Annotated in this window: 47 protein-coding genes, 6 tRNA genes and 3 pseudogenes (1 of these 56 running past the window's edge); 25 read left to right on the top strand and 31 right to left on the bottom strand. The window is 36.7% G+C overall.

The genetic code is table 11. From position 1 onward, the window contains the following. The 13 genes from DWA31_RS06460 to DWA31_RS06400 form a co-directional block, all read left to right on the top strand. Positions 1 to 32 carry the 3' end of an insulinase family protein gene (locus tag DWA31_RS06460; protein ID WP_114325794.1) on the top strand. 1471 nt of this gene lie to the left of the window's left edge, so 32 of the gene's 1503 nt are visible here — the last part of the coding sequence; the start codon falls outside the window, past its left edge; the stop codon is at positions 30 to 32. Between the two features lie 149 nt (positions 33 to 181). Further along, entirely contained in the window at positions 182 to 1702 is a 1521-nt protein-coding gene (exaC, locus tag DWA31_RS06455; protein WP_114325793.1) for an acetaldehyde dehydrogenase ExaC, read from the top strand. Between the two features lie 62 nt (positions 1703 to 1764). Next, positions 1765 to 3900: a 4Fe-4S binding protein gene (locus DWA31_RS06450; protein ID WP_114325792.1), complete on the top strand. Its 2136-nt coding sequence runs from the start codon at positions 1765 to 1767 to the stop codon at positions 3898 to 3900. A gap of 156 nt (positions 3901 to 4056) precedes the next feature. Then, a complete protein-coding gene (gene nosP, locus DWA31_RS06445; RefSeq protein WP_114325791.1) occupies positions 4057 to 5223 on the top strand; it encodes a nitric oxide-sensing protein NosP in 1167 nt (388 codons plus the stop codon). Continuing rightward, entirely contained in the window at positions 5216 to 7765 is a 2550-nt protein-coding gene (locus DWA31_RS06440; RefSeq protein WP_114325790.1) for a hybrid sensor histidine kinase/response regulator, read from the top strand. The genes nosP and DWA31_RS06440 overlap by 8 nt, the downstream gene beginning before the upstream one ends. Positions 7766 to 7973: 208 nt before the next feature. Next, complete coding sequence (locus DWA31_RS06435; RefSeq protein ID WP_114325789.1) at positions 7974 to 10286, top strand: TonB-dependent receptor; 2313 nt, start codon at positions 7974 to 7976, stop codon at positions 10284 to 10286. 66 nt (positions 10287 to 10352) lie between these two features. Continuing rightward, positions 10353 to 11408: an ABC transporter substrate-binding protein gene (locus tag DWA31_RS06430; protein WP_210725559.1), complete on the top strand. Its 1056-nt coding sequence runs from the start codon at positions 10353 to 10355 to the stop codon at positions 11406 to 11408. A gap of 104 nt (positions 11409 to 11512) precedes the next feature. Further along, complete coding sequence (locus tag DWA31_RS06425) at positions 11513 to 12238, top strand: ABC transporter permease (protein ID WP_245942516.1); 726 nt, start codon at positions 11513 to 11515, stop codon at positions 12236 to 12238. Continuing rightward, positions 12225 to 12974 carry an ABC transporter ATP-binding protein gene (locus DWA31_RS06420; RefSeq protein WP_114325788.1) on the top strand — a complete coding sequence of 250 codons (750 nt, stop codon included), beginning with the start codon at positions 12225 to 12227 and terminating at the stop codon, positions 12972 to 12974. The genes DWA31_RS06425 and DWA31_RS06420 overlap by 14 nt, the downstream gene beginning before the upstream one ends. Before the next feature lie 181 nt (positions 12975 to 13155). Continuing rightward, positions 13156 to 14310, top strand: coding sequence for a porin (locus tag DWA31_RS06415; protein WP_114325787.1), 1155 nt, complete (start codon positions 13156 to 13158; stop codon positions 14308 to 14310). Positions 14311 to 14533: 223 nt separating this feature from the next. Continuing rightward, positions 14534 to 15190: a response regulator transcription factor gene (locus DWA31_RS06410; RefSeq protein ID WP_114325786.1), complete on the top strand. Its 657-nt coding sequence runs from the start codon at positions 14534 to 14536 to the stop codon at positions 15188 to 15190. 201 nt (positions 15191 to 15391) lie between these two features. Beyond that, complete coding sequence (locus tag DWA31_RS06405) at positions 15392 to 16984, top strand: ABC-F family ATPase (protein WP_114325785.1); 1593 nt, start codon at positions 15392 to 15394, stop codon at positions 16982 to 16984. 204 nt (positions 16985 to 17188) lie between these two features. After that, positions 17189 to 18028 carry a 23S rRNA (adenine(2030)-N(6))-methyltransferase RlmJ gene (locus tag DWA31_RS06400; protein ID WP_114325784.1) on the top strand — a complete coding sequence of 280 codons (840 nt, stop codon included), beginning with the start codon at positions 17189 to 17191 and terminating at the stop codon, positions 18026 to 18028. Between the two features lie 580 nt (positions 18029 to 18608). Here the strand turns inward: DWA31_RS06400 and DWA31_RS06395 are convergent. From DWA31_RS06395 to gltX, 3 genes are all read right to left on the bottom strand, one after another. Continuing rightward, the gene (locus DWA31_RS06395; protein WP_114325783.1) at positions 18609 to 18701 is read right to left on the bottom strand and encodes a winged helix-turn-helix domain-containing protein; all 93 of its coding nucleotides are present in this window, start codon (positions 18699 to 18701) and stop codon (positions 18609 to 18611) included. 147 nt (positions 18702 to 18848) lie between these two features. After that, the gene (locus DWA31_RS06390) at positions 18849 to 20198 is read right to left on the bottom strand and encodes a DEAD/DEAH box helicase (RefSeq protein ID WP_114325782.1); all 1350 of its coding nucleotides are present in this window, start codon (positions 20196 to 20198) and stop codon (positions 18849 to 18851) included. A 78-nt stretch (positions 20199 to 20276) separates the two neighbouring features. Then, a complete protein-coding gene (gene gltX / locus DWA31_RS06385; RefSeq protein WP_114325781.1) occupies positions 20277 to 21689 on the bottom strand; it encodes a glutamate--tRNA ligase in 1413 nt (470 codons plus the stop codon). Positions 21690 to 21979: 290 nt separating this feature from the next. On the opposite strand from gltX, the gene DWA31_RS06380 reads away from it, so the two are divergent. The 7 genes and pseudogenes from DWA31_RS06380 (at position 21980) to DWA31_RS17685 (ending at position 23814) form a co-directional block, all read left to right on the top strand. Continuing rightward, a tRNA-Val gene (locus tag DWA31_RS06380) sits at positions 21980 to 22055 on the top strand. 150 nt (positions 22056 to 22205) lie between these two features. After that, positions 22206 to 22282 (top strand) — tRNA-Asp (locus DWA31_RS06375). A 66-nt stretch (positions 22283 to 22348) separates the two neighbouring features. Beyond that, positions 22349 to 22425: transfer RNA gene (locus DWA31_RS06370), tRNA-Asp, on the top strand. 33 nt (positions 22426 to 22458) lie between these two features. Further along, a tRNA-Asp gene (locus DWA31_RS06365) sits at positions 22459 to 22535 on the top strand. Positions 22536 to 22568: 33 nt separating this feature from the next. After that, positions 22569 to 22644 (top strand) — tRNA-Val (locus DWA31_RS06360). A 40-nt stretch (positions 22645 to 22684) separates the two neighbouring features. After that, positions 22685 to 22760: transfer RNA gene (locus tag DWA31_RS06355), tRNA-Val, on the top strand. Between the two features lie 121 nt (positions 22761 to 22881). After that, a pseudogene (locus tag DWA31_RS17685) lies at positions 22882 to 23814 on the top strand (IS630 family transposase). Positions 23815 to 24128: 314 nt separating this feature from the next. Here the strand turns inward: DWA31_RS17685 and pgi are convergent. The 7 genes and pseudogenes from pgi to DWA31_RS06320 form a co-directional block, all read right to left on the bottom strand. After that, a complete protein-coding gene (gene pgi, locus DWA31_RS06345) occupies positions 24129 to 25757 on the bottom strand; it encodes a glucose-6-phosphate isomerase (RefSeq protein WP_114325780.1) in 1629 nt (542 codons plus the stop codon). A gap of 347 nt (positions 25758 to 26104) precedes the next feature. Then, complete coding sequence (locus tag DWA31_RS06340) at positions 26105 to 27079, bottom strand: class 1 fructose-bisphosphatase (RefSeq protein ID WP_114325779.1); 975 nt, start codon at positions 27077 to 27079, stop codon at positions 26105 to 26107. Continuing rightward, positions 27076 to 28170 (bottom strand): class II fructose-bisphosphate aldolase, encoded by a 1095-nt coding sequence (gene fbaA, locus DWA31_RS06335; RefSeq protein WP_114325778.1) that lies wholly within the window; start codon positions 28168 to 28170, stop codon positions 27076 to 27078. Before fbaA ends, DWA31_RS06340 begins: the two co-directional genes overlap by 4 nt. Before the next feature lie 287 nt (positions 28171 to 28457). Further along, the gene (locus DWA31_RS17780; protein WP_114325777.1) at positions 28458 to 28715 is read right to left on the bottom strand and encodes a putative glycoside hydrolase; all 258 of its coding nucleotides are present in this window, start codon (positions 28713 to 28715) and stop codon (positions 28458 to 28460) included. After that, on the bottom strand, positions 28712 to 29008 hold the full coding sequence (locus DWA31_RS17775; RefSeq protein WP_342766950.1) for a putative glycoside hydrolase: 297 nt from the start codon (positions 29006 to 29008) through the stop codon (positions 28712 to 28714). The genes DWA31_RS17780 and DWA31_RS17775 overlap by 4 nt, the downstream gene beginning before the upstream one ends. A 36-nt stretch (positions 29009 to 29044) precedes the next feature. Next, positions 29045 to 29526 (bottom strand): annotated as a pseudogene (locus DWA31_RS06325) (zinc-binding dehydrogenase); the annotation flags it as partial. 7 nt (positions 29527 to 29533) lie between these two features. Further along, positions 29534 to 30220, bottom strand: a complete 687-nt coding sequence (locus tag DWA31_RS06320; RefSeq protein WP_114325776.1) for a type 1 glutamine amidotransferase domain-containing protein — start codon at positions 30218 to 30220, stop codon at positions 29534 to 29536. Positions 30221 to 30401: 181 nt separating this feature from the next. Here DWA31_RS06320 and DWA31_RS06315 point away from each other — a divergent pair, with 181 nt between their 5' ends. Continuing rightward, a complete protein-coding gene (locus DWA31_RS06315) occupies positions 30402 to 31313 on the top strand; it encodes a LysR family transcriptional regulator (protein ID WP_114325775.1) in 912 nt (303 codons plus the stop codon). Positions 31314 to 31511: 198 nt separating this feature from the next. On the opposite strand, the gene DWA31_RS06310 is transcribed toward DWA31_RS06315, so the two are convergent. From DWA31_RS06310 to DWA31_RS06300, 4 genes are all read right to left on the bottom strand, one after another. Further along, positions 31512 to 33695: a multiheme c-type cytochrome gene (locus DWA31_RS06310; protein ID WP_168427299.1), complete on the bottom strand. Its 2184-nt coding sequence runs from the start codon at positions 33693 to 33695 to the stop codon at positions 31512 to 31514. A 189-nt stretch (positions 33696 to 33884) separates the two neighbouring features. Next, positions 33885 to 34421 carry a peptide deformylase gene (gene def, locus DWA31_RS06305; RefSeq protein WP_114325774.1) on the bottom strand — a complete coding sequence of 179 codons (537 nt, stop codon included), beginning with the start codon at positions 34419 to 34421 and terminating at the stop codon, positions 33885 to 33887. After that, a complete protein-coding gene (locus DWA31_RS17165; RefSeq protein WP_168427297.1) occupies positions 34418 to 34591 on the bottom strand; it encodes a hypothetical protein in 174 nt (57 codons plus the stop codon). The genes def and DWA31_RS17165 overlap by 4 nt, the downstream gene beginning before the upstream one ends. Positions 34592 to 35303: 712 nt before the next feature. Then, positions 35304 to 37799 (bottom strand): diguanylate cyclase, encoded by a 2496-nt coding sequence (locus DWA31_RS06300; protein WP_114325773.1) that lies wholly within the window; start codon positions 37797 to 37799, stop codon positions 35304 to 35306. Positions 37800 to 38383: 584 nt separating this feature from the next. Between DWA31_RS06300 and DWA31_RS06295 the strand changes: the two genes are divergently transcribed. Beyond that, positions 38384 to 38809: a CBS domain-containing protein gene (locus DWA31_RS06295; protein WP_114325772.1), complete on the top strand. Its 426-nt coding sequence runs from the start codon at positions 38384 to 38386 to the stop codon at positions 38807 to 38809. 71 nt (positions 38810 to 38880) lie between these two features. Here the strand turns inward: DWA31_RS06295 and DWA31_RS06290 are convergent, their stop codons facing one another. Then, positions 38881 to 39489 carry a TetR/AcrR family transcriptional regulator gene (locus DWA31_RS06290; protein ID WP_168427296.1) on the bottom strand — a complete coding sequence of 203 codons (609 nt, stop codon included), beginning with the start codon at positions 39487 to 39489 and terminating at the stop codon, positions 38881 to 38883. A 180-nt stretch (positions 39490 to 39669) separates the two neighbouring features. Here DWA31_RS06290 and DWA31_RS06285 point away from each other — a divergent pair, with 180 nt between their 5' ends. Further along, positions 39670 to 40881 carry an efflux RND transporter periplasmic adaptor subunit gene (locus tag DWA31_RS06285; protein ID WP_245942511.1) on the top strand — a complete coding sequence of 404 codons (1212 nt, stop codon included), beginning with the start codon at positions 39670 to 39672 and terminating at the stop codon, positions 40879 to 40881. Between the two features lie 11 nt (positions 40882 to 40892). Beyond that, on the top strand, positions 40893 to 44051 hold the full coding sequence (locus DWA31_RS06280) for an efflux RND transporter permease subunit (protein ID WP_114325770.1): 3159 nt from the start codon (positions 40893 to 40895) through the stop codon (positions 44049 to 44051). Between the two features lie 1041 nt (positions 44052 to 45092). On the opposite strand, the gene DWA31_RS06265 is transcribed toward DWA31_RS06280, so the two are convergent. The 14 genes and pseudogenes from DWA31_RS06265 to DWA31_RS06200 all read right to left on the bottom strand — a co-directional run bounded on the left by DWA31_RS06265 (position 45093) and on the right by DWA31_RS06200 (position 54814). Next, positions 45093 to 45329: a DUF2798 domain-containing protein gene (locus tag DWA31_RS06265; protein WP_114325768.1), complete on the bottom strand. Its 237-nt coding sequence runs from the start codon at positions 45327 to 45329 to the stop codon at positions 45093 to 45095. A 239-nt stretch (positions 45330 to 45568) separates the two neighbouring features. Continuing rightward, positions 45569 to 46099, bottom strand: a pseudogene (locus DWA31_RS06260) (uracil-DNA glycosylase family protein). 193 nt (positions 46100 to 46292) lie between these two features. Continuing rightward, positions 46293 to 47129 (bottom strand): mechanosensitive ion channel family protein, encoded by an 837-nt coding sequence (locus DWA31_RS06255; protein WP_114325767.1) that lies wholly within the window; start codon positions 47127 to 47129, stop codon positions 46293 to 46295. 163 nt (positions 47130 to 47292) lie between these two features. Next, positions 47293 to 48159 carry an MYG1 family protein gene (locus DWA31_RS06250; protein WP_114325766.1) on the bottom strand — a complete coding sequence of 289 codons (867 nt, stop codon included), beginning with the start codon at positions 48157 to 48159 and terminating at the stop codon, positions 47293 to 47295. Positions 48160 to 48595: 436 nt separating this feature from the next. Next, positions 48596 to 48793 carry a CPXCG motif-containing cysteine-rich protein gene (locus DWA31_RS06245; protein WP_114325765.1) on the bottom strand — a complete coding sequence of 66 codons (198 nt, stop codon included), beginning with the start codon at positions 48791 to 48793 and terminating at the stop codon, positions 48596 to 48598. 97 nt (positions 48794 to 48890) lie between these two features. Continuing rightward, on the bottom strand, positions 48891 to 49724 hold the full coding sequence (locus DWA31_RS06240; RefSeq protein ID WP_114325764.1) for a tetratricopeptide repeat protein: 834 nt from the start codon (positions 49722 to 49724) through the stop codon (positions 48891 to 48893). A 461-nt stretch (positions 49725 to 50185) separates the two neighbouring features. After that, a complete protein-coding gene (locus tag DWA31_RS06230) occupies positions 50186 to 50551 on the bottom strand; it encodes a 7TM diverse intracellular signaling domain-containing protein (RefSeq protein ID WP_168427295.1) in 366 nt (121 codons plus the stop codon). A gap of 15 nt (positions 50552 to 50566) precedes the next feature. Next, positions 50567 to 50794, bottom strand: a complete 228-nt coding sequence (locus DWA31_RS06225; RefSeq protein WP_114325761.1) for a hypothetical protein — start codon at positions 50792 to 50794, stop codon at positions 50567 to 50569. 757 nt (positions 50795 to 51551) lie between these two features. After that, positions 51552 to 51953, bottom strand: a complete 402-nt coding sequence (locus DWA31_RS06220) for a PaaI family thioesterase (protein WP_114325760.1) — start codon at positions 51951 to 51953, stop codon at positions 51552 to 51554. Between the two features lie 99 nt (positions 51954 to 52052). Then, positions 52053 to 52175, bottom strand: a complete 123-nt coding sequence (locus tag DWA31_RS17680) for a hypothetical protein (protein ID WP_281268620.1) — start codon at positions 52173 to 52175, stop codon at positions 52053 to 52055. Positions 52176 to 52332: 157 nt separating this feature from the next. Further along, entirely contained in the window at positions 52333 to 52599 is a 267-nt protein-coding gene (locus DWA31_RS06215) for a hypothetical protein (RefSeq protein ID WP_114325759.1), read from the bottom strand. 114 nt (positions 52600 to 52713) lie between these two features. After that, positions 52714 to 53157: a YtoQ family protein gene (locus tag DWA31_RS06210; RefSeq protein WP_114325758.1), complete on the bottom strand. Its 444-nt coding sequence runs from the start codon at positions 53155 to 53157 to the stop codon at positions 52714 to 52716. A 328-nt stretch (positions 53158 to 53485) separates the two neighbouring features. Continuing rightward, positions 53486 to 54004, bottom strand: a complete 519-nt coding sequence (locus DWA31_RS06205) for a hypothetical protein (RefSeq protein WP_114325757.1) — start codon at positions 54002 to 54004, stop codon at positions 53486 to 53488. A 9-nt stretch (positions 54005 to 54013) separates the two neighbouring features. Next, the gene (locus DWA31_RS06200) at positions 54014 to 54814 is read right to left on the bottom strand and encodes a hypothetical protein (protein WP_114325756.1); all 801 of its coding nucleotides are present in this window, start codon (positions 54812 to 54814) and stop codon (positions 54014 to 54016) included. 376 nt (positions 54815 to 55190) lie between these two features. Between DWA31_RS06200 and DWA31_RS06195 the strand changes: the two genes are divergently transcribed. Further along, positions 55191 to 55976 (top strand): patatin-like phospholipase family protein, encoded by a 786-nt coding sequence (locus DWA31_RS06195; RefSeq protein ID WP_114325755.1) that lies wholly within the window; start codon positions 55191 to 55193, stop codon positions 55974 to 55976. 3 nt (positions 55977 to 55979) lie between these two features. On the opposite strand, the gene DWA31_RS06190 is transcribed toward DWA31_RS06195, so the two are convergent. Both DWA31_RS06190 and ylqF read right to left on the bottom strand, forming a co-directional pair. Beyond that, positions 55980 to 56426, bottom strand: a complete 447-nt coding sequence (locus DWA31_RS06190; protein ID WP_114325754.1) for an HIT domain-containing protein — start codon at positions 56424 to 56426, stop codon at positions 55980 to 55982. Positions 56427 to 56431: 5 nt separating this feature from the next. Further along, a complete protein-coding gene (gene ylqF, locus DWA31_RS06185) occupies positions 56432 to 57364 on the bottom strand; it encodes a ribosome biogenesis GTPase YlqF (RefSeq protein WP_114325753.1) in 933 nt (310 codons plus the stop codon). Positions 57365 to 57671 lie beyond the last annotated feature (307 nt).

Raw genomic sequence — 57671 nt, 5'->3', positions numbered from 1 at the left:
TACTGGCCAACAACCCCCATCCTAAAGTATGAGTTTTTTTATGCCAAGGGAGCATGGTTTAACTTGCCAATAAAATCCTATTATATCTATAGACAAATACTGTTTAATTAATAACACGATAAAAAATTCAAGGCTCCCAAAAAAGATCAAATTTTGGTGGGTCTAACATATGAGGTGAATTATGATCTATGCAAATCCTGGAAGCGAAAACTCTGTAGTTACATTTAAATCAAGATATGAAAATTTTATCGGTGGTAAATGGGTTGCTCCGGTAAAAGGAAATTACTTTACTAACACTACCCCTGTTACAGGTGAAGCAATTTGTGAAATTCCACGCTCAAGTGCTGAAGATATTGAATTAGCACTTGATGCTGCTCATGCAGCAAAAGCGGCATGGGGAAAAACCTCAGTACAAGCCCGTTCAAACATATTATTAGCAATTGCTGACCGTGTTGAAGCTAACCTTGAAACCATCGCTGTTGCAGAAACATGGGATAATGGTAAGCCCGTACGTGAAACACTTAATGCTGATATTCCGCTAACTGTAGATCATTTCCGCTATTATGCTGGTTGTATCCGAGCTCAAGAAGGTACACATTCAGAAATAGATGACGATACTGTTGCTTATCACTTCCATGAACCTATTGGTGTTGTTGGTCAAATTATCCCTTGGAACTTTCCTATGCTTATGGCTGCATGGAAATTAGCTCCTGCACTTGCTGCTGGTAACTGTATTGTTCTTAAGCCTGCTGAGCAAACTCCTGCAAGTATTCTTGTATTTATGGAATTGATTGCTGACTTATTACCTGATGGTGTTTTAAACATTGTTAATGGTTTCGGTAAAGAAGCTGGTGAAGCACTCGCAACAAGCACACGTATTGGTAAAATTGCTTTTACTGGTTCAACACCTGTTGGTCAACACATTTTGAAATGTGCTGCTGAAAACTTAATTCCTTCTACTGTAGAGCTTGGTGGTAAATCTCCAAACATCTTCTTTAGTGATATCATGAATCAAGAAGATGACTACATAGACAAATGTGCTGAAGGTTTCGCATTAGGTTTCTTTAACCAAGGTGAAGTATGTACATGTCCTTCTCGTGCACTAGTTCAAGAAGATATTTTTGAAGAGTTCATGGAAAAAGTACTTGAAAAAACTAGAAATATTGTTCGCGGTAACCCGCTTGATGTTAACACTATGGTTGGCGCACAAGCTTCTCAACAGCAATACGAAAAAATTCAAGATTACCTACAAATAGGTAAAGATGAAGGTGCAACGGTACTTTCTGGTGGCGCAGCTGAAAAATTAGACGGCCCACTAGGATCAGGTTATTACATCCAACCAACTATTTTAAAAGGCAACAACTCAATGCGAGTTTTCCAAGAAGAAATTTTTGGTCCTGTAATCTCTGTTACTACCTTTAAAGACGCTGCAGAAGCTTTAGAAATCGCTAATGATACTGCCTTTGGTTTAGGTGCTGGTGTTTGGACACGTGACACTAACCAAGCTTACCGTATGGGTCGTGGTATTGAGTCTGGTCGTGTATGGACTAACTGTTACCATTTATACCCTGCTCATGCTGCATTTGGTGGTTATAAGAAGTCAGGTATTGGTCGTGAAACGCATAAAATGATGCTTGATCATTACCAACAAACTAAGTGCTTATTAGTAAGCTATAGCACTAGCCCATTAGGTTTCTTCTAAATAGTGCATTAGCCCTTTTCCTTCCCTTGAAGGGCTAAATTCAGTTACTTTCGGAGTCTAGTATGAACATAGTTGACGTATTACGACTCCATTTTTATTTACTCTTCTTATTCCTTTGTATTTCCCTAAAACCCGCTTTTGCTTTTGATGAGTCAAACTCTTTTAAAAATAGTGAAGTAACGGCTATTCCCGCAGATATTAAAGAAATTTTTCCAAGCGCTACCCGTATTGGCCAAACTGATCCTAACTTAGCAACAACCCCTGTTTACCAGCTTAGTCAATTATTAGGCTACGTTTTTGAATCTGACGATTTTACTAATTTTATTGGATTTTCAGGTGAAACAATCAATGTATTGATTGGTATTGATATCAATGGCGTATTCGCAGGCTTTAAAGTACTCAATCATCACGAACCTATTTTTTTACATGGTCTTGGCGAACAGTCTATGTTTGACTTTATCGACCAGTATAAAGGGCACTCTATAAAAGAGCGTTTTATAATAAATGCTAAGGACACCAGTACCCCTGGTATTACTAACTTTGATGGTGTAACAAGAGCAACTGTATCAGTAATGGTGATTAACGATACAATTATTGCCTCAGCCCTACAAGTCGCAAGAGCTAAGCTAGAAGGTTTTGCCGCTGCAACAACAGTAAAAATTGACACAGATTTTTTCGAAAAACTCAGCTTTATACAACTGATAGAACAAGGCCATATATCACACTGGCAAGTAAGCAAAGAACAAAGCTTAAAACTTGCTTCCGACGTTTCTAATGAATTAGTAAACGCTATTGAAGAATTAGCCAAAGACAATGACACTGTAGATATTAGCGACTTTATTGAGTTGTATTTTGCTTTTGTTAATATTCCTGTTATCGGTAAAAATCTGTTAGGCGAAGAAGAATATCAGCGATTACTTGAAAGTCTAAAACCCGGTGAACATGCATTAATGATATTCAATCGTGGCGCTTATTCTTATGCCAGTGAAGATTTCATTCCCCAAACTGTTCCAGCCAGACTAAGCGTTGTTCAAGGCGAGTTTCCGGTAGATATTCGTGATATTGATTTTTATAGTTACTATGATCCTTCTTTCAATATACAAATCCCAGATTTTGAACAACAAAATATATTCAGAATAAAATCTCAATCTGGCTTTGAAATAAGTCAAGCTTTTGAAGTTTCACTTGCTGTTAATTATAGCCAGTCATTTTTGTCCACACAGCAACACCAATTCACCACCAACTTAGTTTTACCTGAAAAATTATTTTACACACCCAAAGTTGTTATCGTAAAAAAACAACCTTTATGGGTAAGAATATGGCTAAGCCGTACTGTTGAAATAGCGGTACTCTCACTATACCTAATTATTTTATCCTTACTGTTTTTGAAACAAAAGCAACTTGCTAGCCACGTTAATGCTACCCATAGAATACGTTTCACAATGCTAATTTTTACTATTTTTTACATCGGATACTACACTCAAGGCCAACTGTCTGTTGTTAATATTTATACATTATTATTGTCATTAGTTAATGGCTTTAGACTTGAAGTGTTTTTATTAGACCCGGTTATTTTCATTTTGTGGGTATTTGTATTCATTAGTCTATTTCTTTTCGGACGAGGCTTGTTTTGCGGTTGGTTATGCCCTTTCGGTGCCCTTCAAGAAATGATGGGGCTGTTGGCAAAAAAACTCAGTATTAGACAAATAAAAATATCACCTAAGCATCATAAATATGCACAGAAAATTAAGTACATTATTTTATTTCTCTTGGTTGGCACATCATTTTACTCTCTTTCTTTAGCAGAAAAACTTGCCGAAATTGAGCCTTTTAAAACCAGTATCACCTTAAATTTTGTTCGCTATTGGCCTTTTGTACTCTATTCTGTACTTTTATTATTATTAAGTTTAAAAATTCATAAATTTTATTGTCGTTATCTTTGTCCTTTAGGTGCAGGGTTAGCCATTATTGGTCGTTTTCCCCTATTGAAATGGTTAAGAAGAAGAAAAGAGTGTGGTAGCCCTTGTCAATTATGTCGTAACAAAAAATGTGATATTGACGCTATCAATCAAAATGGTTCAATTGATTACGGTGAATGTATTCAGTGTTTGGAGTGTTTAGTTACCATTGAAAGCCCTAAATTATGCGTTGTTCATAAATACAGTACTCGGCCTATTAAAATAAAAAAAGTAGCCTAGTAGCAGTATCTTCGACCTCTTTTGCCAAAAGGCTATTATCTTTAAAAGTGGACTTTAAGCCTAAAAGACCATTAAAATGACTTTCCTTGTCAATAGTAAGTTTTTCCCGATTAATTTACTTAGACATGTAAAAACGTAACCCTATTAGGCAGAGTCATGACAAATATAAAAACAATAGTCGCTGTTAGTAAATCAATTAATGCGTTACAAGCCAGTAAAGAACTGCGGCAACAATTAAATCATCCTGATATAGACTTTGTACTATTTTACTGTTCAGCTGTCTATCAGTTAGATGAATTAGCAGCAGCAATGACGCAATGCTTTAAGAATATCGATATTGTAGGGTGCACCACTGCAGGTGAATTTACCCGTGATGGCTGTGAACAAAACTCAATTGTAGCCATAGGTTTTTCTGGTAAATACTTTACCATTAGTGCTAAAGCAATCGAGTCTATAGGGGATTTTGATATTGTTGATGCACAAACCACGATGAATGAACTCACTGAACAGTGCTGCTTGAAAGAATTTGCGCCCATACAAAAAAATAGCTTTCTACTCACTTTACTCGATGGATTATCAACAAAAGAAGAACAGTTTTTACAGACTTTAAATTCTGCTACTTATGGTATTCCACATTTCGGCGGCTCAGCGGGTGATGATGTTAATTTAGCCAACACGCACGTTTTTTACCAAAATACATTTCATCAACAGGCTGCCATTGTCATTTTGGTTAATACAAAATGTGACTTTGAAGTATTTAATTGCAATCATATTAAATGCCCTACAGAAAAACTCGTGGTAACCGAAGCCGATGTTGAAAATAGAACAGTATACGAACTCAATGCAATGCCTGCAGCAATTGAATACGCTAAATTACTCAACATAGATATAAATGATTTAACACCGGAAGTGTTTTCCCTTCACCCCGTTGCGGTAAAAGTAGGCGGGCAATACTATATTCGTTCTATACAAAAGGTCAATGTAGACGATTTTAGTTTAACTTTTTATTGTGCGATTGATGTTGGTATTGTGCTTACTGCAGTTGAAATGGACGATATTTTTAATTCATTGAACAATAAGCTAGAAAATATTACCCAACGCTTAGGAAAATCTGAGTTAGTGCTTGGCTGCTGTTGCTTTTTACGTCGTATAGAAATCGAACAAAAAGAATTAGGCGAGCAAGCAAAAGCCTTATATACCAAATATAACATCGCAGGTTTTAACAGCTATGGTGAACATATTAATGGCATTCACTTAAACCAAACTTTTGCAGGCGTTTTTATTGCAGAAAATGAGACTAAGGAGGATAACGTTAATGAATGACATCTATAAAGAAGACTCATTAGTTGATCAAATAGCACAACTCAAAGAACAAAATAGACAATTAAAAAAAATCAACCATGCCTTGATGGAACGGGTAGAAAACCATGGTAATCATTTTGCCCCTTACGATGCCTTTGAACACTCAGTAAACTTATCGCAACAGGTCAGACAAAAAACCCATGAACTAAAAAATACCTTAGCAAAATTAGAACGTAGTAACCGCGCGTTAACACAAGCAAATAATACTGCCAACATATTTAAACAACGCTTTATTGATGCCATTGAGAGTATCTCTGAAGCATTTGTTTTGCTAGATAGTGATGGCAGAATCATTTTACAAAATAGTAATTTTTCTTCTTTTTGGCAAAGTTTAGGCCTATCTACTGATGTTGGTGTGAACCTTAAAGACTTAAAAGACAGAGCAAAAAATCGTGGCATTATTCGCCATGTTTATCCCGGTGATGCCCATAATAGTAATCCTATCTATAAATTATCAAATGGTCGATGGTTTCAATTAAATGAGCGCCGCACGATGGAAGGTGGTTGGGTAATGCTTTATAGCGATGTTACAGCATTAAAAACCGCCGAGAATGTTCGATATGAAGAAGGCATGGCCAACACCTCTTTCTTATTACAAAGTTTAGTTAATAACCTTTCTCAAGGTGTCGTGTTACTTAGTAGTCAGCGATACATCGAAGTGTGGAACAATCGCTTTGCACAAATAAGTCAACTATCGCCAATTTTACTCAATGAGAAACCCTATTTATCAAATCTCAGTAATTTAACTGAACTTGATTTAGAGCCCAAAAAAGAACACGCTTACCATGTACAAACGTTATCAAATGGTACGGTTGTAGAAATAAGAGAGCATCACTTAAAGAACGGTAAATCAATCAAAACATACACTGATATTACTGAGCGACATCGTTATGCTGAGTCATTGAAAAAGAGTGAACGTTGGTTGCGCTTAATCACAGATAACGTGCCCGCTATGATTGCTTACGTAGGAGCAGATCTTAAATTTCAATTTACTAACAAAGTTTATCTCAATTGGTATGGTCATTCTGCATCAGAACTTTATGGGTTAGAAGATCACCAAGAACGAACTAATTTTGATTTTAGTCAAGTAAAGCGATACGTTAGTAAGGCACTTTCCGGAAAAAGTGTTAGTTTTGAAACCGAAGAAAAAAACCTAGCAGGCGAGCTTTGTTATTTATTTAAGTCCTATGTACCCAATATTGATATTGAAGGTAAAGTACTTGGTTTCTTTGTGCTTATACGTGATGTTACCGAGCGAAAAAAGAATGCCTTGGCTCTACAAAAAGCACATGATTTATTAGAAGTTGGCGTACAAGAGCGTACCTCCCAATTGCAGACAGAAATAGAAGGCCACCGACAAGCACAAGTTAGTTTAGTCACAGCAATCAAACAAGCAGACGAAGCTAACATGTCTAAAACAAAATTTCTCGCTGCCGTTAGCCATGATTTATTACAACCTTTAAATGCTGCGCAATTATTTAATAGCTCCCTATCAGAGCAAGTACTAAACACCAGTTTAGAACCTATTGTGAACTCTGTTGACGCTTCGCTCAGTGACTTAGAAAATTTAATTTGTACCTTAGTCGATATTTCTAAGCTTGATGCCGGTGTTGTTCGAGCAGATAAATCTTCTTTTAAATTGGCTGACTTACTTGATAACTTAGCCAATGAATATCAACAACAATCACATGAGTATGATGTAAATTTACATTACGTCACTACTGATATAATAGTACATAGTGATAGTGTTTTATTAGCGCGCGTATTACGTAATTTTCTTTCCAATGCCTTTAGATACACAGAAAATGGCAAGGTATTACTTGGCTGTAGAAGACAAGGTGACACAGTTTCAATTGAAGTGTGGGATAATGGTGTTGGTATAGCTAAAGAGAAAATCAACGAGATTTTTCAAGAATTCAAACGACTTAAATCATCCAAAGTAGCCTTTAGAAATGGTTTAGGCTTAGGCTTAGCTATCGTAGATAAAATAGCTAAAGTACTAAATCATCAGATTAAAGTTGATTCCGTTCAGGGCAAAGGATCGATGTTTTCAATTCAAGTACCCATAGGAACAATTGATCAGCTCTGTGCTGATGATTCTCTTCCTTCCCAAATATTACAAAACACTGATTTAGCAGGGCGCACTATTTGGGTTATCGATAATGATGCCAATATATGTGATGGTATGGCTCGTTTACTTGGCGGGTGGAATTGTACTGTAATAACCGCGCTAAGCCTTGATCACCTTAAGCAACAAGTCGACATTGTTCAAGATCATGCTGATATTTTAATTGTCGACTACCATTTAGATAACGATGAAACCGGTTTTTCTGCTGCTAACGTTATTAATAAGGGGCGAGCATTATCAATACCTACATTAATGATCACCGCAAACTATAGTAAATCACTGAAAAACGAAGTAGCAAAGGCAGGTGTTTTACTGCTAAATAAACCAGTAAAACCAATGAAACTAAAAACAACCATGTTACATTTGTTACGGTAACTATCAGGGGGACTGTACCGTATTCTCTTGATAAAATTAGTTGTAAAGTCTTCCTACCTTAGTAGGAGGGTCTTGCAGCACACACCAACCAACCATTTGTTTTATAAGGTATTATATGGATTTGTTTTGTATGGCAAAGTCTTTGAAATATACCATTACTTAGTTATTCACGTTACATTATGAGTGAATTTATAATTTAGGAATAATAATGAACCGCATTTTTGCTCTAACGAGTTTACTTTGTGCCTTACCCGTATTAGCTGATGATATTGAAAAAATCAGCGTTATTGGACAAACACCGCTATCAAGCAATATAGCTACAGATGCAAATATCATCGGTAGCGCGCAGTTTATAAGCACTGAAGACATCACTCGTGCCCAAGCTACATCACTTGCTGATCACATGAGAAATCAATTGGTCAGTGTAACTATCAGTGATGTGCAAAATAACCCTTTCCAACCTGATGTTCAATATCGCGGCTTCACTGCTTCACCTCTATTAGGCTTGCCACAAGGTATTTCTGTTTATTTAAACGGGGTAAGATTTAATGAACCTTTTGGCGATACCGTTAACTGGGATCTAATTCCTTTAGCTGCGCTAGATAGTGTTGCTTTGTACTCTGGTTCTAACCCAGCTTTCGGGCAAAACACCTTAGGTGGTGCCTTATCACTGAAAACTAAAAACGGCTTTAACTATACGACAAATGAAGCTGATGTTCGTTTTGGCAGCTTTGGTCAACAACAATACACAGTACAATCAGGCGGTAACAACGGTAACTGGGGATATTATTTTATTGCTAACAGCTACAAAGAAGATGGTTGGCGTGATTTTTCTCAAAGTGAATTAAAACAAGCATTAGCCTCATTTAGCTTTCAAGACGACGATAATTATTTTGAGTTATTACTTGCTGCGAATGATAATGAGATGACTGGCAATGGCGCAGCACCTGAAGAACTAATAGCTATTGAAGGCCGTGAAACAGTTTATACTCACCCAGACAGAACTAACAACGATTATCAATTAATTAGTATTTCTAGCGACTCTGTCATTAATGACAATTTATCTGTGCAAGCCAATGCATATTATCGCCAAAATAAAATCAATTCCATCAATGGTGATGACAGTGATTATGAAGATTGCGACTTTGGCGCTGGTGAAACGCTTTGTGAAGAAGATGAAGACGACGGCTCGTTAACCATGGTTGATTTTGTCGGTTACGATGAAGGGACTTTATTTAGTGATATTTCAACTATTGACCCAGATGAAGTTGATGGCACACTCAATGATGGAGCTACCGATAATACCAGCTATGGTTTTGCTACTCAATTGATCCATGTAACAAGCTTTGATAATTTTGAACAAGAATTTATTTTTGGCTTAGGAATGGATAAAGCCGATATAAGCTTTAATAGTAATACTCAATTTGGCATTCTTAATAACGATTCTGCTGAAGATGATCGTTCAGTATCAGCAACCGGCTTTTTTGATAGCGAGTCACAAGTACGCTTAGATGTTACCACTAAGCAACAATATGCCTTTGCCTCTTATTCAATGGCTTTTAACTATGGGCTAACGCTAAATATTGCTGGTCGTTACAATAATAGCCACATTATTATGAATGATATTATCGATGACGGTGAAGGCTCTCTTGATGGAAACCATAAATTTAATCGCTTTAACCCTGCTGTCGGTCTTGATTATAAAATAAACAATGAGTTTAGTGCCAAACTTAGTTACAGCGAATCTTCGCGCGTACCTAGCCCTGCTGAGTTAAGTTGTGCTGATGAAGATGACCCGTGTAAATTACCCAACGGCTTTGTTGCTGATCCTCCGCTTGAACAAGTTGTGGCTAAAACAGTTGAAGCATCAATACAATATAATACTGATTCGGTATCAGCCATCGCTACTTTGTTTTCAACGAAAACGATTGATGACATAATTTTCCAACAAGCGGGCTCAACGTCTTCAGAGGGTTATTTTGTCAATATTGATAAAGTACTACGCCAAGGGGTAGAGTTAGCATACTCAGTAGCATTTGATGAAGTTACTGTAGGCACTAGCTATAATTACTTAAAGGCAACTTTTGAGTCACCTTTTGTATCATTTAGCCCAGTAAACCCACTTGGCGCAAATCGTCAAGTTAGCCCTGGAGATGTCATTCCTGGTCAACCACAACATCAGTTTAAGCTGCATGCGGATTGGCAAATTAATCAAGACATCAGTGTAGGTACAGAATTATTATATTCTTCTGATTCTTACTATCGTGGTGATGAAGCCAATGAAAACAAAAAAATATCAGCATATTCTTTAGTTAACGTGTATTTTTCTTACCAAATAACGAGTCAATTAAATTTATCTGCGAAAGTAGATAATGTATTTGATCATCAATATGAAACATTTGGTACTTATGGCGAAGCCGATGAAGTGTTAGAAGATTTTTATCCCGACGTTGAAGAGCCATACTTTGTTGGACCTGCTAGACCGAGATCCTTCTCAGTAGGTGTTAATTACAAGTTCTAGTAATAAAGAGATATTTGCCTGTTTAGTGCAAATATCTCTCCTTCTTTTAATTATCTGGTGTTATTAATGTATACTTCCCCTATTCGTTTATTATTCTTTATTATTTGCTTTAGCTGTCTCACAATTAATGCCAATACTTATGCAGACTTGCCAAAAGTACGTGTAGGGGTATTAAAGTATGGCACCGTTAATTGGGAAATAGCGGTAATAAAACATTATCAATTAGATAAAAAATATAATTTCAATCTACAGGTAATGCCGTTAAGTAATAAAAATGCCTCTGCAGTGGCACTGCAAAGTAAAGCGGTTGATATTATTCTCAGTGATTGGTTATGGGTAAATCGACAACGCTTTAATGATAAAAATTATACCTTAGTTCCCACATCAATTGCCTCTGGCGGCTTGTACGTTGCCGGTGACTCTACTGCAAAATCACTAAATGACCTAACTCAAACTAAAATTGGCGTAGCTGGCGGATCAGTTGATAAAAATTGGTTACTATTACAATCGTATGCACAAAAAAAATATCAGCTGAACATTAAAGATAGTGCTGAAATGGTGTTCGCAACACCGCCATTACTAAACCGCTTAATGGAACGAGATGCTGTAGATGCAGCAATCAACTTTTGGCATTACAATGCTAGATTAAGTGCTAATGGCTTCAAACTATTGGTAAGTGTGCCAGAAATGCTAGCTGAGTTAGGCATAACCAATAAAGTGCCATTACTGGGATGGGTGTTCGAGCAAGCATGGGCGATTGAACACAAGCAAAAATTAACCAGTTTTCTACAAGCCTCTAAAGAAGCCCAACAGTTATTACTATACTGTGATGATGAGTGGCAAAGAATACGCCCTTTAATCAAAGCAGAAAATGACAAAGTTTTTCTAGCCCTAAAAAATGAATACAGAATTCGATTACTAGATAAATTTGGACCTGAAGAAATTAAGGCAAGTAAGCAAATATTCTCTGTTTTAGCAGAGCAAGGTGGCAGAAATTTAGTGGGTAAAGCAACAATATTGGCAGAAGGTACTTTTTGGAAAACAAATAAAGTGAATCCATCTTTTGACAAAAAGATTGCCGACGACTTAATAGGTCATCAAATAACATGTCCGCTTAAATAGGATAATTGACTATTAACACACATTCTAACGAGCAAGCATTAACAAGCCGGTTATTTACATTGTTAATGTCCATATTGACATCACCAGTATATGGCCGATTATTAATGTTAATAATCATCGCTAGCGCGTGGCAAAGTATCGCTTGGTTCGTCAATAGCGCTGATTTCCCTTCATTATTCATTGTATTAGAAAGCTTTATTTATCATTTTTTTCAAGGTGATATGCTAGCCAATCTCGCGGTTACCTTAACTCGTGTATTAATCAGCTTTACCATAGCGATGATTTTAGGTGTTTTTATCGGTATTTTAATGGGTACCAGTGAGCGACTTAATCAGTTAACCGACACCTTGCTCATCATCGCCCTTAATATCCCTGCCCTAGTGACTATTTTACTGTGTTATATCTGGTTTGGCTTGGTTGAATCAGCCGCAATAACTGCGGTAGTTATTAATAAAATACCCACCGTTGTTGTCATGATAAGAGAAGGCGCCCGTGTGGTAGATGAAGATTTACTCAATGTTGCGAAAGTGTATAAATTATCTTTAAGTAAAACTTTTTTTAAAGTATTTTTACCACAACTTTATCCCTACATTATGGCGTCAGCACGCGCAGGTTTATCTTTAATATGGAAAATTGTCTTAGTGGTTGAACTGTTAGGACGAAGTGACGGCGTTGGCTTTGCCTTAAACACCTTATTTCAGTTTTTTGATATTGCTGGGATTCTCGCTTATACCTTTGCTTTTATTTCTATCGTGTTAGTGATTGAGAACTTAATTTTTAGGCCATTAGATAAATTAATCGCTAGAGGTGTTCACCATGATAGAACTTGATATTGCCATTAAAGATAAACACTATGCAAATAGCGATGCTGTAGTACTAAAAGATATTGAGTTTACGGTTAAGCCAGGTGAGTTTACTGCGATTATTGGCCCTTCTGGCTCTGGTAAAACGACATTACTAAACATGCTCTCTGGGCTTGAAGATGCCACAGGGCAAAAACTGTTATGTAATTCAAAAGCACTCAATGACTGTAAAGAGTACCAACTAGGTTACGTTTTTCAACAACCAAGGTTAATGCCTTGGCTAACCGTTAATGAAAACATACAGCTAGTGTTACTTACACCACAAGAGGAAAAAATAGAAACATTGTTAGCGCAAGTTGGCTTAGCTGGCAAAGGTAACTATTACCCTAAGCAATTATCTGGCGGCATGCAACGACGAGTTGCTATTGCAAGAGCTTTTGCTGTTAACCCTGAGCTGATTTTACTTGATGAGCCCTTTAACTCTCTTGATGCGCCAACGGCAGCTAAACTAAGGTTACTACTAGTAAACTTGTGTAAAAACTGTGATAGCACCGTTGTTTTCGTTACTCATGATTTAAGTGAGGCTATTAACTTAGCTGACCGTATTATTTTTATGAGCAATTCGCCCAGTTCAATCATTCATCAAGTTAATGTTGACTTACCTAAGCCGAGAAAAGAGTCAGGCAGCACTGAACTTGCTTGGCAGGCAAAACTAATGAGTCAGTATCCTAAAATCCTTTCTGGCAGTATCAATACCGATTGAAAAATTTCCCTACCTCATCCTTTTTTTATTTTCTCCTACTTAAGTACTACGCATTTGGTGTAGCACTAAGGGATGTTTTTTTTCACTATCATTACCAATACCGCTTAACTGTAGAGTTTTTTATCATTATTGTAATTACAATAAAACCGATAAAACCTATAAAACATAAAGGAAACAAAACATGACTACAAAATTTAAATTAGCCGCAATCGCCCTTGCCTGTACCACAGCATTTAACGCCAGTGCCGCTGTTGAATTGTATAATAACGATGAAGGCATGACGTTCACTGCAGATGGTCTAATAAACATATTTTATTCTAGCAGCGATACTGACATGACTGATGACGCTGGTGTAGAGACAAACAGCAAACAAGCACGTGTAAGAACAGGTTTCTTACCAAGCTACATTGGTTTGAATTCTAGTAATAAAGTAGGTGACTATACAGTAGCTACCCGTTCTTCATTTTGGGTTTCTTTAAGTGATCCAGACGTTGAACGCGGTGGACAAGGTTTTGGAACTCACTCACAAATTGATATTCGTCAGTTTTATGCCACAGTAAGCGGCGACTTTGGTGAAGTATTACTAGGTAAAGATTTTGGTCTGTTTAACCGTTCTAATATTTTTGGTGATGAGTTATTACTTGGTTACGGCCAAACTTCTAACGCGCTCGGTTTAGTGGATGGCGGTAATGTGTCTTTCGGTAATATTGCTACCGGTTATACCTATGCTTTTCCAAAAGCACAAATCACCTATAGAACCCCTGATATGAGCGGCTTTAAATTAGCGGTTGGTATTATGGATCCTAATAAAGTTCATAAAGATTCAGATGAAGATATGCCGCGTTTTGAAGCGGAATTAACCTACGACACAACTTTTGATGGCGGCTCAGTAAAAGGTTGGGTTAACGGTATGTCACAATCAAGTGAATATGCTGGTGCTGATCAAGATCAATCTGGTGTTGGCTATGGTGTTAACGTTAAATTCTCAGGTGTATCACTAACGGCTTCTGGTTTTGACGCTGAAGGTGTAGGTCATTTTGGAGGTTTAGATCACATCGTAACTGATGAAACTACTGAGACTGATGGTTACCTAGTACAAGCATCTTATACTATGGGTGATAATCGTTTTGTAGCTTCTTACGGTGAATCTACGATCGATAACGGTACAATGGAGACAGAAAGTAGCAACACTAACGTTTCTTATTTCAGAACTGTTGTTCCTGGAGTTACCCTTGTAGCTGAATTAAATAAAACTGAAATAGACAATAATAGTACTTCAAATCTAACAGCAGAAGAGAATAACGTATTCTCAATTGGTGCTGTTGTAACCTTCTAAATTTGTAATCTTATAAATTTACAACATACCAAAAGGAGCAGAAATTTATTTCTGCTCCTTTTTGCTTCTTATAAATCAAACAAATACGCATTATTTAACAGAGAAACATTATAATGGTATATTTTATAACTTAAAGATGAGATTCTTACCACTAAGGGATGATTAAATAATTAAATTCACTCTGTTAGAGTGTAGAAGTGCAATAATATCAATAGGTAATACCATGTATAAAATTTTAGTCGCTGATGATCACCCTTTATTTAGGGATGCCGTAATAAATATTATTTCTCAAACTTTTCCTGAGTCTGAAATTTTTGAATCCAAAGACATTGAATCAACGCTTGCCGTTGCAAAAGAAACTAATGATATCGATCTTATTCTGCTAGATTTGAACATGCCTGGTATGTCAGGCCTTGCCGGCTTACTTGATTTACGTAATCAATACCCAACAATTCCAGTGGTTATTATTTCTGCAGAAACTGAAAAACAAGTTATCCTACAAACTATTGCTTACGGCGCTGTTGGTTTTATTGCAAAATCATCCGCAAAAAATATTATCGGTGAAGCACTTAAAAGTATATTTGAAGGTAATGTTTATTTACCGGCAGATATTATTCGTTCACAAACAAGCGTTAACCCAGCAAAAGAATTCGAAGTATCACCAGAAAAAATATTTTTATTAACACGCAGAGAATTAATGGTGTTACAACACTTAACTAAAGGTGAAGCAAATAAACAAATAGCTTTTAACTTAAATATTTCTGAAACGACGGTAAAATCACATGTTTCTTCTATCTTAAAAAAATTAGGCGCGTCCAATCGTGTAAAAGTTGTTGTCGGCTGTAGTGATATAGATTTCAATCAATATTTAAAACGCTAATACATCAACAACACAACTAACATGAAATACTGTTCTTCGGCGGTACTACTTAACCGCCAACTCAAGTAACTGTTCAAACACCTAAACTCTCTCCCTCTGATAAACACTGACAATTAAAAGCCATAGATAGTAATATCAAAGCCATTTAAGTATAATGCGCCCCATTATTTACCCAGTTCTTACTATTGTTACGGAAGCCTTATGCTAGCAGCAAACAACATTACTCAACAATTCGGCGCTAAGCCTTTGTTTGAAAACATTTCACAAAAATTTGGCGGTGGTAACCGTTACGGTTTAATCGGTGCTAATGGTTGTGGTAAATCTACCTTCATGAAAATTTTAGGTAATGATTTAGAGCAAACCTCTGGCAATGTTAGCCTTGATACTGGTGAGCGTTTAGGTAAATTACGTCAAGATCAATTTGCCTTTGAAGAGTATAACGTAATTGATACCGTAATAATGGGACATACCGAGTTATGGGCGGTAAAAGAGGAACGTGACCGTATTTATGCTTTACCTGAGATGAGTGAAGCTGATGGTATGAAAGTGGGCGATTTAGAGTCTGAATACGCTGAAATGGATGGTTATTCTGCTGAGAGTCGTGCTGGTGAGTTATTAATGGGTGTTGGTATACCTGTTGAGCAACACTACGGTTTAATGAGCGAAATAGCCCCCGGTTTTAAATTACGTATTCTACTTGCTCAAGCTTTATTTTCAGACCCCGATATTTTATTACTTGATGAGCCAACCAACAACTTGGATATTCATACTATTCAATGGTTAGAAGATACCTTGAATGAGCGTGACTCAACTATGATTATCATCTCGCATGATAGACATTTTTTAAACAGTGTTTGTACACACATGGCTGATTTAGATTACGGTGAATTACGTGTATTCCCTGGTAACTACGACGAATACATGTTGGCTGCTACACAAGCAAGAGCACGTTTATTATCTGATAATGCCAAGAAAAAAGCACAAATAGGGGAACTACAAGCCTTCGTTGCACGTTTTTCTGCTAATGCATCAAAAGCGAAACAAGCAACATCTCGTGCTAAACGAATCGACAAAATTCAACTTGATGAAGTAAAAGCCTCTAGCCGTAGCAACCCATTTATTCGCTTTGAGCAAGAAAAGAAATTATTTCGTAATGCGCTAGTCATTGAAAACCTCAATAAAAGCTTTGATGATGCCCATATTTTAAAAGACATTTCTGCCTTAATTGAAGTCGGTGAACGTATCGCTATCATTGGTGAAAACGGTATTGGTAAAACGACTATGCTACGTTCATTAATGAATGAAGTCGGTTATGAAGCCAGCTCTGGCGACGTTACTTGGTCTGAAAATGTTAATATTGGCTATTACGCACAGGATCATGAATACGAATTTGAAACTGACATGACGTTATTTGAATGGATGAGTCAGTGGCGTCAACCAACCGATGATGAACAAGCTGTTCGCGGTTATTTAGGTCGTTTACTTTTTTCTGCTGATGATATTAAAAAATCAATTCATGTACTTTCTGGTGGTGAAAAAGGTCGGATGTTATTTGGTAAACTAATGATGCAACAGCCAAATATTTTAGTTCTTGATGAGCCAACCAACCACATGGATATGGAATCAATTGAATCGTTAAATATGGCACTTGAAAGTTACGAAGGCACCTTATTATTCGTTAGTCATGACCGAGAGTTTGTTTCAACAATCGCAACACGTATTATCGAATTAACCAAAGACGGTTATATTGATTTTGCTGGCACTTACGATGAATATTTAGCCAGTAAGGCATAACCCTTCGACCCTTCGACAAGCTCAGGGCTCAGGACAAACGGATACTAATAACCGTTCATATTGAGCACGAGGTACGTCAGTGTTAACGGATTACTCCGTTAACACTGAGTGCTAGGTACGGGCCAACGGGTTATTTATTCCGTTCATACTGAGCGCGAGGTACGAGTAGTCGAAGTGCTACACCCACAATTTCTAAGGATTTATATGTTAAGTTACCGTCACGCTTTTCATGCTGGCAATTTTGCTGATGTATTAAAACATAGTGTCTTATCACTTGTTTTAGATTATATGACCCGTAAAGAAAAAGGATTTTGCTATATAGATAGCCATTCAGGGGCTGGTATGTATCAATTGGCTGATGAATATGCACAAAAAACAGGGGAATATAAAGACGGTATCGCAAAAATCATTAACGATGACGAGGCACCTGAGTCACTTGAGTGTTATTTATCGCTAATCAACAGCCTTAACCTCAACAATGACCTTGAAGTTTACCCTGGCTCTCCTGGGATAGCTAAAGCCTTTGTACGTCGCCAAGACAGTAGCCATTTATTTGAATTACATCCTACTGATATTCAACACTTAGAAGATTTTTGCCAACGCTGGCGTAAAGTGTTTGTTAAACAGTCTGATGGTTATCAAGGTGTACTCGGTTTATTACCGCCGCCAAGTCGTCGTGGTGTGGTACTCATCGATCCGCCTTACGAGCTTAAAGAAGATTATCAAAAAGCAGTTAAAACAATAATAAAGGCCTATACAAAGTTTTCTACAGGCACTTATATCCTTTGGTACCCTGTTGTTAAGCGCGAATTAATTGATCAAATGAGTGATGACTTCACCACGAGTTCAGTCAAAAACCTATTACAGGTAGAATTTTGCCTAGAAAGTGATACGGATGAATACGGTATGACCGGTACAGGATTATTTATCGTTAACCCGCCATGGCAACTATCGCAACAGCTTGAAGAAATATTACCTTATATGAAAACTAAATTGGGTAGTAATGAGAGTAACTATACGCTTAAGCAGTTAATTGCTGAGTAATGTTAAACTAAGAGGCGACTATCTTTGTGCTAATTAATCTCGATTAGAATTAAGGCTGAATTAGTGCCTCAATTTATACTAGATTTAATGTAACTACTCACCTATCGTCACTCCCGAGATGTTTTAATCGGGAGTCTAATCTTTAAAACAGGCAGATTCCGGCTTCAGCTTTGTAGTTCCAGACCAAAGCTAGACCCTACGTCCTGTAGGCAAAGACACAACCGGAATGACGTGCACGCTGGGTATGGTGAATAATTACCAATAATTTATCACTAATTACATATGACAAGTTTTATAGAGTGATTTATCATTCAATGATTAACGTAATGAACTGCTATCACTATAAAAAAGGTAATTTAAGCTTTAATGCCTGACCATTTAAGGCACCTATCAATTAAATTAGATGATAACACTTCAGTAAGAAATTAAAATATTCAGATGTAAAAACTGTAATGAAAAGGCATAACAAATGATGTTAAATAAATATCGGTATTTGATCTGGCTTAGCTAAAAACAATATGTTTTTCTTAATTGATCGGCATTGCTATTCTAAGACCAATGATACATTATGAGAAAAAATTCATATATGTAATTTATAACCAACGCCTTTAATCGTTATGATCCAATGTGGGTTATCTGGATCACATTCAACTTTCTTTCTCAATAAATGCATGTGTTCATACCAAGTAAGGAACAAAACTACGAACGGTTAAGCTGAAGCTTCAAAAAGATACTAAAAAAAATGCCGGTCAGTGTTAACTGACCGGCATTAAACTATAGGTTGCTTTTTTCATTTTTATCGCTATTTTACGCCGGTGTGTTAGTCCTGTTCTTTTTTAGTCGCATCTTCAATTTGCTCTGGCGTTAACGGTTTTTTACGTTTAATAATTTTCATTGCACCCGCATCTTCAATATCAAGAAAAGTTTTTTTAATCACTTTTCTTGGTCTAGTATCAGCAGGTCTTTTACTTTTGACCGTATCAGATTTTGCTTTAACTACTTTAGCTTTTTTCGGTTTTAAGCCTTTAAACTTAACTTTAATTCCTTCCACTTTAGTAAAGCTGATTTTTTGCTGTAAAAAAGCTTCGACATTTTTAAAGCTTAGCCAGTCATTAGGACCCACTAACGAAATAGCATCACCTTGGGTTCCTGCACGGCCCGTTCGTCCTATACGATGAACAAACTCTTCAGTATGCTTTGGCATGTCAAAATTAATCACGTGCGATACGTTGATCAAATCAAGGCCACGTGAGGCTAAATCGGTAGTCACTAATATTTTATGCTTACCTTTAGCAAAGCTCTCCATGATCTGATTACGTTGGCCTTGGTTTAACTCACCACTTAAAGCAACCGCATTAAGATTTGTATCCGTGAGTAGCTTAGCTAAACGATCAGTATCACTTCTTGTTGCAGTAAAAATAATAATTTGTTGAGATTTCTCTGTCGCTAAGAAGTGATGTAATAGTGCTTCTTTTTGTGTAAGGTTATCAGCAAGGTAAAAACGTTTCGAAATATCAATGTGTTCAGTATGCCCTGCTTCAATTGCAATTCGCTTAGGTTTTCGCAGTAATTCAGTCGCAAACTCATTAACTTGTGCGTGATCTAATGTTGCAGAAAACAGTAAAGTTTGACGTTTACGGTGATCAGCCGCCTTATTAATTTGGCCTAACTCTTTGCTAAAACCTAAATCAAGCATGCGGTCTGCTTCATCTAAAATAAGTAGCTCTAAACCATTTAGATAAAAGTGTCCTTGCGTTAAATGATCAGCCAAACGACCTGGCGTGGCAACAATAAAATGTGGATCTTTCTCTAACACTTTAACTTGGTCGTTAAAGTTCTCACCACCTAAAATTAATACCGCTTTAAATTGAGTGTTCGACGTAAACAAACGTAATTGACTAAATACCTGTTTAGCCAATTCACGTGTTGGCGTTAAAATAACAACACGTGGATCTCGCTTTGACAAAGCACGGTTTTTAGATAAACGCTGCAACGCAGGAATGATAAAAGCTAATGTTTTACCTGATCCTGTTTTCGATGAAGCAATTAAGTCATGCCCCGCCATCGCCGCGGGAATAGCTTGTTGCTGAATTTGTGTTGGCTCGCTAAAACCAAGATGAGCTACAGTATTCATTAAGCTATTATCTAAACCAAAATCACTAAATTGCACTAGGCATTCTCCTACGTTTACATAAAGTGGTTAAACTAATCGTTAAACTTATCATTAGGCTTTTCATTAGAAATATCATTAACCAGCTGCAATTCTTGCTTCTACTACTACGATGGCTTGATCAATTCTTGCTAATACTTTATTTTGGTCTAACAGGGCTAGGGTAATATCAAGTGATGGAGAATTACCACCACCCGTTGCCGCAACGCGCAACGGCATACCCACTTTGCCCATACCTACTGATAGCTCTTCTGCTGTATCGTTAATAGCAGCATGAATAAGTTCAGGCTGCCAATCAGTTAACGCGGCTAATTTTGCTTTAACTAACAATAAAGGCTCTTTTACTACTGGACGTAAATGCTTTTTCACTGCTTTTGCATCAAGCTCAGAAAAATCTTCATAGAAATAACGCGATATTTCAGCCATTTCTTTTAATGTTTTAACACGATCAGCTTGTATTTTAACTATTTCAGCTAACGCTGGACCATTGTCAGTATTAATACCTTGGTCATTCATATGCCATGCTAAATGTTCAGCAACATACTCAGGTGCAAGCGTTTTCATATAATGCTGATTAACCCAAATAAGTTTTTCTGTATTAAAACCTGATGGTGCGCGGTTACAATCTTTTAAGTCAAACAATTCAATCATCTCTTCACGAGAGAAAATTTCTTTATCGCCGTGTGACCAACCTAATCTTACTAAATAGTTTAGTAAGGCTTCAGGTAAGTAACCGTCATCACGGTATTGCATAACACCAACGGCGCCATGACGTTTAGACAAACGTTTACCATCATCACCTAATATCATAGGAATGTGAGCATACTCAGGTAGATCAGCACCTAAAGCTTTTAGGATATTGATTTGCTTAGGAGTATTACTAATATGATCATCACCACGAACAACATGCGTAACCTTCATATCCCAATCATCAACCACAACCGTTAAATTATACGTTGGCGTACCGTCACTGCGAGCAATAATTAAATCATCTAACTGCTCATTACTAATAGTAATGTCACCTTTAACCATATCCTTAATAACAACATCGCCCTCAAGCGGATTTTTAAAGCGAATAGCAAACGGTTTATCTGTTGGGTGATCGGTACGTTCACGCCATAAGCCATTATATTTTTCTATCTCGCCTTTTGCTTTCGCCTCTTCACGCATCGCATCAACTTCTTCGCCAGTGCTATAACAGCGATAAGCATTACCTGAAGCAAGTAATTGTTCGATTACTTCTTTATAACGGTCAAAACGTTTGGTTTGAAAATATGGACCATGAGTCCATTCAAGGTTTAACCAGCTCATTCCATCCATAATGGCATCAACTGAAGCTTGGGTAGAGCGTTCTATATCGGTGTCTTCGATTCGTAGAATGAAATCACCGCCATTTTTTTGTGCATAAAGCCAACTATATAAAGCAGTACGAGCACCACCAACATGTAAATAACCGGTAGGGCTAGGAGCAAAACGAGTTGTTAAAGTCATAAAATTCTCAATTTTGTACGCAATAGAGCCAAGTTAAGCTCAATGCGATAATTAGGTCTTAAAAAATTGGCGACATTTTATCACTGTGGCTAAGTTAATTCACCTTTTACAGAACTTTGTTTTTACTATTTTGGATTTAAACGGCTAGTAGACAGGTGTAATTGCAGACAAAACAGTCGTTGTGGATAAAAATAAATCAAACAGCGACTTATTTAAAAAAAATTAGTAAATTTAATGGTTTTTATGTTGACAGCTTTTTGGATCTGCCTATAATACGCCACCACGGAGACGGACGATTAGCTCAGTTGGGAGAGCACCGCCCTTACAAGGCGGGGGTCACTGGTTCAAGCCCAGTATCGTCCACCATTTTTATTTAATTGTATATAGACAAGCTAGTGTGGAAAGATAAAGGTCAAGCACCTTCTACTCTTTACAACCCGCACCAGTCACTGATTTAACACCAGTATTGTCAATATTCTTTTTATTAAAAGAATCTCTTAGTAAACAAAATATCGTGGAGTGGTAGTTCAGTTGGTTAGAATACCGGCCTGTCACGCCGGGGGTCGCGGGTTCGAGTCCCGTCCACTCCGCCAACTTTGTTTATGAACGGTATAGAGTACCGTGCTTTTTAGTGAAACTCTAAGATATATAGATTTTGCGGAGTGGTAGTTCAGTTGGTTAGAATACCGGCCTGTCACGCCGGGGGTCGCGGGTTCGAGTCCCGTCCACTCCGCCACATTTATTTATCGACATATAAGCAAGATTTTGCGGAGTGGTAGTTCAGTTGGTTAGAATACCGGCCTGTCACGCCGGGGGTCGCGGGTTCGAGTCCCGTCCACTCCGCCACTTTTGTTTATATAAAGTTAGACATGATATGTCGGACGATTAGCTCAGTTGGGAGAGCACCGCCCTTACAAGGCGGGGGTCACTGGTTCAAGCCCAGTATCGTCCACCATCATCACATCCCTAGATTCATATCACTATCTGATATATATGGACGATTAGCTCAGTTGGGAGAGCACCGCCCTTACAAGGCGGGGGTCACTGGTTCAAGCCCAGTATCGTCCACCATCTTCAAGCCTTATACATAAAGGGCTACAGTCAAAAATATAAATTAGTGGCCAAAATCACTTAACCCCCCAGCTCTATTGAATTATACCAATTACACTAATTTTGTGATCTAATTGCTGGTATGAAATATATTACTCAAAAACAATTATCTGAGAAATTAGAGCCAATTAATTTAAAGGCACTTATAGCTCAAGAAACCAATGGCAGAATGCGAATTCGTTTATTGGCACTATCACACATCAAGGACGGAGCTGATAGAGCTCAAGCGGCCAAATATTTAAAAGTAAGCCGGAGAATTGTCAATGATTGGACTAAAAGAGTCTTCACAAATGGCCTGGAACGGCGAAGGCTTAAATGAAAAGTTTGGGGTTAAATACAGCAAAACCAATATTTATAGATTATTGCATTCACTTAATTTTTAATGGATAACAAGTCGCTCTCGCCACCCCAAGCAATCTCAAGAAATTCAAGAAGATTTTAAAAAATTCAAAATGACATTGATCGACAAGATCCCAGAGGATCAAGCCTTGGATAGTGTAGATATCTGGTTTCAAGATGAAGCAAGATTTGGTCAACAGAATACAACTACTAGGCTCTGGGCAGTAAAAGGGAGCCGCCCGCGAGCAGTTAAGCCGCAACAATTTATAAACGCTTATTTATTTGGTGCTGTTTGCCCAGCTAATGGAAACACAGAAGCTTTAGTTGTGCCATTTTCAAATAAAGAGGGTATGAGGCTGCACATGGAACAAATATCACAAGCAACTCCAACAGGAAGGCACAGTGTTGTCATAATGGATGGAGGGGTTGGCATACAGAGAATGTTGTTGATGAATTTGATAATGTTAGCATTATCAAATTGCCGGCTTATTCGCCAGAGTTAAATCCAATTGAGCAAGTATGGCAATGGTTACGACAAAGTGAATTAGCGAATAAATGCTTTAAGGATTATGACGATATTGTTGAGTCTTGTAGTGATGCATGGAATAGCTTCAGAAGTGATATAAATCGTGTGAAAAATATATGCTTTAGAGATTGGCTTAATTTGGGAAGTTAATTAATGTAATTGGTATAATAGGTCGTCGCTTTAAAAGAACTATACCCAAATGTAATAGTACAGCTCAATGAGAGACCGAGGAAGAAACTAAATTATCAAACACCAGCCAAGTTAATGGCTGAGCCCATGATGGCCATAGCGGCTTAATCGTTATGTACTTCAAAGTTGAATCTGCCCGTTTATTTAATACATGTTGGTTTTATCTATTCATCAAGTACTAAAAATGAAAGCGTATGTATATTGCGGATTATCAGATGGCAACTTCATTGATACTAATAAATTTAAATACCGAATTATTCATAAACTTATAGAGATTAACGAGCTCTATACAGTTTAATTAATTCATTGGTTGAACCATCCATATCTAATACCTCTGTAGGGTCGGATATTTTTGTTAATACTTTATTGCCTAGCGACTTTCCTAATTCAACACCCCATTGGTCAAAAGAATTCACATTCCAAATGACACCTTGAACAAACACTTTATGCTCGTACATAGCAATTAAACTACCGAGTACCTTAGGAGTCAGTTTTTCAAATAAAAGGGTATTACTTGGTTTATTACCCTCCATCACTTTATGAGTAGACAGCTTTTGAATTTCTGATACATCACAGTTAGCCTTTTTCATCGCCGCTTTAACTTCTTCGAGACTTTGCCCTGCCATTAATGCCTGACTTTGACCAAAACAGTTAGACGCTAGCATATCATGATGATTTCCAACTTCATGAGAGGGGGATAAAGGCATCAAAAAATCGACTGGAATAGGTGTTTTGCTTTGATGGATTAGTTGATGAAACGAGTGCTGACCATTTGTCCCTTCGCTTCCCCAAATTATTGGGCCAGTATCATAAGACAAAGACTTATTATCAACTGAAATTGATTTACCATTACTTTCCATATCCAGTTGTTGAATATAAGCAGGTAAACCTCGTAAATAATGATAATAAGGTAATAATACTTGCGATTGAGCGCCATGAAAATTTCGGTACCAAATACCTAATAAAGCAAGAATAACCGGCAAGTTTTTTTCTAGTGGCGCATGGGTGAAATGTTCATCCATTTCAAACGCGCCATGTAAAAACTCACGGTAATTATCAAATCCTATCGCTAACGCCAACGGTAAACCAATAGCAGACCACACAGAGTAACGACCACCAACCCAATCCCACATAGGGAAAATATTTTCTTTCTCAATACCTAATTTTTGCGCGGCTTCTACATTAGATGAAACACAAGCAAAATGATATTTAACCTCTTTTTCTGGTGCTGTTGCAACAAACCAATCCCGTGCGGTGAGCGTATTACGTAATGTTTCTTGAGTTGTTAATGTTTTGGATGACGTTATAAACAATGTTGTTTCAGGGTTTACTTTAGACAGCACATCGTGAATATGACAACCATCAACATTGGCAATAAAATGGACCTTTAAATGAGGTTGTTGATAAGATTTTAGCGCCTCTGACATTATCTTAGGCCCAAGAAAAGACCCGCCAATACCGATACTTACCACATCAGTAAACGCTTTACCTGTGTACCCTACTTTTTTACCTAATGAAATATCATTGACAAAACTTTCTAACTTAGCGAGTGTTGTTTTTATTTGTGGCATCACATCAACACCATCAACATAGACGGGTTTATCTGAAAAGTTACGCAGCGCGGTATGTAATACCGGACGGTTTTCAGTGGTATTGATCGCTGAGCCATTAAACATTTTGTCACGCTTATTCAATAAATCGGATGCTTGTGCCAAATTCATTAATAAGTGCATTGTTTCGTCAGTAACACGGTTCTTAGAATAATCTAGCATTATTCCAGCGGCAGAAAGAGAAAAATTATTAAAACGCTCAGTATCTTGAATAAATAAATCACGCATTTGTATAGATACATTTTTATTATAATGATTGACGAGTGATTTCCACTCTGGGCTACTTGGTAACATACACGTTATATCCTGTGATAAAAAATGAGACTATCTAAATGATAACCTTGCAGAGCAACATCTATACCAATCAGACTAACTAAGTGATCTTTTTAAATGGTCTAAATATCCAATAACATCGTTGCTTTCAATCCCAATAGCCAGCTATTGCTCAATCAAGCGCCTTGTTCTTGAAAATTTATCTTCATTAAAATTTGAACCCTTAATTAATCTGATTGGTATTAGACATGAGCGGTCTTTTATATTAACTAATCATAACAACTGATTAGTTAACGTTATTAATCAAAGGTTTTATAAAAGAGTCACGCTTGAACTTTATTTAAAAAGTTCCGCAGACCCTAACCTTTTTAGTTGGTTTTTAAATATCCTAAGCATTCATCTACTTCTTGAGTTGAGCCCATAATCACGGCAACACGTTGATGAATATGAGACGGAGCAATAGCTAAGATTCGTTCTTGCTCGGTAAAGGCTTTACCGTTGGCATTTTCAACTAACATTGCTAAGGGGTTTGCTTCATACAACAAACGTAATTTAGCCGGTTGCTCAGGTTTTTTAATATCATTGGGATAACAAAAAATTCCGCCACGAGACAACACACGATGTACATCACCCACCATTGCGCCATTCCAACGCATGTTATATTTTTTAGCACGCGTTCCTTCATTACCTAAAAGAAGATCATTGATATAATGCGTGAATCCTGATGACCATTGATTGAAGTTTGACATGTTCACAGCAAACTCTTGTGTTTCTGTCGGGATATCCATTTGTTCGGTGGTCAGTAAATAGCAACCCTGTGTTTTATCTAAGGTGTATAAACGCGATGGTCCACCCGTTGTCAGCGCCAACATCGTAGATGGGCCATATAAAACATAGCCTGCACACACTTGCTCTGTCCCTTTTTGTGAAAATTGTAATTCACTTTCCGCAGGTACATCATCTTTTGCACGATATATAGTAAAAATGGTGCCTATTTGACCATTAATGTCAATATTTGAAGAGCCATCTAGTGGGTCAAAAGCAACAATATAAGGTGCACCTTCAGTCGCCGCAACAACAGAGTCTTCTTCTTCAGACGCAATAGTTCTTACTTTACCACTTTCTAATAACATGTCTTTAAGTAACTGATTACTGATGATGTCTAATTTTTTTTGTGTTTCACCTTGAATATTCTCATCTAGCGTAGAGCCAAGCACATTAGACAATGCCCCCTGACCCACTCTAAATGATATTTCTTTACAAGCCGTTAGTATGGTTTTGATCAACAAGATCAATTCAATTTCGACATTATCCTGCTCTAAACAGGGGATTAAACGCTTCATAATTCTTCCTTTTCCTTATACCTATCAAGGCAATTGAGTTCTTTAAATGAAAGCGCTAAACGCTCGGTCATTGATTGTTCTATTTTACGTAACCACACACGTGGATCGTAGTATTTTTTATTTGGGCTATCGTCACCCGTTGGGTTACCAATTTGGCTCTGAAGGTATGCTTCATTATCTTTATAGTAATTAGAAACCCCCTGCCAGCTTGCCCATTGTGTGTCGGTATCTATATTCATTTTTATCACCCCATAGCCAATTGCTTCAGTAATTTCAGCTGGATCTGATCCAGAGCCGCCATGGAATACAAAGTTCAAAGTGTTCTGCTCTAAACCATATTTTTGTGAAACAAACGCTTGCGATTTTTTCAATATTTTTGGCGTTAATTGAACATTACCAGGCTTATAAACACCATGTACATTACCAAATGAAGCAGCAATGGTGAATGAATCACTCACTCGGCTTAATTGCTCATAAGCATAAGCAACATCTTCGGGTTGTGTATAAAGTAATGAGGTATCAAGATCTGTATTATCAACCCCGTCTTCTTCACCACCAGTGCAGCCAAGTTCAATTTCTATGCCCATATCAAGTTTTGACATACGCGCTAAATATTGCTGACAAGTCTCAATATTTTCAGTTAAGCTTTCTTCTGATAAATCTAGCATATGTGAACTAAATAGCGGTTTACCATGTAAATGATAATACGCCTCCCCTGCATCTAATAAGCCATCGATCCAAGGTAATAATTTTTTAGCTGCATGATCGGTATGAAGAACAACAGGTATACCATAATATTTTGCAACCTCATGTACATAATTAGCAGCTGCAATAGCACCAGCAATTGATGGTTCATGATCTTTTAATGGTGCGCCCTTACCCAGGAAAAATGCTGCGCCACCGTGTGACAACTGAATAATGATAGGCGATTGACATTGATAAGCAGCTTCAAGCGCTGCGTTAATCGAATTAGTACTAACAACATTTACTGCTGGAAAAGCAAAATTCTGCTCACGAGCAACACGATATAAGGTATTTAAATGTTCTCCACTCACTACACCAGGGGGTACTAAACTTGTTAAATTGGTCATTAATAATCCGTATATTGTAAATTTGTTAGGCTGATAACGATAAAGCGCTATCAAATAATAAAATATCTTGTTGCTTTTATTCTCTTGTGGCTATGAAATAAAACAACACATTATCGATAGTTAGATTAAATTACCGCATGAAATTTACTTTAATAGCTATAACTATTGGTAATATTACTACATAAAGTATAAATATCAAATTAAAACGTTTGTTTTTTGTACTTTAATTACAAAATAACCAACATCACGTTTGCAATAAGTTTATCCTTTATTAAAAATCAAATTGACTAAGGGCTATTTATAAACGAACTTTCAGCATTACTTGGGACTAAACGAAGATGATTAATAGATAAATTAATCGTGCCAGGCGTACGAAGCTCAAAAGGAACAGCAACCTTGTTAAGTTGAACACCTTTTTCAGCAAAGCAACGTAAACTAATGGACACATTGTGCCATTCACCTAACGGTACCTCTGCTAATTGTGCTTGAATATTATAACTCGCCTGACAATCGGCTTGTGTATCCCCAATAGTCTCGCAATTCATCGTGATAAAAATGGGGAATTGACGTCACTATCTCTTTTTACGGTAAACGTTAACGCCGCATTATTTTCAAGTTCCGCAGAGAGATCTTCTCGAAACCCATTACTATTTACAAATTTCACTCCTGTGATTGCTGTTCCTGTAGTTTGAATGCGAAAAGAATCTTCTTGTATTAGTTTATCTACTGTTCGATAAAAAATTCCAGATAATGATTCACTACTCGACTCTATTTCTGCTACTTGTTGTTGAGAAAACAACAACATTTCCCATGGCTCTATCGCTTTGCCTAAGAAAATATCAGTAATTTTATTAATATTAAGCGCAACGTTTGATTGTTCAGCTAAGTCATCACTTTTATGATCAAGACAATAATCAAAACCTAATGTTTCAAACGCATATTGGCATTTGGTATCGCCACCAGCAATACCAACCACTTTACAGCCTTTTAATTTAGCTATTTGACCCACTAAGCTGCCCACAGCACCTGTGGCAGCAGCAACGACTACCGTTTCGCCTGCTTTTGGCTGGCCAATATCAAGTAAGCCCATGTAAGCCGTTAGTCCTGGCATACCTAAAACACCTAAAGCATGTGATGGGTTAGCCATGTTGCTATCAAGTTTAAGTAATTCACTGCCATTTATAACGCTATAATCTTGCCAGCCACCAAAAGCAACAACCCAATCACCTTTTTAAAATCGTTATGGTTTGACTCTTCTACTCTACAAACACTTCCACCGACCATTACCGCATTTAACGCAACGGGATCAGCATAAGATTCGGCATCATTCATCCGACCGCGCATATAAGGGTCGAGTTAAGATCTAAGCTGATAGGTGAGTCAGTAATTTTTCAGCCGCTAATGCTGAACTCGCTGGGTTTTGACCGGTAATAATAAGGCCGTCTTGTATTGCAAAGGCATGCCAATCTTCTGCTTTTTGATATTCGCCGCCACGTTTAATAAGTTCGTCTTCAAGTAAAAAAGGCACAACTTCTGTTAATTGCACTGCTTCTTCTTCACTATTAGTAAAGCCTGTAATAGCTTTGCCTTTGATTGCAAATTCGCCAGATACTTGTTTTACATTTAATAAGGCTGCGCTGGCATGACAAACTGTCGCAACGGCCTTACCTGCTTTAAGAAAGTTTTCAATCAAGCTGATTGAGTCGGTATTATCGGTAAGATCCCATAATGGACCATGACCACCAGGATAAAATACGCCATCAAAATCACTTTCGTTAAGGGAAGATAACTGTACCGTGGTAGCAATTTTAGCTTGTGCTGCAGCATCACTATCATAACGTGTCGTAGCTGCGGTTTGGAAGTCTACTAATGTGCTTGTCGGGTCAATAGGTGCTTGCCCACCTTTTGGTGTTGCCAATGTTACTTCAATACCTGCATCAATAAATGCGTAATAAGGAGCTGCAAACTCTTCAACCCAAAAGCCAGTTTTTTGGCCTGTGTTACCAAGCTCATCGTGTGAAGTAAGTACCATCAATATTTTTTTAGTCATTATCATTCATCCATTTATCTGTAGAAGTTAGTATAAGTGCGTTTGAGAGTGTGTTCATTTTCAATAAAGCTAGTATAAGTGTAGAAATCCAAATGAACAATGCAGATAAAACTGACAACATTGTACTAATAATTGATACAATGATTACTTGGACATGTATTTCTAATTACTAGGTAGTGTTATGAATGTTTCATTTGAACGACTCAAGAGTATGGTTGTTTTTGCTCAAGTCATTGAACAAGGAAGCTTAAGCGCGGCAGCGAAACATTTAGGGCTATCTCGAGCGGTAGTCAGTTATCACCTGAAAAAGCTAGAAGCACAACTTGAGGTAAAACTGCTTAATCGTTCAACGCGTTCTATTAATCTTACTGAAGCAGGACAAGCCTATTTTGAACGCTGTCGCGTTATTGCCGAGCAAGCGAGTGTCGCCAACCAGCAAATTGAAAACTTTAAAAATGAGCCCATCGGATTACTTAAAATAACCTGTCCGGTAAATGTTGGTTTGCAGACTGTTGTGCCAGCACTAAATGAGTTTAAGAAAATCTACCCCAAAATTGAGCTTGATGTTATGTTGACTGATGAAGTGGTGAACATTATGAAAGAGGGAATAGACTTAGCGATCCGTGGTGCACCATTACCTGACTCAGGTTTACAAGCAACTAAACTTGCCACCCTAGAAACGTGTCTTTGTGGTGCCCCTGAGTACTTTCTTCAATATGGACGTCCAGCTAAACCTGCGGATTTAGGTGAACATCAATGGGTGATCTACAAATTGACTTCAGGGGTTTTAACCCTAAAGAAAGGCAGTCGATCATTCAGTATTGCCACCAAAGGAAGTATTAGTACTAATAATGCGGCTGCACGTACCGCATTTGTTGAAGCTGGACATGGCTTAGCCCGTATTCCTACTTACGATGCTTGGCCAAAAATAAAGGCTGGCACCTTAGAAACGGTACTTAATGACTATGTCTTTAACGATATAAATGTTTATGGCGTTTTCCCGCCGGGCACAGCCAACTCTAAAAAACTTAGGTTACTGCTTAATTTTTTGAAAGAGTATTTTACTAGCCAAATAAGTAGAAAAATGTCCTAAAATAAACTTAGACTCCGCTCAATATTAACGCAAGTAAAGTCTGGAGATATCTGACGTTCTTAATTTCCATTAAGACAATTTTAGCCTCAAACTAACCTACTTTTATCAACATAGTAAGGTTGACTATGCGAGTAGATAATCCAAATTAAGGATAAAGCTCTATCTCACTAAGTGCCGTGCAGCGACTTAGAAAAACAATCAGAACGTCATGAACCAGTCATAATCAGCTTTATTATTTAACTTTTGCGATAGATACAAACCAAGCTCTCGCAATTGTGTTTTATCTGGATAATTTACGATGAGCAGTTTCAGTTGGCTTAACGCTTGTGTGCTCTGCCCTGTTCCGTCCATTGCTAATATAAAGGTATAGGCATATTGCGCATTGTCAGCGGATAACAACATTGCTTCTTCAAACAAAACAACGGCTTTAGCAAGATTTTTCTGACGAACCAAATGTAAACCATAAGCGTATTTAATGGCTGATGATTTCGGTAAGTTCTTCATCCCATTAACTAAAACTACTTCTGCTTGTTCCGGCTGTTGTTGAATTCGATAGACATCGGCTAAGTTGATAAAGCCTATCTCAAAGTAGGGTTCAACTTTTATTGCTCCTTGAAAAGCTTTTTCAGCAGCTAATAAGTTATTATTTTCTATCGCTAAACTACCTTGGTTAGCTCTGCCCTCACCGCGCCAACTGCTAATGTCATTCCCGTTAAATAACTCAGAAAGTGCATTATTAAAAGCTTGCTGATCGTTAGCAGTTACTTTACTGGTTACTAGGCTTCTTGCTGCAGCTACGCGAACGGCTTTGTATTTATCTGTTAATAACGGACTAAGATGTAAAACTCTTGCCTCTGGCGTTAATAATAGCGCAGCATTTGCAGCGCTAAGCCTAAGTAAATTTTCTTGATGTTCTAAATAAGGTTTTAAGATCTCAATAGTAATTGTTTGTGTGGTAAAGCTAAGCATTTGTAGAGCACTAGCGCGGCTAATAACATCAAGTTTAGTATCCGCAATAATACTTAAGTGATCTTCAAGCTTAATTGCTTGGCCATTATTTAATGCCATTAAGAACTGCTTACTCTGTAATAACGTTTTTGGCTTACCATGCCATTTTTCTAAATTATCACTTGCCCACTGGTTACTTTTATTATCATGACACTGGGTACAAGCATTAGGCGTATTAAATTGTGATGATAAGTCTGGCCTTGGAATTTTAAAGCTATGATCGCGTCTGTCGTCAACGCCCATGTATCTTTTAGTTGGCATATGACAGTTAACACATTGGGCTCCGGTAGAAGCCTCTTGATGTTGGTGGTGAGGTTTTGCGTTGTATACTTCAGAGCCATGACACTGCAAACATAATCCATTACCTTCAATTTTCAATTTCATCGTATGTTTGTCATGACAATCTAAACAATTCACTCCCTTGCCATACATTTTACTTTGTAAAAAAGAGCCATAAACATACACTTCTTCTTTTATTTGTCCATCGACAAAGTATGCTGGCGCTGAAGGTAACTGCGGCATAAATTGATCTAAAAATGGCGTATTAGCGGTAATGCCATCCGTTAAAGGCGAGCGTAAAGCATGACAGGAAAAACAGTTATCCATAAAGCTATTATCACGTTTTTCACCTTGCCAATGGGCAGTTTTATCTTTAGCACCACGCAACCATTGCCCGGTTGGATGTTGGGCTGAGGTTATGTCATTTGCGACATTTCGCGATGTACTTTGCTGTACATGTTCAGACATATCGCCATGACATGACAAACAACCTACGTTGATATTATCAAACTTACTGTTAAAGCTATTATTGTCAGCATTGTAGTTTCTTTTTAGGCCATCAGAATGACAATCAGCGCACATACCATTCCAATTTTGTAACGGTTGACGCCAATGTAACCTGTCTTCAGGTCTTATTTCTTCATGACTGTAGTTATGATACCAGCGCTGACCGCCATCAGCTTTTGCTCTCGCATCCCAAGCAAAGGGTAATACTTGCAGCTTACCGTTTTCAGTTTCAACTAAATATTGTTGTAAGGGGAAATGACCAAAGGTGTACTTGATTGGGTAATTATCAATATTATCGTCATAAGAAATTGTCACCTGATACTGATTATTTTTAATAAAAAAATAGGCTTTTTGGCCATAATGTTCAACATTAACATTATTGAAATTAGCTAATACTGAGTGTTTATTTGGTAATGCCATCGATTTGGCATGATCCGAGCTTTGCCACGCTTGCACAGTATCATTATGACAACTGATACATGCCTGTTCAGTTTGACCGCCAGCAGAGATATTGCTAGCAAAGCTTTCACTAATTAGGCATAACATTAAGCTAATAGACAAGATTAATATCACATAATTATTTTTCATCACAATTAAATTCCTAGGGGTTTTTATTTAGCTGCTAGAGCTGTAGACCTGATAATCAGCCTAACAGTACTTAAATATAACGTCAGCAATAAACAAATTAATCATGATGCTTTGTGTATATTTAGGCTCTAAAGTCACTCAATTAATATAACTACTTAGCCCAAACTAATAAAAGCGTACACAGATGATTTAAGCGAACTGCTGATACCATTCAAATTCACTGATCAAATCTTTCGTCGATTCTAATTGGTCGATAAAAGTTAATCCGTTCAAATGGTCTAATTCATGCTGGAAGATACGGGCAATAAACCCCGTTAATTCTTTTTTCTGCTCGTTACCTTGTTGGTCAAAATAACGTACATCGATCTGACTATGCCTTGGCACTAAGCCGCGCATACTAGGCACACTTAAACAACCTTCCCAGCCTTTAACTTTATCACTAGAATAATGTAATATTTCAGGATTAATGATCGCTGTTGGTGCCATTAATGGTGCGTCTGGATAACGAGTATTAGGTTTAGAACACATAATAAAAATACGCACACTGTGATGAATTTGTGGCGCGGCAATACCTACACCACCAGCTTCTGATACCGCCAACATCATTTGACTAATTATTTTCTGGCATTCATCGGCAAGTATATTTTGAACCTCAGCCGCTTTTTGTCTTAATACTGCATTACCTAATTGAGCAATGGAATACGTACTGCTTTTAGATTGATTCATTTCACTTTTGTCTTAATCGTCACTTCAATATTTTTACTATCACCCGCAAACCATTTTTGCACGTAGATAGATCCTAAAACAGGTGGCATACCGTTTTCAGGTACTTCTTTATATCGAATACTATTTTTATTGTGCTTTTCAAATTCGAATTTAATTGCTTTCTCAGACATAACTAATTCAACCTTCCTACTGCATTTTATAAGTGATCACTTGTGATATCTGTCACATAAGCAACTGTTGCCATATACGATAAAAGTAATTGGTTCGTTCTTTTATCATCATCTAATGTTATACCGTAACTCAATAAATTCAAGGATGATTATATGAATCAGCAACTTCCACCGTGGGCATTAGTCAAAACATGGCTAGATATTCTGCATCAAGACACCCTTTAGCATGTAAAAGATAAGCGCCTTAAGATGTTGGTCTGTTACTTTGGCTCAATTAAGTCAGCTATGAAATATGTTGAAGAAAATGATGATTACCAATAAGCATATTAAAATGGCAGCCCTTGCTATAAACCTGAAATACCTTAAAAAGTGAGGTAACTTCCTAGGTTGCACTGACCATTTGAAATCACAGCTCTAACCAGCAGTTTTGGAAACTAATAGAATACCCACTTTAGGCCAACTGCGATCAGTCGAGGTACTTATGAAGAAATAGAAATAATTATGTGAGCAGAGGGTCTTCATAGATACACAGCTAAGCGATAACGCATCTATAATTCACCGGGATCAAAAGTCGAATATCTACTGTAATAGAAATATATTATTTAACTTAAAAGGTACACTAAATTCTTTCATCATGCTTTTCACCTAATGATGAAGTCATGAGGTAAAACTATGTCTAACGTAGGGGGATTAGCCTATGCTAAAGTTCGAATTAATTCATATAAACATATTGGTTTCTGCCACTAGTTTTAGCTTTATATAATGCCACATCAGCTTTTTTTAGTAGTTCATGAATACTATCTTCATCCTTCAAGGTTACCAGACCAACACTTACCGTTATTTTTATGACTTCATTAGCAGATATTATTTGTAAATTTTCAACATTTTCTATTATACGTTCGGCAAATAATTTAGCACCTTCAATACTTGTATCTTGTAGGATAATAGAAAATTCTTCACCACCTATACGTCCAAATAAATCACTGTTTCTTAACGTTTTTTCTATGGTTTGAGTAAACTCTTTCAGTACTAAATCCCCGGCATGATGACCATATTTATCGTTAATATCTTTGAAGAAATCCAAATCAAGCATGAGTTGATGCAATGGTGTTTTATTTCGAATAGCAATATTAAAATATTTGTTTGCTTGACTAAAAAAATAGCCTCTATTATTGATACCTGTGAGTGGATCAGTTTTGGCCAAAATTTTAAGTCTTTTATTTGCTTTTTCCAAATTAATCGTTCTTTCTTTTACCTCTTTATCTAATATGAAATTATAGCTATCTAAAGTCTTATTGAGTTTATTTATGTATACCACTCTAAAAATTAGCAATATCAATCCAAGCGTAACAGCATAAATTATCAATGTATATTTTTTGAATACATCAACTAGATTGATTTCATTAAATTCATAAGGCGATATATGCAGTTTCTTAAGGAGACCATGTACAGCACTATAATCGAGTGGAACAGTCCATTCATCAGCTTTAATTTCTTTGAACACTTTATGAACAGGCGAAATGTTGAGCAGTGCAGACAAAACCTCATTAGCCAATTTATTTGGAGTGTGCTTGAGTTTTGAAAAGGGCCACTCTGGATAAAGCTGAGTACTAACTAAGTAAGGAAAACCTTTATGAGACTTTAAATTAATAACTTTAATATCCGACAGTTTTATTTTACCTTCATTAACCAATCGTTCAAGTGTGTCTGTCCGTATAGTACCTGATTCAACATCCCCTTTTAAAACAGCTTCGACGACGGCGTCATGCGTTTTTAAAAAGGTTAATTTAATATCATCTTGGGTCATTCCATGGTTGATAAATTCTTCATAAGCCATAATCCATCCACCAAAAGAATGTTTATCAACTGCAGCAAATGATTTTCCTTTAATATCTTCGATGTGATTAATATTTTTATTATCAACTTTTGTAAAAATGACTCCCCCGAACTCGCTAAACTTATCCAGTGTTGAACTATCATTATTTAAGAGTGTGGCAATACGAGAAGCACCGTATAGATGTTCTAACTGCACGTAATATAGGGAATTAGTAATGAAAAAATCTATTTTATTATTGGCAATATCCACACTAAGTTGATCAAAGTCTAAAGGCACTACAGTGAAATAGTAGTTATCTAATTTAGTATTTAGATATTTAGTTAACGGCGTCCAACGCTTTAGCGTGGCTTCAATGCCACGTGTAGCAAGTACGCCTATTTTAACTTGAGTTCTATTCAAATTTAATGGGTCCACAAACATATTCAATGAGCCCACTTTATCTAACATATTACCAAGGCGAAAAACCTCGGCAATGTGATTAAACTTGTTTATGCTGATATGACCAAAATCAATCCCTTTTATGAAGGCCAATTTCTTTAAGACTTTGCCTTCATAAATTAGACTTTCAAGAGATTTGTTCTGCGTATTATACTTCTCATAAATTAATTGAGCCGTTTTTTCAATATTTTCAAAAGCCCACAACCAGCCTTTTTTGGAAGCAGCATAAAATTTTCTGACACGTTCGGGAGAACTTACTATTTCATTTTCTGATGTAAATAAAATATCACCATAGAAGTAATAACCATAGTCTTTGGGATTAAAAATTTTATATGGAATGTTTTTCTTTGCTAAATAAAACACCTCATTAGATAGATAGCAAGCCATTGCATCAGTATTACCTTTAATCAAATCGTTGTAGTTAAATGAATGCTTTTGTCGAACAAAATCATTTCCACTTATACCGTTAGAAAGTAACATCGAAGTAATTGATGCTGATCGTACTGCATCTTCAGTAACCATTATTCTCTTTCCACGAATGTCTTTAAGAGATTTAAATGATGGATTGGTCGTAACAAGAACTGAAGGAGAAGTCTGATATAAAGCGCCTAACGCAACTACTGGCTTTCCATTGTATCTTTCAATTAGCAATGATGATTTACCTATGCCAAAATTTACCTGCCCTGAAACGACTTCGTTAACAATATCAATTGAGTGGTCAAATTCTTTTATACTAACATCCAAGTCAACGTCTTGATAAAATCCATATTCTTTTGCTATATAAAAACCAGCGTATTGAAACTGATGTTTCCATCCTAGTTGTAGGCCAATTTTTTCGATACTAGTACTCTGTGCCATAATTATAAAAGGCAAGAAAAGCATTGTGATAAATAGAAGTGCTTGCTGCAATATAACCCCTCTAAAAAAATTCATCGTACTTTCTCGGTATACAAATAAATAATTACTTCAATAATATTATATAAAAATAATCTAAATCTTAATCTGAATCACATTTAATGTGAAATTTTGGAAGAGGATAACCTGAATTCTTCAGCTAGCAGGTTCATACTCATTTGAGACAAACTAAATATAGTCTATATGTCCGGTGTTAGCGAGCATGAGTCATAGGATAATCATTGATACTAACGACTGTTACGTCGGTTCAGAAGAACTAATGAACAACCAATAGCTGATGCCTTTTAGGTACAATGAATCTAAATTAAAGTTGAAAACATAAGGCGCTAAGTGCCCTATTTAGCCAGAAAAATTAGTTTTGTTTCGATAGCTATTGCTCTATGTTACTTTCTTTTTTTACTATGAAAACAACAATAAAAACCTAGAAGAAAAGATAAATTAGTCGACAAAATAGCAGAAAGAGTACTTTGTTCGCATTTTTGACATGATTTATTGAAAAGCTTATTATCCCCTTAGGAGCAGCAATGGTAGATAATATGTTTCCTTTTTAGTTTTGAATTTCAAGGCTTATTTTTATAAATAATCAAAATAGATAATAAAATATGAAAGTTGAAGAAATAATGAGTGAAAATGTCACTTGTATAGATTTAGATGAAAGATTATCTATTGTTAGAGAGTTGTTTATTAAACATAAATTTCATCACTTAATGGTTACAGATAGCAATAATGGACTTGTAGCCGTTATTTCAGAAAGAGATTATTTAAAAGCAACAAACTCTAATCTAGAATTACCAACAGCTAGTGAGAAAGATTTAGCAATGTTAAATAAGCGAGTCCATCAAATAGTGTCTAAAAAATTAGTCGCAATTAAACAATTCACCTCTTTTAGTGAAGCGATAAAAATTTTTCATGATACGGGAGTATCCTGTCTTCCTGTTATAAATAGTGATAATAAGCCTGTAGGAATATTAACATGGAGAGACATTGTTAGCTGGCTTTATAGTAAGGTTAACTCACCTAAACCCTGACCCTTTAGGTCGCCTGCATTGTAAATGCTATTTAGAGCTCTTATAAAAATCAAGGTTTTTTCGTTTAAATGCTATCTTTCATAACGAGCTAAAAACATTAACACTGCGTCATCAGCAATTGTTTGTTGTTGCTCTGATGATGGAAAGTCTTGCTTCCTTAATAATTGTGGCCAAAAAGCATTGGCCTTAATCAATCCTAAGAATTGTTGAGTAGCATAATTAGCATCCACCGCTTTTAATCTGCCATCTTTTATCGCATCGTTTATCCAATTATGTAAGCCATTTTTTTGTTGACCTAAATGCTCTAAGGTACTCGAGGATAATTCTGGAGAACGAATGAATTCAGCAAGAGTAATACGGTTTAAATCGAGAAAGCATTCAGATCCTAATAGCTTAAGTTCATTCATCGCAGCAATATGTAATTGCTCATCAAGGGGAATACTGCTTTGGTATTCAATATTAACGGCTTGACTAAATGAGTCACAAAGCTGTTTTACAATATTATGAAACAAATCCTCTTTACTAGGAAAGTGGTTGTAGACAGTACGTTTTGATACTTCAGCTCTTTTTGCCAATGAGTCCATGCTAGCACCTAAAAATCCTTTTTCTTTAAACTCTTCTTGTGCTGCAACTAAAATGTCTAAACGTTTTTGTTCCGTTAAAGTTAATGCTTTTTCCATGCGACTAATCATATGACTAATTTTAAAGTTTTAAATTATGTGTAAATACTACACTGTCTAGTTTACTTATCAATAAAAATATGTAAACTACACCGACTAGTTTACATATTGTTTCAATTTGTGCTAAATCTGTAATCCTTGTTGTTATTATGTATTTGGTCATTTACTTATAGGTTTTTTATGTCAACATTTCGTTTTATGTTAAGTGGCCAGCTAAAACCATTTTTTAGTGCTCTTTTATTGTTATCATCCAGCGTATCACTAACAGGCTGTGAACAAGCACAACAGTCTGCACCTGCAGGGATGCAACCTGCAGCAGTGACTGTTATGAGTATGACAACCCAATCAGTCCCTTTTAGTATTGAATTGCCTGCCACTTTATCTGGTGCAAAAGAAGTAGAAATTCGTGCTCAAGTTTCGGGGATTTTACAAACTCGGAATTTTAGTGAAGGTGATAAAGTCACTGCTGGGCAGTCATTGTTTAGTTTAGATGCTAAAACTTATGCCGCTGAAATGGCAAAGAGTAAAGCCGACTTAAATGCTGCTAGGGTTCGTCTCAAACAAGCCCAACGTGAAGTTAACAGAATAAAACCATTACGTGAGAAAAACTCAATTTCACAACGTGAGTTAGACAATGCAATTTCGAGTGTTGATATTAACTTAGCTGATGTTAAGTCGATGCAAGCTAACTTAGATCAAGCGCAATTACGTTTAGATTATACCAAGGTAACATCTCCTGTTACCGGTATTGTTGGCCGTGAATTAGTGTCTGAAGGCACTTATGTTTCAGGCCCAGAAGTACTGTTAACACAATTAACCCAAATTGATCCTATTCGCGTGCGTTTTGGTTTATCAGAACGTGAGCAATTACAAATGCGTAATGATGCCGCGGCAGGTTCACTTACCTTGCCAGAAGAAGGCCGTTGGAAAACCAAAATAAAATTGTTTGATGGTTCACTCCATCCTCAAATCGGGCAAGTGAACTTCAGCGATATACGTATAAATGGTAAAACAGGAACCAGTGAATTACAGGCGATTACGCCAAATCCCAACTTTTCATTAAGACCTGGGCAATTTGTTCGTATCGTATTAGAAGGCGCTGTACGTGAAAATGCATTTGTAGTCCCCCAAAGAGCGGTTTTAGATAATGGTCTTGGCAAGTTTGTCTATGTTATGGCCAAAAATGACAAAGGTATTACTGTTGCATTACCTGCACCTGTTGTTGTTGGTGAATGGGTAACAGAAGCAAAGAGTATAGAAAATGGTTGGATAATTCGTGAAGGCTTAAAAGCGGGCGACCAAGTCATTGTTGATGGCATGGCACGTATTTTCTTCCCGGGTATGCCGATACGTTTAGCTGATGATCAGTTAATGTCTACAACTAAGAAATAAGAGGTAGATTAATGTTTTCTCGTTATTTTATTGATCGACCTATCTTTGCTTTTGTCATTTCTATTTTTATTGTTTTGGCCGGATTGGCGGCTATGCGTAGTTTATCTATTGCGCAATATCCTGAAATGTCTCCCCCTGTTGTACAGGTTACAGCAGTGTATCCTGGTGCGTCCGCTGAAGTATTAGAACAAACAGTTGCTACCCCCTTAGAAAATGCCATTACCGGGGTTGAGGGCATGATGTATATGTCATCAACATCAACCAGTGCTGGTGCAACAACGATCACGGTTACGTTCGAAATAGGCACTGACCCAGATCAAGCATCAGTGAATGTTAACAACCGTGTTAAACAAGTAGAAGCGCGTTTACCTGAAGAAACACGCCGCCAAGGTGTTGTAGTTGCTAAAAGTTCATCAAGCTTTTTACATGTTCATGCCTTTTATTCACCTGATGATAGCCGTGAAGCATTATGGACTTCTAACTATGTTACCTTAAACATTATTGATAAAATCAAGCGAATTCCGGGCACTACCAGTGTACAAATTTTTGGCGCAAAAGATTATGCCATGCGTATTTGGTTACGCCCTGATGTAATGAGCCAATTAGGGGTTACTGTTGAAGAAATTAGCAATGCGGTACGTGAACAAAATTCACAATATGCTGCCGGTAGAATTGGCGCAACACCAACTTCAGTGAGTCCTCAGTCATTAGTTTACAGTGTAAAAGTACAAGGACGATTAACCACAGCAAAAGAATTTGAAGATATCATTATTCGCTCGAATACCGATGGTAGTTCATTACGGTTGAAAGATATTGCTCGAGTAGAATTAGGCTCAAAAGATTATGACTTTGATGGACGTATCAACGGTAAAAAAGCGGTATTATTAGGCATATTTTTACAGCCTGGCGCTAATGCGCTTGATGTTGCCGATGAAGTTAATGAAACCATTGCCGAATTAAAAACTCGATTCCCATCAGGGCTCAAACATTTACTCCCTTACGATACCACCCGTTTTGTAAAGGTATCCATTCGAGAAGTATTAAAAACACTTGGCGAAGCCATGATACTAGTATTTTTAGTGGTGTTTCTCTTCTTGCAAAATTGGCGTGCTACGTTAATTCCTCTGATGGCTGTACCCGTATCATTATTAGGCACTTTTGCTGGCCTTTATATGCTGGGCTATTCCATTAACACTTTAACCTTATTCGGTATGGTTTTGTCTATTGGTATCGTGGTTGATGATGCGATTGTTGTACTTGAAAATGTAGAACGCATTATGCATGAAGAAGATATATCGGTTCGTGATGCGGCAATAAAAGCGATGAAAGAAGTAAGCGGCCCAGTTGTTGCCATTGTATTAGTACTATGTTCGGTATTTGTCCCTATTGCCTTTTTAGGTGGCTTAACTGGTGAGTTATTTCGCCAATTTGCGATCACCATTTCTATCTCAGTGAGCTTATCTGGTTTAGTTGCATTAACCATGACACCGGCTTTATGTGTATTGGTATTAAAGCATGAAGACAAAAAAACAAACTTTTTTTTTAACGGGTTCAATCGATTTTTTAATAAAGTAACGGGGCACTACGTTACTGGCGTAAGCTTCTTTCTTCGCCGTGGATTATTAGCACTGTTGCTTGTTATTGGTATGGTCGTAATCACAGCAAATATGTGGTTGAAAACGCCAAGTTCCTTAGTACCTGACGAAGACCAAGGCTATTACATTTCAGCCGTTTTTTTACCTGACGGTGCATCATTGCAACGAACCAAAAAAGTAGTAGAGGAAGTAATAGCAGCGATAAAATCAAATCCAGCGAATGAAAATGTTATTTCTTTTACTGGCTTCGACTTTCTTGGTGGTGGCTATAAAAACAACGCTGCCACGATTTTTGTTACTCAAAAGCATTGGGATGATAGAGAGGTAAGTACACAGCAATTGGTTGGTGAGTTATTCATGAAAACCGCTAATATTAATGAAGCGTTAGTATTAGCCTTTAATCCACCCGCAATACCGGGTCTAGGAAGTACTGGTGGCTTTGAGTTTTACCTACAAAACCGTGGAGACGGTGGTGTAGAGAAATTAAAACAAAGTATGCAGGCAATGATGGGAGCAGCTCAGCAAAGCCCTATACTTGCCGGAGTGCAAACGTTATGGCGTTCAGATTCACCACAATTGACCGTAAAAATTGATCGTGAACAAGCACGCGCTATGAATATTCCTATCAACAATGCCTTTAACGCATTGGCAGGAACTATGGGAACCTATTATCTCAATGACTTCAATAAGTTTGGCCGAACATGGCAGGTATTAATGTCGGCAGAGCCTGAATTTAGAATGAGTCCTAAAGACATCGGTCGTATCTATGTGAAAAGTAATAGTGGCGAGATGATACCTATCTCTGCCTTTGCAGAAATTAACTACAGTAGTGGCCCAGACAGTCTAGACAGATATAATAACTTATCTGCAGTGAAACTATTAGGTAGCGCAGCCCCAGGGTATAGCTCAGGCCAAGCGATCGCCGAGATCGAACGTATTGCCAAAGAAATATTACCATCAGACATGAGTTATGAATGGACGGGAACAGCTTATCAAGAAAAAAGAAGCTCTGGATCTACCGCGCTTGCATTAGGTATGGCAGTTATCATGGTATTTTTGATTCTAGCTGCCTTATATGAACGTTGGTCTCTGCCGCTATCAGTACTGTTGGCTTTACCTTTTGGTATTTTTGGTGCCTTGGTTTCTGTTTGGATTACCGGCATGACGAGTGATGTTTATTTTCAAATTGGTTTAGTGACTTTACTTGGTTTAGCCAGTAAAAATGCCATTTTGATTGTTGAATATGCCCTAATGAAAAAACAAGAAGGTTGGACAACGGGCGCTGCTGCATTAGAAGCCGCTCGCTTGCGCTTCAGGCCAATTATTATGACATCGCTTGCCTTTATTTTAGGTGTTGTTCCCTTAGCATTAAGCTCAGGAGCAGGTGCAGGTGCTCGCCATAGTGTTGGAACGGGTGTTATGGGTGGAATGATAGCGGCAACATTTTTAGCGATATTCTTTGTACCATTATTCTTTTACTGGTTAACGGAACGTAAAATATCTGAAGAAAAAAAGCAGCAAGCGATTATCGATGAAATAGCGCAGCACCACGAGCAAGAGCTAATTTCTAAGTAATATTAGTTTGCTTCAACATTGGGTAAGAATATAAATACCCGCTAAATTTTATATAAATAACGCCAAATAATGGGCTAAATTGGTGTAGCAAAACGAAACCTAGCCAAGTGTAACGGGTATAGACATGAATATTGACAATGAAAACAATAAATTCAAAAGTAAAATGGCTACAGACCATAACCCTATTCCAAAAACACTAGAGCTATAGAAGCAAGCAGTCACAGTTACAACTATCAGTAATATTTTTAGAAGTGATTCCAATATTAGCCTCATCTAAGCAACTAACGCTTATTATCGAACATTTAATATAAACTTTTTTCTTTGATAATTAAAAGCTAAAGTAAATATTATGGCTTTTTGATTTTGTTTGGTAAATCTCAATTTTTTACAGTGAAAATACAGCTTGGTTCTAAAAATAAAAGGAGAACAATGTTAAACTAGAACTTTTATTGCCCTATTTAATTACAAATAATTATATTTTCACACCATATTTTAATTACTTAAAAACTATCTAAAACAAAGTGATAACTTTGTGAATTATATAGTAGGACAAAAAAAGTTGGCATTTTATAGAAAAACATTCATCGTATATATATCCATGATACTTCATTATGCGCGTTTCAGGACACCTGAACGATTCATGATCAAGGCGCATCTTTTTATTAATGGTTGTTCCCTTAAAAAGAGATGCAACGAAGAACATGATTTGATCAGGGGTCCCTGTAGGGCTGGTTTAGAAACGCTTTATGCTACGTTATTGATTTCGACAATGGAACAACCATTCTCTTCAATCAAAGCCTTGCCTAAAGGCGTTTCTAATTCCAGCTGAATCCGACATATTGTAGTAACATGGATATATACCGCTTTTTCATTTAGTATTGACTACCTCCAATTTACCTTCTTTAAATCTCGTCAGAAAATATTCCGTGTAAAACATTACAGCCTAAACACCGAAAAATCCTACTTAAATTGGATTAAACGGTGTGTTTTCTTTCAGATAAAACCGTCAATATATTCTAAGACGGGTCATTTGAGTGGATACTAAGTGCTGCTTTCTTCATGTAAGACAAGCGAAACAAGTTTATGAACAATGGGCGAAACAATAAATATCGTTGGAAAAGCAACCATAAAAGCAAAGCCCCACGCTTGTAACCAGAGCGTAATAATATTTGTCACCATGCCTACGTTAAAAACACTTATAGCAAAAGACATAATACCTGACATAAGCAATGCCATAAAAAATGAAAATACTATTTTGTGATGTTTACGTGAAATCATTATAAATACTCATAAGTTTGTCAAACACCTAGCACTTTGCTAAGCAACGTAAATAATACTGACCTTGATACTGATAGTTTTGTCATACTCCATACCTTCCCTTGATTTATAGTACCCGTTTTAGCGGGCAAAAATTGATGATTTAAATAACGTAACGAAGCAAAACCGAGAAAACTGTTACTGGACATACTTGGTAACTAAAATAATAATGGTTGAGAATAAAGAAGTTGTTATATTCTTCATAGTAATTCAATAATTAGTTTACGAAGGTTAGGTAAAACTTCATCTTCGAACCATGGATTCTTTTTTAACCAACCATTATTTCTTGGGCTTGGATGAGGTAATGGTACAACACTCGGCCAATATTTATGCCCTGCTTTAACGGTTTCAGTCAGTGACAATCTATTTTGAGCAATATGGTAAGACTGCGCATATAGCCCAATGACAAGCGTAAGTTGTAATTGCGGTAATTGTTTCAAGAGCTTAGATCGCCAAGCTACCGCTCAATCAGCACGGGAAGGTAAATCACCTGTTTTACCTTTACCAGGATAACAAAACCCCATCGGTAATATTGCAATTTTTTTTGCGTTATAAAATGTATCTTTTGAAACGCCCATCCATTGTCGAAGGCGATCGCCACTGGCATCATCGAATGGTATGCCTGACTCATGAACCTTTCTGCCGGGATCCTCACCTGCAATTAGAATTTTGGCCTTTGAGTCAATTTGAAGTACAGGTCGAACTCCGTGATCTAGGTGTGGAGCGCATATTGTACAAGCACGAACGTCTTAAAGTAATGTTATCAGTATTGTCATAATTATTTAAGCATGAAATTAATAAATCAGTATCCGAATGTTTAACATTTCTAAGCTTGACCACTACCGTTAAACCATTCAAAAAAGTATAAATAAAAAAGGCGCTAATACTTAAATATTAACGCCATTTAAATGATAACTTAAGCTATTATGATTGAATTAAATGTACATCGCGTTGTGGGAACGGAATAGCAATAGAATTTTTATCAAGTGCTTTTTTAACGGCTTCATTAACACTAAAGAAAACATCCCAATAATCTTTTGGCAAGCAATGGGGTCTAACAGCAAAATTAACCGAACTATCACCCATTTCTAAAACACCAACGAAAGGCGCAGGATCTTGCATAACTTTGTCGTTAGCAACCAGCACGTCCATCAATACGGCTTTTGTTTTATCAATATCGGCATCATATGAAACACCTACGGTAAGGTCGACCCGTATTTTTCCTTCGACTGTATAGTTAACAATTGAACCGTTAGAGGTGGCTCCATTAGGTATAATGACTTGTTTAGATTGTGGGGCAATTAAAATGGTATTAAAAATTTGTACTTCTTTAACTACGCCTAAATGCCCTTGAGATTCAATTAAATCACCTACTTTGTAAGGTTTAAAAACCATCACTAAAACACCGCCAGCAAAATTCGCTAAACTCCCCTGCAGTGCTAAACCAATAGCTAAGCCAGCAGCACCCAAAACCGCAATAAATGAAGTGGTTGCTATGCCTATCATTGAAGCAACAGAAATAAACAATAACACTTTAAGTACCCAAGAAACCAAGCTACTCATAAATGGAATTAACGTAGGATCAACTTTTGAGCGCTCCATAGATAACTTAATGAGTTTCGTAATCCCACTAATGATCCACAAACCTATGAGTAATGTGAGAATAGCTAACGCTAATCTGGGTGCATATTCTATTACTAGTTCATACGCTTTTAATGACAGATTTTCGAGTTGTTCGGTAGAAATGCCTAGTGTGCTCATTTAATTTCCTTTTTTAACAAAAAATATACTTTTATAAAGTTTATAGGGTTTATTTAATATTTCAATTTATACTGAGTGACACTGTCTTTAAAAAAGTTAAGCCTACAAAAAATTAGAGTTAATCTGAATTATTACGGGGTTAATTTCCATAGTTACTTTATTCTTATTGAAGTGCTATAGATGCCATTTTCATAGTACTTTCAAATGATTCTGCACCCGCAATAAATAATCCATTATGACAAAACATGGCATCATCAATCCCTGTCACTTCTTTAAGCGCTTTATCGGATAAACCAGCCCATGGTTTAGGTAGTGGTTTTCTGTCTTCAAATGAACCTGGTTCTACTGGTACTGTTTGAATTCGCCATTGCCCCGTCTGAGATGGATAAATCATATATAAAGCCTCTGCAGATAAAGCATGAACTGTTCTTTTCCACGGGGTATATTTTTCTAATACAATTATCCTTGGATCTTCTGCATTATCAATCGCTTTAGCTACAATTTCTTTCGCGCTAATACCACCGTCAGCAGAAGCGATAAATCGTGTTAAAACACGTAATGCGAAATCAACAGCTTCATCAAAACATCTATCAAAGTGACTCTCTTCTTGCCACGTTGGGTTAAACATTGAAATAGTTTGGCTCAAACTAATACCTGTAGAAACACCTTCAACATGACCACAATCGATGGCATCAATCGTTGAGACTAGACCTGCATCAACAGCATTTGCTACATCTTGGTTACCCTGGCATATTTGTAAACCATATTTCTGCCAAATTAAGCCAAAAGAGGAATAAGGAATACCATTTTCTCGCTCACCTGCACCACCACGTTGATGATGATCAAAACGGCCAGCTTCTGGATCATATTCACCTCCGACATCTATCACAATGTCTGCCTTGCCGATAACCTCTAAATTACGAGTGCGTATAAGTTTAAAAGAAGGGTAAATGCTCTTAAGTGCAGCGATACTGAAAACATCATCTGCATGAAAATTACCGTTGTGCGTTGCTATAGTTATATCATTCATTTATTTTTTGTCATTTTAGAAAAGGATAATAAGGTGTCGTTAGTTAAACTTTACTCTTTTGGAAATATTTAATAAGTAAAATTATATGGCGGATTCTATACGAAGACAGCTAACAAAAACAGTTGGTTATTAATAAGTGAAATATCAGATATACCCGTGACCATTCAAAATGCATGTTTCAGTGGGAGAAAAAAACGATTTAGACAAGGCATTGATTGCAGGGAATGGTTGTTCAGGAGAATATTCTCCTGAATAACCATAATTTAATTGACGCGCCTCAAACTGGCATTGCTCAAGTACTCTGAATCGAGTATTTTGAATGATTACGGGTATATAACAACCAAATAAAGGACTTATAATTATTGGCTAAAATCTGTTGTGAAACACAGCCTAGCTAAAAGTTAGAAGTCTATTTCATTTACTTTCTATCTATTTATTAAAACGTTTCATCTTCACTATAAACACTAACATTAAGCTCACCATTAACGCGCTCAGAAACCAAAAAAGTGATTGGTTTACAACAGACTTGGCAGTCTTCAATATACTGCTGATTCAAGTCGGATGGATCAATGAGAACTGCAATAGTATCACCACAGTATGGACATAATATAGATCTCTCATTTAACTGATTCAAATTTTTCCGACTCCTATTTAACTAAATACATAACGCCTTAATGATTTTTAACTAAAAATTAATGAGTTAGATAAATTAGCATGATAGACCAAGCTCGCTACTTCTCTTCTGTCTGAGCTAAGGCCAAGGCCGCAGCGCGATGTCCTAAATCAGCAGCTCTTTGTAACCATATATCTGATTCCTGAAGGTCTTTCGCCTGCCCTATACCCGTTTGCAACATTACCGCAAGCGCATATTGGGCGTCAGGATCACCATCCATTGCTGAGTGGCGAAATAGCTCTGCCGCGCGTTTGAGATCCCGTTTGACACCCTGACCTTTTTCATACAACCAAGCTAAACGGGTTCTAGAAATAATATCATTGTCATCGGCAAGGCGCTGCCATATGTTGGCAGCTTGAATATAATCCGCGGAGGCATGGGCAGTTTCGGCGCGTAAAAAGTCCCTATCTCGTTGACTGTTACTCGCACCATTCAACATTGCCAACATTTCTATCGAGTCCCTATCACCCCCTGCGGCGGCCTCTGTCAACCAACGTTTTGCTTTGACCTTATTTAAAGGCACCGTCTTCCCGACAAAATAAAGCAACCCTAGCCGGTATTGAGCCTTAAAACTTCCACCAATAGCCGCTGTCTCATAATAAAGTAACGCTTTAGTCAAATCTTGGGTGACCCCCAAGCCATCTTCATAAAGTATGCCTAAATTGAAACTGGCTTCAGCATTGCCGCGCTGAGCAAGAGCCTCCCAAATTTTACGGGCATTTCCATAATGGCCCATCTTAAACTCAGCGTAACCTTTGTAATTACCCATGGAGCTATTACGTAAAACTTCATTTAAATCAATCTCGTCAGCATACAGTTCCGTGACTGGCAGTACCACAAGCAATAGTATTATCGGAAGGTGATGACTATAAAATTTTATTCGTTTGGACATTGTAATCCCCTAAGAGCATGTTGCGTGAGTAATTATCTAGCAATTAAAGTTGGTTATTAGAACCAAAATTATCCAGCTAACGAACACTCAGCGACGAAAGCTGATCTTTTGTAATCCTATATTAGGTTATGACTGTTATTTTGATTAATAAGCAACACAGTTTTTTCCTAAATCATTTGTAGTATATAGCTGCTTATCCGCTAAATTAATTAACTCAAACAGTCAAACAGTCAAACAGTCAAACAGTCAAACAGGTAATTAACGCTCCACATACCCCATTAATGTAGCGAAGAAGAAATAATGGGCCGATTGAAGTTTCTTAATAATTGCGACCACCCCAAGGCTCATCACTAGCAGTGAGAATATAAACATATTAATAAATGCTAGCTTAATTGAAATAGCATGATTATCGAATAAAATACTTAAGCCAACTGTTGCAATTATCCACAAAACATAAAGCATCACAAAGTTGTACAGTTTCTTAAGTTGCTGTTTAAAAGTAAAAACATCAACAAAAACAATAACCCAGCAATGAGATGCCCTGTATATGATGAGATATTCATCAACATACATGCAAATATATAAAGTGAATATAATAAATTTTCACTACTCTTAAGACTGACAGCCAAGAACAAGTTATAGAGTATCAAAGCCATAATTGCACCATACACAATACCATAGCGAAAACTTTCAACCGTTAACACCTGATAACGTTCTTCTATATTTCGAATATAAAACGGTATAACCATTGGGTCAGGTGATTCAACTCTGATGAGTAAGACACTTGCTTCGACAGGAAAATTAACATCAAGCTCAAAATAACTCATCATTAATACCAAAGCTTAAATAACTGTTTTAGATTTATAACCTCCTCCTTGCTGGAATTTTATTAATATTTCATCCGCTGAATTCACTTTCTCTGACTCTGTAATGATGGTGGCAAAAGAGCCTAATGCTGAATTATTTTCTTGTGCTATGTCTAAAGCTTGGCAATAGCTTGGAAAACTAGATAATGCTGAGGTAATAACAAAAAGAAAGAATAATAATAGCTTTTCAAAAAAACATTTCATCAGAATATCAATAACTCAAAAATTAATAATTAATAATTAATAATTAGAATATAGCGAAGCGAAATTTTACGCTACAACCAAAAAATAAAAGATATTAAGGACTCTTTTGTGAGTATACAGATATAATGAATTGCATGTTTGTTCAAATTTATCTAATTACAAATAAATAGTAAACGGTAGTAACTCATTGTTATGCTTTGTTATCTACTTGAGAGAGAATAAACTGTGAAAATAATTTTTCAATAACCGTTATCGAAGAATTAAGCCGATGATCCCCAGAAATCAAATGCAATAAACAGTCACTATTTTTAGCAAATAAAATGGAGTTTTCTGGTGGAATAATGTCATCTGACCAACCGTGAACAATTTCTATATTAGCATTATGATTATAAGTTTGTTTTTATACCCTTGCATAAATAGAGCTGGCGCTAATAAAAAAACGCCTTTCACATTAACTTGTTCTGAAGCAACTAAAGAAACATCCCCCCCCATGCTTGATCCCACAAGCAAAAAATCTTCTTCTACATTTTCTAATACTTTTAGTAGTCGTTCGACTCTAAGATCTGGCTCAAAGATATCTGAATAATCAATATTATCAACGCTGTAGTTATGCTCTTTAGCAATATTTGCAAGCCTTTTTATTTTGCTGTCCCCAAGAGCCGCTTTCTTTTCCGTGCGAAAAATATACTTTCATATTGCACCGTCTTTTATCTGACTAGTTAATGGTAATGGCTCAAAAAGCACATTACCTTCACCTCTATTTAGGTATTGAATATGTTCCAACCACGTGGGCTACCGCGTTGGTATCATCTTCGGAATATAAAGAAACTTCACCAACCACGAGGGATTTTCCTATTTTTAGCAACGTACATTTACCAATAATATCTTTTGCTGGTGAGGGCTTTCTCATAAAATTAATCGTCAAACTGGTGGTTACTGCATGTGAAACCATTCCTAGCTCACCTAAAATAGCCACATATAAAGCATAATCAGCAACAGCCATTAAAACGGGTCCAGAGACTGTGCCACCGGGTCTTAATTCATCAAACCCTATTGCATGCCTCACCGTTGCTGATTGTTCTCCAACGGATTCGACAATGCACTTAGCTTGAGGAAAGTCAGTTATCATGAAATTTTCAATTTCTTCTTTAGTTGCCAAAATAGTTCTCCAAAAAATTAATGCCCCCTTATTAGTGGCTAAACAACTGTTGGCTGAAATTATTTAGCCACAGTTTCTCTTATACTTATGTTTAAGTCCTTATGATATGTCCCACACTTTAAGCGCTATAATATCAACAGGAGCAACAAGGTATTTTGTTATATTGTCGTCCATATTTCGTACTTTATTGGCGACATATTCCTGCATAGAATATGCACACATAGAAGTGGTGTGCTTCCTTTAGTCTCTGGTTTTGTAGATGACTTTATAAAAAAGTCTAGTGACAAATCACGACGATCATTTTCTTGTCAAATTTCAGTAAATAGCGAGAAACAAGCTGTAACAACTGTATTTTTATGGTTTAAGCGCTTTACAATTTTTACTGCTCAACATTGAAAATTTTTCGAATAGAAAATGAAAAAAATAACGAAATCAATACACCCATAAAAAAATATATTGCCATGAAATACGCGCCTAACTCTGATGATTTTACATCGCCATTCTCTAATAAACACTCGGCTTTACTGTAATCAAAGCTGCCACCATTATCTAGGCATTGATCTACCAACAAATAATCATTTACTAACCAAATTGCTACAAGGCTAAAAATTACGCCAATAAACAGTGGAATGGAATTTTTATTCATAATATCCTAAAAACAAAACGCCCGCTTAACCGCACAAAGTCGCTGGCTAAGAGGTGATACGAAAGTGGAACGCTATTAACGGTTAGAAGTTCTGCTTTAAATTATTGTTAAGTATTATGCTTTGGTGAGAACATATTTTAAAATCTCAATAACTTGCTCTGGTGTTGTAGCCCAAGCCATAGCTGACGAATCGACTTCCTTTAGGGGATGAACTATATCTTCATCATGAAGAGTGATATAAGGTGTTCCCATTGCAGCACAATATCCCGCATCAAAAGCCGCATTCCACTGTTTGTATTTATTTCCGAAGCGAACTACAGCTACGTCACAGTTTTCAATAAGTGTTTTGGTTCGTATTGCGTTCACTTTGGCCGACTTATGATCACGCCAAAAGTTATCATCCTCTTTTCCAAGGATATCGCCCGCGCTATCACTAGCCTCATGGTTTGTAACAGCCGAAGTGAAAACAATGGATAAATTGTGCGCATCGCAACCCTCTTTTAAGCGTTGTCTCCAGTCTGTGTGTATTTCGCCTGAGAGGTATACATTCAAGTCCATATTTGTTCCTATATAAATTGGTAAGTAAAATAATGTTTTCGGTTTTAGAAACCTACACCACATTATAACCAACTACTTTTTCCAATTGAAGCGCTTATCCTGTTTCCTTAGATGAGCAGTATCGCTTTATAGTTATTTTTTGGTGTTAAAGGATTCTAACCTATACCTTTTTAAAATAGCTTGAGGGATTCCTGATGATTTTTGAGCAAATAAATAAACAACCAAATAGTTTAAGTGATATTTGGTCTAATAGTAAGTTTGTTAGAAAGAGTCCATTGTACTAATTACAGACATAAGCTCATGAAAAGATTAAAGGCTCACTAACTAGTTATTTACAGCTAAGAGATATTTCAGCTTTAAGCTCTTCGCCTGCCCACGAAAACTCTGATTTTGGCGCTAACATCACAAAGATAAAAGGCTTATATTTAGCTTTTATTCCATTTGTATTCGGTTTTAGTGGGTTTGGTATTTTATTACAAAACAACTTAAATTCTGTACGAGAAACTTCTCCCTTTTGATGCGCCCCCTTCCCACTAAAAACACCACACACTAGCTCTGTATCATTATGGCTGTTATAGATAACATCTTCATATTCACCAGAAGGAAGCATTAAGATGAGGTTTTCTTCTCTTGTGTCGCTCAATGTAAAGCTACCGGGGTTGCTCGCATTTCTAATAACGACAGAGCTGGATTTTCCTTCGCTATTGAATATATGAGTAGTATTATTCCAATAGACAAGTGCTTCACAGGTTTTACCATTATCTTGATATGTTGTTTTACCTTGGTATAAATGATTAGTACATGCTGTTAGCGCTGTGATTGATATAGCTATGAATAAATATTTCATTTTTCTTCCTTAAACCATCATATTTACAAGTCCATCACCAACAACCGCACTATCCCAGTAAGCGGTATGAGCTAGCAACCAAGTCTTCCCTGTATCCACAGGAAAATCTCTGATAAACCATCCAAAATTGTTACCCTTTTTTTTGTATTTTTCAGCAATTTTTACATTGGATAATGTTTTACCAAAAATATTGCCTGAAACAACTGGGTCGTTGACATCGAAATAATTTAACCATTTAAAGTTATATCGTCCTGCCCCTAAATTTTTTGCTGTTTTTCGACCTGTATTTTTAAACATTGCAAGCCCTAAAGGACTCCCTATAGTTATCATCCCTTGAACTGGCCATTCTAATAAATCATCGCGATTAAAATAATCACTATCACTGATTAATTCATTTATTACATCAAATAGGTATACAGTTCCTAAACTATGGGCAACAATATATAAAGGCGTTCCAGCATTGTAATACTCAATAATTTTATCTTTTAGTCCTTCTCTAATTTTGTGGGCAGTCGAATTATTGGCTAACGAAATAACCACATCACCAACTATATCGATTACAGATGGCGCGATAGCTTTTCCTATAGGGGAGCTGATAAGAAGCTTAGAAAGGTTTTTGAATTTGTCTTGGCTATCATCGGAAATATTTTCGTATTTGTACAAATCTACATCGAAGTCAAAATGAGTCCCGTTAAGCCTTGATAACACTAATTCTCGAATAGATTCATCTTGGTGTAGTTCGCTGTCTTCGCCTAGTTGAACACCATGTACAACTAGAATAGCGGGTCTATTTCCTGGAGATATAGGCATTAAAATTCCTTTGAAATTGCAGCTATACCTAGTAATAGTTGCTTTTTATTCAAAAAGCAACCAAATACAATATTATGATATAAATATAAAAAATGACTTTAATCAAATGAAATAAAAAGACTTATTTAGCACTAAGCGGCCTTCTTTTTATTTTTCCTTCTCACGTGAGAAAAGTTTTCGACAATCCTTTAAACTCAATAAAATTTTAACTTTAGATTTTTTATCATCACCTGGGCTAAATTCCAAATCGCTAGATTACTGTTTTCACTGTCATATGTCATTTATTGATACAGACACTTATGATCGCTTGAGTTAATTCAATTCGCAATAGTAGTGTATTAATTAATATTTTCTGAGACTGACTAGGATTCAATGAATGGAATTAAAAGGAAAACGCGTTTCTCTGGTCCTAGGAAGTGGTGGGGCTAGAGGGTTAGCTCATATTGGAATAATTTATGAATTGGAAAAGAGTGGATGTAGTATTCAATCTATTTCAGGTTGCTCTGCTGGAGCGCTTATTGGAGCAGTTTATGCAGCAGGAAAGCTAGATGCTTTTGAAGAATGGGTTTGTGAACTAACTAAAGTTGATGTAATGAGTTTATTGGATATTTCTTGGAGTTCAGGTGGAATAGTAAAGGGTGATAGGATAATAAATAAACTAATTGATATTGTTGGTGATATTTTAATTGAAGATTTGCCTATATCTTTTACTGCTGTAGCGGCAGATGTTAACAATGAAAAAGAAGTTTGGCTAACTTCTGGACGATTATTTGATGCAGTAAGAGCATCAATATCTTTACCTTTATTTTTTACTCCGGTTAATTATAAAGGAAGTCATTTAATTGATGGTGGTGTATTAAATCCTGTTCCAATTGCTCCTTCTTTTAATGATGATACAGAGCTAACCATTGCTGTTAACTTAGCTGTCAGCATTGAACATGACAATCACTTTTCAAATTCATTTGATAATAAAGTTGAGTTAACAAGCCCAATAGGAAAAATTCAAAATAAAATCAAAAACTTCATTCGTGATTTATCAGAAAACCCCAAGGTTCTGAAAACGCGAGATTGGGGAGCTTATAATATTGCTAACCAAGCCTTTGACGCCATGCAATCAACAATCGCCAGGCAAAAATATGCCCTATACCACTCCTTAAAATAGTTTCTAGCTTGTAATAGATTCTAAAACAACAGCCAATTTCGGTAATACTTTATCTTTTATCGCGGCTAATTCCATTTTGGTATAGGGGGTTAACGGTTGTTGTCCCCAGATAGGTTTAGGCCAACTAACATCGTTTTTAAAACGCACCACATGATGTACATGTAATTGTTCAACTACATTGCCAAGCGCAGCTACATTCATTTTATCACCAACAAAAGCTTGCATAACTAACTCACTGAGTAAGCTTGATTCATTAAGTAATTGCTGTTGTTGTTGCCAGTCTAATTGATAGATATCTGTAATATCATTAACTTTGGGTACCAAAACAAACCAAGGGTAAGCGCTATCATTGCATAATAATAGCTTACACAAGGGAAACTCTGCTAATTCAAAACAGTCTTTAGCTAGTTGTGGATGTAAAGTAAATGTTGCTTCAGTTTGTTCAGTCATTATTATTACCTTTTATTTTTCCTACCACGTCCTCTCGCCAGCTTTTTAGCTTCACGAGTAGCAACTCTTTTGGCTTCTAATTCATTAAAATGGTGATTCTCTTTATCAATAATATCAGGTATTTCAAAGGTAATTGCACCTAGCGTTTTATCTCTTATTTCATTGATCAAAATCACTGCGGCTTTATGCATGTCAATATGACCACCACTGCGTACACAGCCACGCCTTCTGCCAATCGCTTCAATTAAATCTTCTTCATGTTGCGGCGTTTCATCAAGCTGATAACGTTCTACTAAACGTTCAGGGTAATTAGCTAACAAATATTCTGCAGCAAAATAAGCAATGTCATCATGATCAAAAGCGGTATCTTTAACCGCGCCTGACACGGCCAAACGATAGCCACTATTTTCATTCGCAATTTTTGGCCACAACATACCTGGCGTATCAAAAAGGTATAAGCCTTCTTCAAGGCGAATACGTTGTTGACCTTTAGTGACTGCAGGTTCATTACCTACTTTAGCTTTCGCTTTACCTACTAAGGTATTGATCAACGTTGATTTACCTACATTAGGAATTCCCATGATCATGGCATTTATTTGTTTACCTTCCTCATCCTTATTAGGGACAAGTTTGCGAATTAAATCAGGAATAGTTTTCGCGGTAGCGGTATTTTCTGTCGTTAAAGCAATCGCTTTAACGTTATGTTGCGATTCTAAATAGGCTAACCACAGCTTTGTTTTTTCCGCATCAGCTAAATCACTTTTATTGAGAATTTTAATAAGTGGCTTATCGCCTCTTATTTCAGTGATCATTGGATTTTCACTACTAAAGGGTAATCGCGCATCACACACTTCAATAACCACATCTATTTGTGGCAATATTTCTTTAATTTCTTTTTGTGCTTTGTGCATATGACCGGGAAACCAGTTAATTGCCATGAAAAGTCCTAGTGGTTATAAATTTTATGATGTGAATTTTAGCAAGGTTTACCTTGGGTAAAAAGGTTAATCCGAAACTAAAATAATAATCAGGTTCAAAAATTAAACTTTTCTATTTCTATGCCGATAAATTATACAAGAATTAAAAATGTAAGGGATATACTCAAGATTAATCAATTACGGCGTTTTTCAAGGCAGTTGTCGCCTAAATTGTTAAGCAGCTTCTTTGTGCTGCTCTGGATTTAACTCCACAGCGCCTATTGGCTGCCAGTTTCTCTCTTTTTTTGACCATCGCTCAGGATGTTCA

Origin of the sequence: Candidatus Colwellia aromaticivorans (assembly GCF_003333305.1) — a bacterium.
GTDB lineage: Bacteria > Pseudomonadota > Gammaproteobacteria > Enterobacterales > Alteromonadaceae > Colwellia > Colwellia aromaticivorans.
Note: the sequence above shows the minus strand (reverse complement) of the source record. Positions and strands in the feature narration are given on the sequence as shown.

Excerpts from the sequence above, each read along its gene's own strand:
- exaC (WP_114325793.1), top strand. The coding sequence starts at position 182 with ATGATCTATGCAAATCCTGGAAGCGAAAACTCTGTAGTTACATTTAAA.
- DWA31_RS06450 (WP_114325792.1), top strand. The coding sequence starts at position 1,765 with ATGAACATAGTTGACGTATTACGACTCCATTTTTATTTACTCTTCTTA.
- nosP (WP_114325791.1), top strand. The coding sequence starts at position 4,057 with ATGACAAATATAAAAACAATAGTCGCTGTTAGTAAATCAATTAATGCG.
- DWA31_RS06440 (WP_114325790.1), top strand. The coding sequence starts at position 5,216 with ATGAATGACATCTATAAAGAAGACTCATTAGTTGATCAAATAGCACAA.
- DWA31_RS06435 (WP_114325789.1), top strand. The coding sequence starts at position 7,974 with ATGAACCGCATTTTTGCTCTAACGAGTTTACTTTGTGCCTTACCCGTA.
- DWA31_RS06430 (WP_210725559.1), top strand. The coding sequence starts at position 10,353 with ATGTATACTTCCCCTATTCGTTTATTATTCTTTATTATTTGCTTTAGC.
- DWA31_RS06425 (WP_245942516.1), top strand. The coding sequence starts at position 11,513 with ATGTTAATAATCATCGCTAGCGCGTGGCAAAGTATCGCTTGGTTCGTC.
- DWA31_RS06420 (WP_114325788.1), top strand. The coding sequence starts at position 12,225 with ATGATAGAACTTGATATTGCCATTAAAGATAAACACTATGCAAATAGC.
- DWA31_RS06415 (WP_114325787.1), top strand. The coding sequence starts at position 13,156 with ATGACTACAAAATTTAAATTAGCCGCAATCGCCCTTGCCTGTACCACA.
- DWA31_RS06410 (WP_114325786.1), top strand. The coding sequence starts at position 14,534 with ATGTATAAAATTTTAGTCGCTGATGATCACCCTTTATTTAGGGATGCC.
- DWA31_RS06405 (WP_114325785.1), top strand. The coding sequence starts at position 15,392 with ATGCTAGCAGCAAACAACATTACTCAACAATTCGGCGCTAAGCCTTTG.
- DWA31_RS06400 (WP_114325784.1), top strand. The coding sequence starts at position 17,189 with ATGTTAAGTTACCGTCACGCTTTTCATGCTGGCAATTTTGCTGATGTA.
- DWA31_RS06395 (WP_114325783.1), bottom strand. The coding sequence starts at position 18,701 with ATGCATTTATTGAGAAAGAAAGTTGAATGTGATCCAGATAACCCACAT.
- gltX (WP_114325781.1), bottom strand. The coding sequence starts at position 21,689 with ATGACTTTAACAACTCGTTTTGCTCCTAGCCCTACCGGTTATTTACAT.
- pgi (WP_114325780.1), bottom strand. The coding sequence starts at position 25,757 with ATGTTACCAAGTAGCCCAGAGTGGAAATCACTCGTCAATCATTATAAT.
- DWA31_RS06340 (WP_114325779.1), bottom strand. The coding sequence starts at position 27,079 with ATGAAGCGTTTAATCCCCTGTTTAGAGCAGGATAATGTCGAAATTGAA.
- fbaA (WP_114325778.1), bottom strand. The coding sequence starts at position 28,170 with ATGACCAATTTAACAAGTTTAGTACCCCCTGGTGTAGTGAGTGGAGAA.
- DWA31_RS17780 (WP_114325777.1), bottom strand. The coding sequence starts at position 28,715 with ATGAATTGCGAGACTATTGGGGATACACAAGCCGATTGTCAGGCGAGT.
- DWA31_RS06320 (WP_114325776.1), bottom strand. The coding sequence starts at position 30,220 with ATGACTAAAAAAATATTGATGGTACTTACTTCACACGATGAGCTTGGT.
- DWA31_RS06315 (WP_114325775.1), top strand. The coding sequence starts at position 30,402 with ATGAATGTTTCATTTGAACGACTCAAGAGTATGGTTGTTTTTGCTCAA.
- DWA31_RS06310 (WP_168427299.1), bottom strand. The coding sequence starts at position 33,695 with ATGAAAAATAATTATGTGATATTAATCTTGTCTATTAGCTTAATGTTA.
- def (WP_114325774.1), bottom strand. The coding sequence starts at position 34,421 with ATGAATCAATCTAAAAGCAGTACGTATTCCATTGCTCAATTAGGTAAT.
- DWA31_RS17165 (WP_168427297.1), bottom strand. The coding sequence starts at position 34,591 with ATGTCTGAGAAAGCAATTAAATTCGAATTTGAAAAGCACAATAAAAAT.
- DWA31_RS06300 (WP_114325773.1), bottom strand. The coding sequence starts at position 37,799 with ATGAATTTTTTTAGAGGGGTTATATTGCAGCAAGCACTTCTATTTATC.
- DWA31_RS06295 (WP_114325772.1), top strand. The coding sequence starts at position 38,384 with ATGAAAGTTGAAGAAATAATGAGTGAAAATGTCACTTGTATAGATTTA.
- DWA31_RS06290 (WP_168427296.1), bottom strand. The coding sequence starts at position 39,489 with ATGGAAAAAGCATTAACTTTAACGGAACAAAAACGTTTAGACATTTTA.
- DWA31_RS06285 (WP_245942511.1), top strand. The coding sequence starts at position 39,670 with ATGTCAACATTTCGTTTTATGTTAAGTGGCCAGCTAAAACCATTTTTT.
- DWA31_RS06280 (WP_114325770.1), top strand. The coding sequence starts at position 40,893 with ATGTTTTCTCGTTATTTTATTGATCGACCTATCTTTGCTTTTGTCATT.
- DWA31_RS06265 (WP_114325768.1), bottom strand. The coding sequence starts at position 45,329 with ATGATTTCACGTAAACATCACAAAATAGTATTTTCATTTTTTATGGCA.
- DWA31_RS06255 (WP_114325767.1), bottom strand. The coding sequence starts at position 47,129 with ATGAGCACACTAGGCATTTCTACCGAACAACTCGAAAATCTGTCATTA.
- DWA31_RS06250 (WP_114325766.1), bottom strand. The coding sequence starts at position 48,159 with ATGAATGATATAACTATAGCAACGCACAACGGTAATTTTCATGCAGAT.
- DWA31_RS06240 (WP_114325764.1), bottom strand. The coding sequence starts at position 49,724 with ATGTCCAAACGAATAAAATTTTATAGTCATCACCTTCCGATAATACTA.
- DWA31_RS06230 (WP_168427295.1), bottom strand. The coding sequence starts at position 50,551 with ATGAGTTATTTTGAGCTTGATGTTAATTTTCCTGTCGAAGCAAGTGTC.
- DWA31_RS06225 (WP_114325761.1), bottom strand. The coding sequence starts at position 50,794 with ATGAAATGTTTTTTTGAAAAGCTATTATTATTCTTTCTTTTTGTTATT.
- DWA31_RS17680 (WP_281268620.1), bottom strand. The coding sequence starts at position 52,175 with ATGTGTGCATATTCTATGCAGGAATATGTCGCCAATAAAGTACGAAAT.
- DWA31_RS06215 (WP_114325759.1), bottom strand. The coding sequence starts at position 52,599 with ATGAATAAAAATTCCATTCCACTGTTTATTGGCGTAATTTTTAGCCTT.
- DWA31_RS06210 (WP_114325758.1), bottom strand. The coding sequence starts at position 53,157 with ATGGACTTGAATGTATACCTCTCAGGCGAAATACACACAGACTGGAGA.
- DWA31_RS06205 (WP_114325757.1), bottom strand. The coding sequence starts at position 54,004 with ATGAAATATTTATTCATAGCTATATCAATCACAGCGCTAACAGCATGT.
- DWA31_RS06200 (WP_114325756.1), bottom strand. The coding sequence starts at position 54,814 with ATGCCTATATCTCCAGGAAATAGACCCGCTATTCTAGTTGTACATGGT.
- DWA31_RS06195 (WP_114325755.1), top strand. The coding sequence starts at position 55,191 with ATGGAATTAAAAGGAAAACGCGTTTCTCTGGTCCTAGGAAGTGGTGGG.
- DWA31_RS06190 (WP_114325754.1), bottom strand. The coding sequence starts at position 56,426 with ATGACTGAACAAACTGAAGCAACATTTACTTTACATCCACAACTAGCT.
- ylqF (WP_114325753.1), bottom strand. The coding sequence starts at position 57,364 with ATGGCAATTAACTGGTTTCCCGGTCATATGCACAAAGCACAAAAAGAA.